A 57,671-nucleotide genomic window follows, 5' to 3' on the forward strand; every position below is an offset into this window, starting at 1 on the left:
TGGGCGGGGTCCTGCTGCTGGCCGTCCTGGACACCATCTTCAACCAGCTCGAGGTCAACTCCTTCGTCAAGGACGTGGTCCGCGGCGTGGTCATCGTCATCGCGGTGGCCGTCTACGCGCGGCGTGGAACAAGGCGGCCGGCATGAAACGGGCACTCCCCATCGTCGTGGTCCTCGTGGCGCTGCTGGCCGCGATCGCGGTCGCCAACCCCTTCTTCCTGGAGCCCGCCGGGTTCCTGGGGTTTCTCAAACGGGCCGCGCCGCTGGTGATCCTCGCCGCGGGACAGTATTTCGTCATCGTCTCCGGCGAGTTCGACCTGTCGGTCGGCTCGCTGGTGACGGCCGAAGTGGTGATCGCCGCGCGGCTCATCGACGGCGACGAGTCCGCCACGTGGCCGGTCCTCGCCCTGCTGATCGTCGTCGGGCTGCTCGCCGGGCTGGTCAACGGCGTGGTCACCACCAAGCTGCGGGTGCCGTCGTTCATCGTGACGCTCGGCATGCTGCTCGTTCTCAGCGGGGCGGTGTTCCTCTGGACCGGCGGCGCGCCGCGTGGCGCGCTGTCGGAGGGCTTCCGGGTGTTCGGCCGCGGCGGCCTCGGGCCGCTGCCGTGGTCGGTGCTGATCCTGCTGGCCGTGGGCGCGGCGGCGATCTGGCTCATGCGTACGGATTTCGGCAGGACCCTCATCGCCGTCGGCGACAACGAGCGGGCCGCGGCGCTGTCCGGGGTCCGGGTCGACCGGGCCAAGATCTTCGCCTTCATGCTCTCCGGTCTGGCCGCCGCCGTCGCGGCCGTCCTGCTCGGCGGTTTCGCCGGGGTGTCGGCACAGGCGGGCCAGGGACTCGAGTTCTCGGCCATCACCGCGGTCGTCCTCGGCGGCGTGGCGCTCGGCGGCGGGCGCGGCTCGGTGCCGGCCGCCCTGGCCGGCGCCTTCACGCTGGAGGCGCTGTTCACCCTGCTCAACCTGTACGGAATTTCGGGGGCGCTGGAGTTCACCGTGCAGGGCGTCATCATCATCGCCGCGGTCGCGGCGGGAGCCGTCCGGCTTCCCTGGAAGTTCACCCCCCGAAGAGGAGACGCACATGCCGCGTCATAAGGCCGCGATCGCGGTGTTGTCCGCGCTCGTTCTCGCCGGCTGCACCACCGACAAGCCGGCGTCCACCACCCAGTCCGCGGCGCCCGCCACGAGCGCTCAGGGCTCGGGCACGGGCGAGCAGTCCAAGTTCTTCGTGCAGGCGGACTTCGACGCCCAGCTGGCCATGCGCTCCGAGACCCCGCAGGGCCCCTCCGGCAAGCCGTGGGAGCAGGCCATCGCCCCGCAGATGACCGGCACCGCCAAGTACAAGAAGGACGGGCCGTACCACCTGTGCTTCTCCAACGCCGCGGTCAACAACCCCTGGCGGCAGGTCGGGTGGAAGACGATGCAGGCAGAGGTCGGCCTGCACAAGGAGATCGGGAAGTTCACGGCGCTCGACGCCGAGGGCAAGGACGACAAGCAGATCTCCGACATCGCCGAGCTGCAGGCCAAGGGGTGCGACGCGCTGATCGTCTCGCCGAACACCACGGCCACGCTCACTCCCGCCGTGACGGCCGCCTGCGGGAAGGTGCCCGTCATCGTGTTCGACCGGGGGGTGGAGACGGACTGCCCGGTGACGTTCATCAAGCCGATCGGCGGCTACGCCTTCGGCGCCGATGCCGCCGAGTTCCTGGTCGAGAAGGTGCCGGCGGGCGGGAAGGTGCTGGCGCTGCGCATCCTGCCCGGCGTGGACGTGCTGGAGACCCGCTGGTCGGCGGCGAAGGTGGTCTTCGACAGGAGCCGGCTCCAGGTGGTGGGGGTGGAGTTCACCGACGGCGACGCCGCCAAGACCAAGAGCATCGTCAGTGACTACCTCCAGCGGTACGGCAAGATCGACGGCGTCTGGATGGACTCGGGCGCCACGGCGGTGGCGGCGATCGAGGCGTTCGAGGACGCGGGCGTGCCGGTGCCGCCGATCAACGGCGAGGACCAGCAGGACTTCCTGCAGAAGTGGAAGGACGCGGGCCTCACCGCCGTCGCGCCCACGTACCCGACCTATCAGTGGCGCACCCCGATCATCGCCGCGCTGAAGATCCTCAAGGGCGAGGAGGTGCCCAAGCTCTGGAACCTGCCGCAGCCCAAGGTCACCGGCGAGAACCTGTCGACCTACATCAAGCCCAACATGCCGCCGCTGCACTACGCGCTGTGCGGTTGTGAGGACCTGCCCGGATTCCCGGAGACCTGGGGCGGGAAGAAGAGCTGACCAGATCCCGCACCGGCGACGAAGAGGGACGCCATGTTCTCCATCGGAGTGAACACCTGGGTCTGGGTCTCCCCGCTGACCGACGCCGAGCTGACGCGGCTCGCCCCCCGCATCGCCGGGTGGGGCTTCGACGTCGTCGAGCTGCCCGTCGAGCGGCCCGGCGACTGGGACCCGGGCCGGGCCGCGGCGGTGCTGGCCGAGCACGGGCTGGCCGCGTCCGTGGTGCTGGTCATGCCGCCGGGGCGCGAGCTCGTGACAGCCTCCCCGCGGACCGTCCGCGACACCCAGGACTATCTGCGGCACTGCGTCGACGTGGCGGTGACCGTCGGCTCGCCGGTGATCGGGGGGCCGGCGTACGCCTCGGTCGGCCGCACCTGGCGGCTGTCGCCGGACGAGCGCCGCAGCGTCTACGCGGAGCTGCGGGAGAACCTGCGGCCCGTCCTGGACCACGCGGGCGAGCGCGGGGTGAAGCTCGCGGTCGAGCCGCTCAACCGGTATGAGACCAGCCTCGTCAACACGGTCGAGCAGGCCCTCGACGCGCTGCCCGAGGACTGCCACCTGGCGCTCGACACCTACCACATGAACATCGAGGAGAAGGACCCCGCCGAGGCGGTGCGGGTCGCGGCGGACCGGATCGCGCACGTGCAGGTGTGCGGCACCGATCGCGGCACGCCGGGGGCCGACCGCTTCGACTGGCCCGGCTTCACCGGGGCGCTGCGCGACGTCGGCTACCAAGGGCCGCTCGTCATCGAGTCGTTCACCGCCCACAACCAGACCATCGCCACGGCGGCCTCCGTCTGGCGGCCCCTCGCGCGAAGCCAGGACGGGCTCGCCGTGGACGGCCTCGCCTACCTGCGCACCCTCTGATCGAGGCTTGAAAGTTTCATACTTATCTCAATGCTTCTTCTTGTCTCGCTGGCTACCGGTGGGGGCGGCGTGGATTCGGCAATGTCGCCTTCACCTGGAGATATCTGGTGAACGAAGCGAGTTCTCGGCTCAGTGGAAGCGGAAAGACGGTCGTCAATTCGCTCGATAGGCATGCTTGACGCCCGTGTTTAGTCCGACCTATTTTCGTGGCGACTCGATTTGGGTGGGCCACTCCCAGGAGATCCTTCATGCGAACATCACGCCTGCTCCCCGCCCTCGCCGCGGTCCTGTTAGGGCTGTGGCTGTCCGCGGTGCCGCTGGTGGCGCACGCGGCCGCTCCGCAGTTCAAGGTGCTGCTGTTCACCAAGACCGCGAGCGGCGCCTACCGGCACGACTCCATCCCCGCCGGCATCGCGATGTTCCAGCAGCTGGCGGCCGACAACAACTTCCAGCTCGACCAGAGCGAGGACTCCGCCGTCTTCACGACCGCGACCCTGAACACCTACGACGCGGTGATCATGTTGCAGACCAGCGGCATGGTCTGGGACAACGACGCCCAGCGTCAGGCATTCCAGGCGTACGTCCGCAGCGGCCACGGCGTCGTCGCGATCCACAACGCCACCGACATGAACATCGAGACGCAGTTCCCCTGGTGGGACCAGGTCGCCCTGGCCGGCGCGCACATGACCGCGCACTCGTCGATCCTCCAGGGCACCGCCAAGGTGGCCGACAAGGTTCACCCCTCCACGAAGGGGCTGCCGGATCGCTGGGTGCGCACCGAGGAGTGGTACAACTTCGACAAGAACATGCGCGGCTCGGTGCACGTGCTGGTGACCGCGGACGAGACCACCTATGACGCGGGGCCGAACAAGATGGGCGCCGACCACCCGATCTCCTGGTGCCACAACCCGGAGGGCGGCCGGTTGTGGGCCACCGCGATGGGCCACCAGGCGTCCTCCTACTCGGAGTCGTCGTTCAAGCAGCATCTGCTGGGCGGGGTGCAGTGGGCGGCGGGCGCGGCCCCGGGCGACTGCGGCGGCACCGTCGCGGGCCGGTTCCAGAAGGTCACCCTCGACGCCGCGCCGGACCAGCCGATGGAGCTGGACGTGGCCGGTGACGGCAGGGTCTTCTACATCTCGCGCTCGGGCAAGGTGAACCTGATCCCCGCGGGCGGCGGGGGCACGCGCGTCATCGCCACCCTGTCGGTGTACGACGGCGGCGAGGACGGCGGCGTCGGGCTGGCGCTGGACCCGAACTTCGCCACCAACGGCTGGATCTACGTCAACTATTCGCCGTCCAACGGCGGTGAGGTGAACCGGGTGTCGAGGTTCACCTTCAACGGCACCAGCCTCGACCTGGCGAGCGAGAAGAAGATCATCGAGGTTCCGGCCTACCGCAACGTCGACGAGCCCGGCCACACCGGCGGCTACCTCGCGTTCGGGCCGGGCGGGAACCTGTACATCGGCCCGGGTGACGACACCAACCCCAACGGGTCCAGCGGCTACGCCCCGATCGACGAGCGGCCGGGCCGGGAGCACTACGACGCCCAGCGGTCCGCGGCCAACACCAACGACCTGCGCGGCAAGATCCTGCGCATCCACCCCGAGGCCGACGGCACCTACACCATCCCGTCCGGCAACCTGTTCGCGCCCGGCACCGCCAAGACGCGGCCGGAGATCTACGCGATGGGCTTCCGCAACGCGTTCCGCTTCTCGGTCGACAAGGTGACGGGCTGGATCTCCGTGGGCGACTACGGCCCCGACGCCGGCGCCGCGAACCCCAACCGCGGTCCCGAGGGCACCGTCGAGTGGAACCTGATCAAGCAGCCGGGCTTCTACGGCTGGCCGTACTGCGTCGGCAACAACATCCCGTTCAACGACTACAACTTCGCCACCAACACCTCCGGCGCGAAGTTCAACTGCTCGGCGCCCGTCAACGACTCGCCCAACAACACCGGCCTGACCAATCTGCCCGCGGCCAAGCCCGCGACCATCTGGTACAACTACCACGCCTCGGCCGAGTTCCCCGAGATCAACTGCTGCGGCGGCGCCGCCCCGATGGGCGGCCCCTTCTACCGCTACGACGCCGCCGGCGGCTCCGACCGCAAGTTCCCCGAGTATTTCGACGGCACGCCGTTCCTCTACGAGTGGAGTCGCAACTTCGTCAAGGAGCTCCGGCTGGACTCCTCGGGCAACCTCCTGAAGATCAACCCCTTCGCGGCGCAGCTCGCCCCGCACGCGCCGATCGACATGAAGTTCGGTCCGGACGGCGCGCTGTACATGGCCGACTGGGGCAACGGCTTCGGCCACGCGAACACCGATGACAGCATCTACCGGATCGACTACGTGGCGGGAAACCGCGCGCCCCTGGCCAAGGCGAGCGCCAACCCCGACTCGGGCGCGGCGCCGCTGACGGTGGCGTTCTCCTCGGCCGGCTCGTCCGACCCCGACGGCGACGCGATCACCTACGCGTGGGACTTCGGCGACGGCGGGACCTCCACCAGCGCCAACCCGTCCCACACCTACAGCGCCAACGGGACCTACACCGCCAAGCTGACCGTACGGGACTCCGGCGGGAAGACGGGCAGCGTCACGTTGTCCATCGCCGTCGGCAACACCCGTCCCAAGGTCGTCTTCTCGGCTCCGCCCGACGGCGGGTTCATCGACTTCGGGGACCAGGTGGCGTACACGGTGAGCGTCACCGACCCCGAGGACGGCGCCGTCGACTGCACCAAGGTCAACGTGATCACGGCGCTCGGCCATGACCAGCACGCCCACGACACCGGCCAGTACACCGGTTGCACCGGCACGGTCACGACCACCGCGTCCGGCCACGACGAGGCCGCCAACGTCTACTACGCCCTGTCCGCCGACTACACCGACAAGGGCGGCCTGAAGGGCAGCGCCGGCGTCACCCTGCAGCCCAAGCACAAGCAGGCCGAGCACTTCACCGGCTCGTCCGGGATCCGGATCGTCGACGAGACGGGAGCCGAGGGCGGCAGGCGCATCGGCGACATCTCCAACAACGACTGGATCTCCTTCAGCCCGGTCAACCTCTCCGGGATCGACACGGTGTCCTTCCGCCTCTCGGCGCCGTCCAGCACCGGGGCGTCCATCGAACTGCGCGCCGACTCGCCGACGGGGACCCTGATCGCCTCCAGTCCCGTCGCGGCGACCGGAGGCTGGAACACCTACGTGTCCCAGCCCGCGGTGCGGGTCACCGACCCCGGAGGCACCCACACCGTCTACGTCGTGTTCAAGGCGCCGTCCGCGAACGCGTTCGACGTGGACTCGTTCACCCTCAACGGCAAGGGCGTCGGGGTGGGTGACGGCTCGTCCTCGGGCAGCGCGCTGCGGGGTGTGGCATCGAACCGGTGCCTCAACGGCGCTTCGCAGACGAACGGCACACAGGTGCAGATCTGGGACTGCAACGGGCAGCCCGGCCAGCAGTGGACGGCGACCGCCGCGGGTGAGCTGCGGGTGTACGGCACCAAGTGCCTCGACGTGAACGGGGGCGGGACGGCGGACGGCACCGCCGTGATCATCTGGGACTGCAACGGGCAGAACAACCAGAAGTGGCGGCTCAACACCGACGGCACGATCACGGCGGTGGGAGCGAACAAGTGCCTGGACGTGTCCGGCGCCGCCACCGCCAACGGCACCAGGGTGCAGATCTGGCCGTGCAACGGCCAGAACAACCAGAAGTGGACTCGCGTCTGAACGCCCTGTGACGTCCGGACCCTGGAGCCGCCCTTCTGCGGCGGCTCCAGGGTCCGGACGACCGTGTCAGCCGCGCGGGCCGTCCCCGAGCAGGAGCGGCAGCGTGCTCCACCCGTGGGCGATGAACGACGGGACGTGCCTCAGCTCGCCCTCGCCCACGGCCAGGGACAGATCGGGGAAGCGGTCGAACAGGGCGGGCAGCGCGGTGAGCGCCTCCTGCCTGGCCAGCGGGGCGCCGATGCAGCGGTGCACGCCGATGCCGAAGGCGAGGTGCTCGTCCTGGGGCCGCGTGGCGTCGAAGCTGCCGGCGTCCCGGCCGTGCTGAGCGGGGTCGTGGTTCGCCGACAGATAGGTGGTGAGGATGGCGTCGCCCGCCGCGATCCGCGCGCCGCCGATCTCGATGTCCTCGATGGCGAAGCGCAGGGGCAGGTTCGCGATGGAGGGCGCCCAGCGCAGGGTCTCCTCCACCACCGCCTCCCACGAGATCTCTCCGGCCAGCACCCGCCGGAGCTGCTCGGGATGGGTGAGCAGGGCGTGCACCGCGTTGCCGATCAGGTTGACCGTGGTCTCGTGCCCGGCGGCGATGAGCAGCAGCAGCGTGTCACGCAGCTCGTCGTCGGTGAGCCGGTCGCCCTGGTCGCGGGCCTGGATGAGCTCCGTGGTCAGGTCGTCGCCGGGATGTTCGCGCTTGTACGCGACCAGCGCGGGCAGCACGGTCATGATCCGCTGGAAGTTGGCCGCCGCCGCCTCCGGCGTGGCCGTGGTGTCCATGACCGCTTCCATGATCTGCGCCATCTCGGCCCGCATGTGGTCGGGCACGCCGAACAGCTCGCAGATCACCCGCATCGGCAGCGGATGCGCGTACGCCGCGCGCAGATCGACCGGCTCCCCGGCCGGCGCCGCCGCCATGTCGTCGAGCAGTTCGCCGATGATGCGCTCGATGGTCGGTTGCAGGGCCTTGCTGCGGCGGGCGGTGAAGCTCGGCGCGATGAGCTTGCGCAGCCGCCGGTGGTCCGCGCCGTACGTGCTCAGCATGTTCCGCACGCCGAGCCACGTGGCGATCCACATCCACTCGGGCCGGGAGCCGACCTCCTCCCACAGCCGCCAGTGGCGTTTGTCCTTGCTGACCAGCGGGTTGAGTATGAGCTCCTTGAGCAGCTCGTGCCCGTTGACCGCCCAGGCCGGGATGCCTCCGGGAAGCTCTACGAGGACCAGGGGGCCGAGGTCGCGTAGTCGGCGGGTCTCGCCTGGGAGGTCTGCTCCGAAGGGGTCGAGGACGACGGGTGGTGCGCTGACCAAGGGGATTCTCCTGGCTGGTCTGGACGGATGGGGGTGAAGCGGACGGGCAGGCCGGCCAGCGACCGGATGAAGGGCCCCGGCCGCCATTCCAGCTCCTCACGCGGCACGGTCAGTTCGAGGTCGCTCAGGTGGGAGGTCAGCCGCTCGATGGCGGTCATCGCGATGAGCGTCGCCGGGTCCGCCGCCGGGCAGCGGTGCGCGCCCGCGCCGAAGCCCAGGTAGGCGCCGCCGTCGGAGCGCAGCTCGTCCGGGACGTGCGTGGGCTCGGTGTTGGCCGCCGCGTAGGAGACCAGGACCAGCTCGGCGGGCTGGATCCAGGTGCCGTGGAAGTCCACCGCCCGCGTCGTGAAGTACGGGCCGTAGTTGGCCATCGGGGGCTCGGCGCGCAGCGCCTCCAGCAGCGCGTCGTACGTGCTCAGCGCGCCGTTGGACAGCGAGTTGTAGTAGCGGTCGTCGCTGACCATCCGCGAGATCGTGTTCGAGATGAGGCTGGCCATCGGGTCGAAGCCGGCGGCCAGGGTGACCACGAGCGCCTCCAGCACCTCCTGCCGGCTCAGCCCGACGGGATGGTCGATGAACCACGAGGTGAGGTCGTCGCCGCGGTCGGCGTACTTGGCCTCGATGAGCTCGGTGATGTAGCGGTAGTAGGCTTCGGTGCCGCGCGCCCCGGCCTCGCCGTCGGCCTCCATCATGTCGTACAGGGCCGAGATCAGGGCGGCGCTGTCGGCGTCCGGGCGCCCCAGGAGCAGGTTGAAGACCCGCAGCGGGATCGGCCTGGCGAACTCGGTGGCCAGGTCGGCCGACCCGGTAGCGGCGAAGCGGCGGATGAGCGAGTCGGAGACCTCGATCACCATGTCGCGCAGCTTGTGCGGCTGGATCATGCCGTAGCAGTCGGTCATCACCTTGCGGTAGCGGGCGTGATCGGCGCCGTCCGAGTACAGGACGTTGGTCCGGTGGGCGAGCATGCCGAGCGCGGCCGCGGCCCCGGGCGTGTCCGGCAGCCTGACCTGCCACGGGCGCGAGTCCTTGCTCCAGACGCCGCCGGCGTTGGTGAGCACGTCCACCGCGGCCTGGTATCCGATCACCAGGTGGGCCTGGACGCCAGGGGCGATCTCCACGGGCGCGACGGGGCCGTGGCGCTCGCGCAGTCTCGCGTAGACCGCCTGCGGGTCCCGGGTCCACTCGGGGCCGTACAGCTTGCCCGCGTCGGGCAGATAACGCAGGGTCATGACACCATCAGTTCCTTGATGTGCTCCACAAGAGCGATCAGCGAGGCGCGGGCGGAGGCGGGGTCGCGGGCGTCGCACACCAGCAGCGGGGTGCGCGGGTCCAGGTCCAGCGCCTGCCGCAACGCCTCGGCCGGGTATTCGGGCGAGTCGGGGAAGTGGTTGACCGCGACCGCGTATCTGATGCCGGCGTTCTCCACCAGATCCAGTACGGCGAAGCTGTCGTCGATGCGCCGCGTGTCGGCCAGTACGAGCACGCCCAGCGCGCCGCGTGCCAGCTCCTCCCACAGGACCTGGAAGCGCGTCTGGCCAGGAGCCCCGAACAGGTACAGCACCACGCCGGGCAGCGTGAGCCGGCCGAAGTCGATGGCGGTCGTGGTCGTGGTCTTCTCGTTGACGCCGGTGAGGTCGTCGACCAGCGTGCCCGCCTGGGTCAGGACCTCCTCGGTGTTGAGGGGCTTGATCTCCGACAGGGCGCCGACCATGGTCGTCTTGCCCACGCCGAACGGCCCGGCGATGATCAGTTTGACCGGGATGTGGTCGACGCTGATCCGGCTTTCAGAGAGCGCGGAGGCCACTCAGAACCAACTCCAAGATTTCTAGGTCAGGACCGTCCGCGCGGGGCGGATCCCGGGTGAGCAGCGTGCCGGAGGCCGCCAGCCCCGCCACCAGCAGCCGCACCACGCAGTACGGCAGGTCCAGGTGCGCCGCGCACTCGTAGACGGACAGCGGACCCTCCCTCAGGAGGTTCACCAGGTGGACGCCCGGAGGGTCCAGCGCGTCGGCGGCCACCTCGGGAGCGACGTGGACGAGTGTCGTCCGCTCGACGTTGATCTGTTCGGGCACGGCCAGCTTGGCGGCGGCCATGAAGTCGGGGACGACACGCCGGCGCTGTCGTCCGGAGGTCATGCGGGGATTTCCGGTGTCCTGGCCGCGCTGGCGTCGTTGAGCGCCTTGATGAGCTTCTGCACCTGGAGCTGCACCTCGTAGGCGAGAGACCCGACGTTGACGGCACCGGTGGCGGCCACGACGATGGCGGCGCGGTCTCCTGCCGGGGCGATGTAGTAGTAGCCGTTGCCCGCGGAGATGACGATGTCCACCACCTCGCCGTCGGCGCCGTTGCTGAGCCCCTCGCACAGGGCGCGGGCCGCTCCCAGCACCGAGCTCGTCATCGCGGCCGTTCGCTCTCCCGCCTCGACGCTCACGTCGGCGGAACCGCCGAGGATGAGCCCGTCGCGGCTCAGCACCACGCCGCTGGCGACACCGGGCAGCGCCAGGAGCGGCGACAGAACCCAGGACACGTCGAGCGTCAGCGGCCGGCGGCTCGGGCGGGGGGTGGCGGCGGGGGTGTGGTCCATGGAGCGGTCAGTTCCCTTCGGTCGCGTCGTCCTGGTGAGACGGCATTGCTTCGCGGCGGCCCGCTTCGGCGCCCGTCTGGAAGTCACCCCACCGCTTCTGGGCCTCCTCCGGGGTGGTGAGCGGGCCGGCGGCGGCGCTGGACGGAGCGCGCCGCGGCGACTGACGGCGGCGCTGCGGCAACCCGGGAAGACCTTCGGCCCCGGCAGGGCCGGCAGCCGGGCCGGCCGGGCCATCGGCCAGTGCGGTCGCGCGCGCGGGCATCGCCGCAACCGACGCGTGCGCCGGTTGCGGCGCCGTCTCGGGCTCCGGCGCACGGCGCTGGTACGGCGGCGCCGCCGCCACGACGGCCCTGACCGGCTCGGGCGCGAGCACGGAGGGGCGGGTGCCCTCGGGCATCTCCACCAGCAGGGCCGCGGGTACGCTCACCACGGCCTGGACGCCGCCGTAGGCGCTCTTCTTCACCGTCACCTGCATGCCGTACTGGGCGACCTGCCGCCCGATGGCCGCCCATCCGGTGTGGGGCGGGCTGCCCAGGTCGACCAGCCGCACGGCGTGCCGGCCGCTCAGCAGCCGGCTGGCCCGCGCGTACTGCTCCTCGTTGAGCCCCACCCCGGCGTCGTCGATGACGATGGCCGCGCCCGTGTTGGTCTCGTGCACGGCGATGGTCACCTTGAGCGTGCCGTGGGAGTGATGGACGGCGTTGGCCAGCAGCTCAGAGGTGACGAACAGGATCGGCTCCGCGGCCCTGGCGGCCACGCCGACGCGGCGGCGCAGGTGGTTGGCCGGCCCCTCGATGCGCTGATCGAAGTTCTCGACCCGCGCGATGGCTCCCACCACGAGGTCCACGAGGTAGGTGTCATCGCGGGACAGGCCCGTCGTGGCGCCGCAGGCGATGCCGGTGGCCTGGGCGCGGCGCACGATGAGCTCGTTGAACATGTCGAGCCCCAGCACCTCGCGCAGCAGCTGGGTGTGCTCGTCGCCGCTGTAGCGCCGCTGCACGGCGGCCAGCAGGTCCTGGGCGCGCAGCGCCTGGGTCTGCACGCGGGCCATCGCGCCCCGGACGACCGCCTGGGCCGCCTCGTCGATGCGGACCGCCTCCTCGCGTACGGCGTTGGAGATCGCGTCGAGCAGGGCGTGGTGCTGGCGGTCGACGTCGGTGCCGGCCAGCGCCGGATTCTGCAGCCCCGGGACGGTCACGTGCGAGGCGCGCAGGTGGGAGACCAGTGCCGGGATGCGGGTGGACAGCAGGTGCTCGGTCTCGACGCGCGTCAGGTCCTGCTGGGCGCGCAGCTCGCGGGCCTCCTCGGCGGCCTCTCTGGCCTGATGCTCGGCCTGCCGCATCCGCTGTTCCCGTTGAGCGTTCTCGCGGGACAGGTGTTCGTACGCGTCCCGGGTCTCGGTCAGCTGCGCACGGGTCCGGACGAGCTCACGGCGTACGCGGTGGCGGTAGATCAGCACGCTTGCGAGGGCGACGGCGACGACGCCTGCCACTATCGCGACGCTGGCAAAATCTGGCGGCATGACAGTCCTGAGCTAGGGGGAAAGAGCGAATCGGCGCCGTTCGATCACCCAGTATTCCGAGGACGTCTAGATAGTCAAACCATCAGGAAAGCCCCGAAAAGCAGCCTAAAGCATGAGAAAAAGGCATTAATCGGTCATATTCCTCGCGATTCAATCACACCCAGTGATCAACCCACGACGAGAGGGGGTGATTGTGGCTCTGAACTGCGGAAACGTCTGGCCGCGCATAAGGGATCATGCGGGCCGAATCTGGGTCTTCCTGGCTCCTTCTTGATCACCTTCATGCTCGATCGTCATTCGCCGCTCACGCAAAGTAGTTGTCGCGTACGTTCAGGAAAGAGTCTTGGGCTCGATTTGCGCGGGCGATAGAGTCGGCCCCGGAGCGCAGCCGTGCCGGGGTCGAGGAGGGGGATGTCCATCACGCCCTTACCCCTGCCGCAGCCTCCCGCGAAGGCGCCGGAGTTCGGGCGGGACGCGCTGATCGTGTGCGAGAGCCTGGTGCGGATCTACCAGTCCGGGTCGGTCGAGGTGCAGGCGCTGCAAGGGCTTGACCTGGTGGTGGACGGCGGGGAGATGGTGGCCGTCGTCGGAGCGTCCGGGTCGGGAAAGTCGACGCTGCTGTCCATCCTGGCCGGGGTCGACGCCCCCACCGCCGGGCGGGTGCGGGTCGATCGGTGGAACCTGCTGGACATGTCGCGGGCCGACCGGGTCCGGTACCGGCGGCACACCGTCGGACTCGTACGCCAGCAGACCGCCGCCAACCTCATCCCGTACCTGACCGCGCGGCAGATGGTCGACCTGCCGATGACCGCGGCCCGCACTCCCGGCCGGGTACGCCGCAAGCGCGCCGCCGAGCTGCTGGACCTGCTCGGCGTCGCCGAGTGCGCCGAGCGGCGGCCCGCGCAGCTGTCCGGCGGGCAGCAGATGCGGGTGGCCATCGCGGTGGCCCTCGCCAACGAGCCCAGGGTGCTGCTGGCCGACGAGCCGACCGGGGAGCTGGACAGCGCCACGTCGGCCGCGGTGTTCGGGCTGCTGCGGGACGTCAACCAGCGGCTGGGCGTCACCGTCGTCGTCGTGACCCACGATCCCTCGGTCAGCGGGCAGGTGGAGCGGACGGTGGCGATCCGCGACGGGCGCACGAGCAGCGAGGTGCTGCGGCGTACCGCCACCGGGGACGACGGCGCCCAGCAGGTGATCGCCGAGGAGTACGCGGTGATGGACAGGGCCGGGCGGGTTCAGGTGCCGCGCGACTACCGGGAGGCGCTGGCGCTGACGCGACGGGTCCGGCTGGTGCTGGAGGCCGATCACGTCGCGATCCGTCCCGACGGCGGCGGGCCCGCGTGAACGACGGCCCCCTGGTGAGCGTGCGCGGCGTCCATCGCCGGTACGGCAGCGGGGCGACCGCCGTGCACGCGTTGCGGGACGTGACGTTCGAGCTCGCGGCCGGCACCATGACCGCCCTCGTCGGGCGGTCCGGCTCCGGCAAGACCACGCTGCTCAACATCATCGGCGGTCTGGACCGCCCGGACTCCGGCACGGTCCTCGTCGACGGGACGGACGTCACCGCCCTCGACGAGGACGGCCTGTCCCTGCTGCGGCGGGAGAAGGTCTCGTACGTCTTCCAGACCTTCGGCCTGATCCCCGTGCTGTCGGCCGCGGAGAACGTGGGCGCCCCGCTGCGGCTGGCCCGTGTACCGCCGGTGGAGCGTGAGCGGCGGGTCGCGCTGCTGCTGGAACTGGTCGGGCTGGCCGCCCACGCCGAGCAGCTGCCCGCCGAGCTGTCCGGCGGGCAGCAGCAGCGGGTGGCGATCGCCCGGGCGCTGGCCGCCTCGCCCCGGCTGCTGATCGCGGACGAGCCGACCGGGCAGCTGGACGCCGAGACCGGGCTGTCGGTGATGGCGCTGCTGCGCGGGGTGGTGGAGTCCGAGGGGGTGACGGCGTTGGTCTCCACGCATGATCCGACGATGCTCGCGCTGGCGGATCGGGTGATCCGCATCAATGACGGGCATCTCGCCGAGCACTCCGCGAGCCGGGGCGATTCGTGATCGGTGAGGGTCGTCCGTGCTGAGGCTGGTCGCCCGGCGGGCCCGTGCCCAATGGCCGTTGCTGGCGGCGCTCCTGGCCGTCGCCGTGGTCGGCCCCACGCTGCTGGGCACCTGCGCCCTCCTGCTCACCCGTACCGCCGAGCGGGCGCTGGAGACCGCCGCCTCGCGCGCCACCCCCGAACAGATCGACGTCACCGCCTACGCCGTCACCATCCGCGGGGAGCACGCGAGATCCGTCGCCGACGACACCCGCGCCGTGCTGACCTCGGCCCTCGCCCCGTTCGCGACGACGACGGCCGCGCGTGCGTCGTCCGCGATGCGGTCGCTGCCCGGCTCCGGTGTCCCGGCTGTGGCGTACCTGTCGGGGGTGGAGGACCTGCCGGCCCGCACCCAGCTGGCCGCCGGACGCCTGCCGCGGGCGGGCGCCGCGCCGGCGGAGGCGGTCGTCCTGGAGAGCACCGCGCGGCAGCTCGGCCTGACCGCCGGCAGCCGGGTCCGCCTCGGCAGAGAGCTGGCCGACGATCCCGACCAGGAGGCCGAGGTGCGCGTGGTCGGGATCGTACGCCCGCTGCCGGGCGCCGGCTGGGAGCGTGACCCCCTCGCCGCCGCCGGCTACGACCCGGCCTACCGCGACGGCCGCTCCGCTCAGCCGGTCCACGCGTACGGGCCGTTCCTCGTCGACCTCGCCGACCTGCTCGGCGGCGGCTCCACCCTCGACCGGCTGGAGATCGCCGCCCGCCCCGACCTGTCCGCCCCAGCCGTCCGCGACCTCGACGCCGTCACCCAGGCCGTGCTCGGCGCCGACCGCCGCCTGGGGCGGACGCTCGGCGACCGGGTACGCATCCAGCGCGTCGCCTCCCGGCTGCCCGCGACCCTGCTGTCCGCCCACGAGCAGCAGCGGGTCACCACGGCCGCCGTGCTCGCCGTCGCCGCCATCGGACTCGTCCTGACCGCGACCGCCCTCGCCCTCGCCGGCCGGCTCAGCGCCGGTGTACGCGGCGACGAGACCGCCCTGCTGTCCGCGCTGGGCTTCGGCCGTGGCCAACTCGCCGGCGCCGCGCTCGTCGAGGCCGGCGCGCTCGCCGTGCTCGCCGCCGCGGTCGCGATCCCGGCCTCGTCCGCCCTGCACGCCGGGCTGACCCGGCTGCCGCCCATGGCCGGGGCCGGGCTCGCCACGCCTTTCTCCGTGAACGCCGTACAGGTGCTGTCCGTCGCCGGCGGCGCGCTGGCGCTGGCGGCGGTGCTCGTCGTTCCCTCGCTGCGGACCCCCTCCGCAGGTGTGCGCGGGCGGCGGGAGCTGCTCGCCCGCTCCGGCGCGGACCTGCTGCTCGTGGCGTTCGCCGCCGTCGGCTGGTGGCAGTTGCGCGATCAGCCGGCCGGTTCGGGCTCTGCCGTCGACGCCGTACGGGTGCTCGCTCCCGCGCTGCTGCTCATCGCCGGATCCGCCGTGGCGTTGCGCCTGGTGTGGCCCGCGTTGCGTCTGGTGGAACGGCTGGCCGGACGGGCTCGCGGGCTGATGGTCGCGCTGGCCGCGTTCGAGGCCGCCCGCAGGCCACAGGCGGTCGCGGCGGGGCTGCTGATCGGGCTGGGGTGCGCGGCGGCCACGTACGGGGTCGGGTTCGACGCCACGTGGCAGCGCTCCCAGCAGGACCAGGCCGATCTGTCCGTCGGCACCGATCTCGCGCTCACCCTCACCGCCCCGCCCGCCGCCGGGCAGGGCAGCCTGGTCGGCGCGGCCAGTGGGGGAGAGGTGAGCCCGGCCACCGATCGCGGCATCGCGGTCGGGCAGTGGCTCGGCGGCGCCGGTGACCCGCCCCGGCTGATCGCCGTGGACACCACGCGTGCCGAGGCGCTGCTGCGCGGGCGGCTGGACGACGGCCGCACCTGGAGCGACGTGGGCGCCCTGCTCGCGCCGCGGACGCGGGCCGCCGGTGTTCCCGTCCCGGCCGGGGCAGCGCTCTCCCTGACCGGGAAGGCGACCGGTCCGACGCCGCTCACCGTGACGCCCCGGCTGCTGCTGCAGGACGCGACCGGGCTGCGTACCCCGTGCACGGGCGCGCCCGTCCCGCTCGACGGCGCGGCGCATCCGCTGCCGGACTGCGCGACGGCCGAAGGGCTCCAGCTGGTCGCGGTGTCCCTTCCGTTCGCGATCGCGACGGGGAACGTGGGCACCGGCTACTCCGACGCCCTGGCGGAAGCCCCCGAGGGGGACAGCCGCGTCGCCGTCACGCTCACCGTCGCGGGAACAGGCTCCGGGGCGTCGCCCTGGACCGCCACCTCAGCCGGGCCGGCCCCCGGGCAGCTCGGCAGTCCGGCCGTCGCCCTGACCAGCACCTCCGCGGGCACCGAGCTGAGGATGACCACGACCGTCGCGCTGAAGGGCCCCCCGGAGGCCGCCAGGAACCTCATCGCCACCGCCTTCCCGGCCCCGGGACCGGTGCCCGTGGCCGTCTCCGCCCGCTTCGCCGACGAGGTGGGCGCCCGGCGCGGCTCCCGGCTCGACCTCACCGTCGGCCTCACCCCCGTACAGGTCGACGTGGCCGAGGTGCTGCCGGCCGTGCCGTCCGCGCCGGGCGCGGCGGCCATCCTGGCCGACTTCGACGCCCTGTCCCGTGCCCTCGCCGTCAGCGGCGACTTCGACGTGCCCGTGGACGCGTGGTGGGTCGGCCGTCCCGTCAGAGGTGACGCGGCAGGTCTCCGCCTCGGCGACGTCACCACGCGCGCGTCCGAGACCGCCCGGCTCACCGGCGGCCCGCTGCGGGCCGGGCTGCCGGCCGTGCTCCGGCTGCTCGTCCCGGCGGCGGTGCTGCTGATGATCGCCGGGATCGTCCTGCACGTGACGTTCGACCTGCGGGCCCGCGCGGTCGAGATCGCACGGCTGCGGGGGCTCGGGATGACCCGGCGCGAGATCCGTGCCGTGCTGCTCGGCCAGCACGTCGGCATCCTGGTGCCGCTGCTCGCGGTGGGGGCCGTCGTCGGCGCGCTGGCCACCCGCGTCGTCGCGCCGCTGCTCGTCCGCTCCGACACCGGCGCCGCGCCCGTCCCCGAGGTCCTGCCCGTCTGGCCGTGGGCCGCCGAGGCCGTCCTGCTCACCGGGCTGCTGGCCGGGTGCGCGCTGGCGGTGAGCGCGGTCGTCGTCGTCCAGGCCCGGCTCGCCGACGCCGCGCATCTGCGGGTGGCGTCGTGAGGGTCCCGGGACCGCACTGGCCCAGCGTCGCCGGCCGCGCCCGCGCCGACGCCGGGCCGTTGCTCCTGGCCGCGGTCGTGGTGGCGGTCGTCACGTTGCTGGCCGGCGCCGTACCGCCGCTGTTGTCGGCGACCGCCGACGCGGCCGTACGGGACGCGGTGCGCAGGGACGGCGGCGACCTCCAGGTCCACTCCCGCATGGAAGGCGACGACGGGCCGGACGGCAGCCGGGTCCGGCACCCCCGCCTCGCCGAGGACGTCGACGACTTCCGTACCCGGGCGACGGACGAGCTCGGCCCCGGCCTGCGCGCCGTCCTGCGTCCACCCGTCGCCACCGTCACCAGCCCCACCCTCAAGATCACCGATGGCAGCGTGCTGCGGACGTTCCAGCTCGCCTACGTGGCCCGCGACGGCGGGCCCGACGTGACCTGGATCGCGGGCGGCCCACCCCGGCCCACCGCCCCCGAGACGGCGGCGGTTCCCTACGGCGCGCCGCCGTGGCCGGTGCAGGTGGGCCTGTCGGAGGCGGACGCCGCCGCTCTCCAGCTCCGTCCCGGCGCCCACATCCCGCTGGCCGACGACCAGGGGAACGTCAAGAAGGTCCAGGTCAGCGGCGTCTTCCGGCCTCGGGACAGCGCCGATCCCGCCTGGCGGCTCCTCCCCCCGCTGCTCCGTCCCGTCGCCGGCGCGGACGGCACCGGATCCACCCGGCTCGCCGGGCTGCTGTCACGCGAGTCGCTGCCCGACGCGCGGCTCGCCTTCGGGCCGGACGAGTTGCGGCGTACCGTCTCGTTCACGCCCGACCCGGCCCGGCTCACCTGGGACCTGGTCCCGTCGGTCGCCGCGAAGGTGGTCGCGCTCAAGGCGTCCTCCGGCTCCTCCGGCGCCCGGGACGGCTCACTGAAGTGGGAGACCCGGCTCGACGGGGTGTTGCGGAAGGTGAGCGCCCAGGTCGAGGCCGCGTTCGCGCAGGCGTCCGTCCTGCTCGTCACCCTGCTCGCCGTCGCGGTCCTGGTCCTGCTGCTCGCCGCCGACCTGCTGGTACGCCGCCGCGCCCCCGCCCTGACGGCCGCCCGGCAGAGGGGGATGTCGCTCCCGGTGATCGGCGGCGAGCTGCTGCTCGAATCCGCCGCGCTGGCGCTGCTGGCCACGGCGGCCGGGCTCGGCCTGGCCCGGGCCGTCGCGCCGGGGGTCTCCTGGGAGTGGACGCTCCCCGTGGTCGTCACCGCCGTCGCCGCGGGGCCGGCGTTCGGCACGCTCGCCGCCGCCCGCGCCACCCGGGATCGCCGCGTCCCTGCCAACCGGAGTGCGCGGCGGTGGGTGCGTGACACCGTACGACTGCGGCGGGCCGCGCTTGAGCTGGGGGTGCTGGCGGTCGCGGCCGGCGCCCTCGTCGCGCTGTACCAGCGTGGGATCGGCGGCGGGGTGCTGCCCGCGAGCGCGCCCGCCCTCTGCGCGCTCGCGGGCGCGCTCGTGCCGGTGCGGGCGCTGCCCCTCGCGATGCGCCTCGTGCTCAGGCGGCTGCTGCGGTCGAGCCGGCCGCTGGCGGTGTTCGGGGCCGCGCGGGCGGCGGTGGCCTCGGCCCGGGTGCTGCCGCTGCTGGTGCTCGTGACCTCCGTGGCCTTGGCGTCGTACGCGCTCGTCTTCGCCGGCACCGTCGGCCGTGGGATCGCGGAGGGGCCGCTGGCCTCGGGCCTGCTGCGCTTGGCGTGGGTCTCGGCCGTGACCCTGCCGGTCCTGGGCCTGCTGGGACTCGCTCTCGGCACGGCGGCCGGCGCGCCGGAGCGATGGCAGACCCTCACCCGGCTGCGCACCCTCGGGCTGCGGCCCCGGGAGGCCCGGTGGGTCGCCGCGGGAGAACTGCTGCCGCCGGTGCTGGTCGCCGCCGTGGGCGGTCCGCTGCTCGGGGTGCTGCTCGCCCGCCTGACGTTCGGCTCGCTCGCCCTGCGCCTGCTCACCGGCGCCGATCCGACCCCGGCGGTGCCGTGGTGGGCGCTCGGCCTGGTGGCGGTCGTGTTCCTGGCGGCGGTCGCCGTCGTGGTGCCCGTCGAATCGGCGCTGCGCCGGCGGCGACGGCTGAGCGAGGTGCTCCGCGCGGGCGACAGCTGAGCCGGCCGGCCGGTAGGGCGGGTTTCCCGCGACAGGATCGGACTCCTGCCCCCCGGCCCGCAGCGCGCCGTGGTCCAGGAGCTGCGGACGGGGAGGCCGAGGCTTCCGTTCCTTTAGGCATCTATCGGTTCAAGTGGTTTGCAAGTGGCACAATGCAGACTCTTCTCATCAAGCACGCTGCCGTCCGCTCGGACGGTACGAAGGGAAAGACATCCATGCTGCTAGGCAAGAAGCTCACTGCGATGGCCGCTTGCGTCTTCATGGCGAGCGGGGTGCTGGCTACGGCGTTTCCCGGAGCCGCCAGTGCCGCTACATCGGCTACTGCGGGCGCAAGTCACGCACGTTACTATTACGGCGCCATCGCCGTGGCCCCGAGCGGCCGTAACGGCAGGTCCTGGAACTACTCGACAGCGGCTGCCGCCAAACGGCGGGCGCTGAAAGAATGCGGCCGCTCCAGCTGCAAAGTCCTTGTCACCTTCGTCAACGGGTGTGGCGCTGTCGCCTACAACGCCAGGCGAAACGTCTATTGGGGCGGCAGGGGGAGCACGCCCGCCAAGGCGAAGAGGAACGCCGTGGCCAATGCGGGCGGCGGCCGCTGGGTCGTTTATCAGTGCACCGACCGATGACGCCGGCACGGCAGCCATCTTCCGGAAAACGGGGTCTGGCGCGAATCCCGTGCGAAGGGCTGGGCACAGCCGGCGAGCAGGACGCGTTCACGCAGTAGGTCAGGGTCGGCTCGCTCGTACATCTGCCGCCATAAGGCATGGCCGAGGTCACCGGCCTCGGCGGCACTGGCGCGGTCTGCGTCACGCCACCATCGGGCCGGGGGAAGGGTGCCGTGAGGTGTGGATCTCGCGGGGCTTCGTCCCGGCCCGAAGACGGCACTCGGGTGCTGCGGTGTCACGCGTGCGATGTCGGGGTGGTGGCTCGGGCCGGGCCTGATCGGGCTCGGCCGACGCCTGACGCGCGCTACTCGCTGCTCACGCGTTCTCCGGTGTCGAGCACGTCGGCCAGGCGGTCATGGGTGAACTGGTAGTACGGGCCCGTCCGGCGAAGCAGCCGCCGCGTGTGCAGCTCCTCCAGGAACAGCACCGTCCGCCACGGGAGCTTCCTGCTCCCTGCCAGCCAGAGCTGCCCGACCACGACGGCAGGCCACACCGTGTGCAGGGACGCCAGCACCACGCCCAGGGTGAGGCCGAACAGGATGCCCTGCCAGGGTTGCACGCTGAAGCCCCCGCTCTGCCCCTCGACGACCTTGATCAGGCTGTCGCCGGGGCCGCGCAGCACCATGATCCCGGCCGTGGCCACCAGGGCGACCGCGGCCACGCAGCCCAGCGCCGCCCACCGGTCGCCGCGCCGGATCGTCCTGGCCGAGGCGGCAGGCTCGCTGGGCAGCGACTGGGCGAGCCAGTTGATGGTGCCGACGACCAGCGCGATCGGCACGCCGAGCACGAGGCCGAAGACGATCACTATTTGCGTCCCGTACGCCGCGCCGCGCCAGATACCGGTCAGCCCCGCCATGACGCCGATCAGCACCACGGGTGGGATGGCCTTCAGCAGGTACGGCAGCGGCGACCTGAGAATCCCCCGGATCCGCGGGGCGAGCCTGCACGGGACGGGTGGCGCGGACAGGTCCACGGCCATCATCCGCCCGGCCATCGTGGCGATGCCGACGCCCGTGGCCATCGAGACGAAGATGGGCGGGAAGCCGCCGCCGTACTTGAACTCGGCGCCGAGCCGGCCGGCCACCTCACAAGCCAGCGCCGACCCGCAGGCCACCAGCGCCACGGCAGCCGTCCCGACGACCCGCCCGGGGACGCCCAGGCCACGGCCCCGTGGGAGGGGAAGGCGAAGGGGATGCCGGCGGATCAGCAGGGGACGGCAGGCGAGCGCCAGCGTGAAGGCCGTGCCGAGCTCGACCGCGTCCCCCGCCGCCTGCGCCGGGGACAGGTGGAACAGACCGATTCCCCAGACTCCCGCCGTGGCCGTGAGCCCGGCGATCACGACCGAGCGCGCGTCCGGTGTGACGCCTCTGAGCAACCCCATGACCACTCCGGCCGCCAGCCCGATGGCCAGCCCGCGGGTCAGCCCGAGCGGCATGACGAGCGCGAGCTGATAGGCGGGCAACAGCACCAGCGCGGTGGCGAACATCGGCACGGCGGGCGGGATCGCGGTGTGCACCTCCCACCACGCCATGCGCCGGTCCTTGCGCCCGCGCAGCACGGCGGCCAGATTGCGCAGCCAACGGCGGGCTCCGGGCGTGTCCAGCCGTAACCGGAGGCCGGGGTTGAGTGCCGTACTGGTGGCCATGGCGACCTGCTCGTTCAGCAGGAATTCCTCGGCGGAGGTGCGTCCATGCTCGTCCACGAGGGTGACGAGCCGCCCCGGATCGCGCCCTGACCCGGGGTCGTCGCACACCTGCCGTGCCAGGCCCAGGAACAGCGGCGTGGACAGCAGCGCGGTCAGGTCGTCGTCCTGTCGCCGGTTGATCCGGTCCAGCACCGGACGCCACCTGCCATCGGCGGCGGGTTTGCCCACCAGCTGTCGCAGGTGCTTGTGCAGCAGGCCCGGCTTCGGAGGCGCGAGCGTACGGACGGTGTACCCCGCCGGCAGGATGGACGGATCGATCGTGCCGCTCCTGGCGAACAGGATGAGGGGGCGGGTGTGCAGGGCACTCCGCTCCAGTTGTCCCACCGCCTCCTTCGCGTGCGCGGCCAGGGCGTCGAAGTCGTCGATGATGACCACAGTGGTCGCTTCATGGCCGAGCACGTCGTAGAGGTTGCCCTTGTGCTCGTACCCCGGGCCGAGCACGGAGGAGACCTCCTTGTCGAACCAGTCGGCGAACGAGTCGCGTACCGGGTCCCACGAGGAGCCGTCCAACAGCAGCGGCACTTGACCCTCGGACAGCAGTCCCAGAGCCATCATCAGCGCCAACGTCGACTTGCCGCTGGACGGGGGACCGTAGATGATCATCCGGCCCGGGGTGGCGCCGGTGACGAGACCGGCGGCATGTCTCTGGAACTCGCCCGCCGCCCACACGGGGCCACCGGAGTCGCGCCGGGCGTCCCTGCCGTTGCGGTCGAGCAGGCGCACGGGCAGGAGCTCGGGACGCAGGAGGCCCCGTAGCTGGGCGTCGCGGTGCAGCACGCTCTTCATCTCGGTACGAAGACGTTCGCGCAGGTCGGCCGGGGTCACGGTTTTCTGCTGCGGGTTGACGACAAGGCCCAGCAGGGTGAGGAACAAGCTGGCGATGCCGGCCAGGCCGTTCGCCATGTCGATCTTGTCCAGGGCCACCGCGACGGCTATGGCGACGGCCGCGGTCGCGAACACGAAGATCTTGGCCCAGCGGCGGGCTTTCGCGCCCAACGTACGGACCTCGCTCTCTCTCACGGAGCATCAGGCCGGAAGGAAGGAGGCAGCAGGTGTCGCTGTTGAGCAAGCCGATGACCCGGCGGTCGCCTGGGCTCGTGCCTACGTCGGGCGCCGGATCGGTGGGCGGCGCCTGACGGACTGAGTGCGGTCTTGCACCTTCATCATGCCTCCGGCATCGCCTCGCCGCGCGCGCCCTGCCGGGGCACTCGTGGCTACATCGGGAAGCGGCCGCGGCGGATGCGCCAACTGCGGCCGGCCTTCAGGTGGTCGATGATCGCGCGCTGGAGCGCGGTGCGGCGCGGCAGCTGGTCGAGCGGCGTCGTCAGGGTGCGGAAGACGAACCGCAGCACCTCGACGTCGGCGTCCTGCCCTTCCGGCTCCTGGTAGGGCTCCAGCTCGAACCGCCGCTGGAACCGGACGATGTTGGAGTCTTCAGGCAGGTACTCCAGCAGTTGCGGGTCGAGCAGCCACGAGCCGCAGGCGAACTCCGTGTAGCGCTCGTCGGGGAAGTGGCGCGGGAAGAAGGCGCGGGCCTCGTCGAGCGACGCCTCGACCGCCTCCGGGGTCAGCGGCCCCGTCTCGGGGATGTGCAGGTCGATGGTGGCGCCGCCGCGGTGGTGCTGCAGCCGGCCCAGCTCGTAGATGGCGCCGCGCGCGTGCAGGGTCAGCCAGCTCTGCATGACCGGCCAGCCCTCGCCGCCCATGCGCCGGTCCACCGCGAGGTTGCGGCCCAGGTCCGCGAGCGTCGCCCACGACTCGGACTCGTCGATGCCGTGGTCGCGGTGGTACTTCATGACGACGTCGACCAGGGCCAGGTACGCGTACACGTAGAGGTGCCGCCAGGCGGGGCCCCGTTCGCGCGGCAGCGCCGGGCCGGGCGGCAGCCAGCCGTGGCCGCCGAGATCGGCGCTGACCAGGGCGATCGAGCGGTCGAGCAGCCAGCGCAGCTCCGGTGTCCACAGAGGGGAGCCGGGGTCGGGCCAGCCCTCCATGATCTCGGCGGCGTCGTCCGGGGGGACCGCGAGCCGGTTCAGGAGCGCGGGCGCGTCGGCCTTGGCGGGTAACGGAGCCGATGGCCGGTCGCCGGCGAGCCGGGGCACACGCTCGACGTCCTCGACGGGCACCCCGAGCCGGGCGGCGGTTTCGTCAAGATCCACGCGGCTGATCCTACGGGCCGATGGGGTCGCCCTTCCAGGTTGCGTGGGATGCGCATCGCCAGCCGATTGCGCCCCACCTGTTCCTCAATAGAGAAAGGTTTTGCGAGCGCCATTGGGCGGCTGGTGATTGCCGCAGGGGCGACGGCAGGACAAGGGCTGGCGAAAGGATGTCATAGTACTTTAGAATCCACGCTATGGGCGGATACCGGGAAAAACGCACCGCGGTCGATTGCCGGCCGCTCCTGGCGCCCGCGGCGCCGTAGTCCCGGCTGGACGAAGGTGCAGCTCAGCGCCTTCGAATGTCGCCTGACCTGATAGTCCGACAGTGGATTCCAGCGACTCCGGGAAGAGGTGCTGGGTTTCTTATTTGGCTCGGACCAGAAAGGACCGCCGTGCGGACGACGATCCTGATCACCTCCCATGTTCTGAAAGACCCCTCTGGGCAATGGACTGCTCCCGGACTGGAACTCTTCGAGTTTCCGCCGATCCTTCCCGGCGGCCCGGAATGGTTCACCAAACCTGTGCTCATCGCCCTGCTGAGCTCGGCCGTCGCCATCGCCCTGTGCTGGGCCGCGTTCGCCAACCCGAAGATCGTCCCGCGCGGCCGGCAGAGCCTCGGCGAGTACGCGTACGTGTTCGTACGCGAACAGATCGCCAAGCCCAACCTCGGCAAGGACGCCGACCGCTGGATGGGCTTCCTCTTCACGGTCTTCCTGACGGTGCTCGTCTGGAACCTGATGGGCATCATCCCGTTCATCCAGTTCCCCCTCGCCGCGCACATCGCCTTCCCTCTCGTGCTGGCGCTCACCGTGTACGGCATCAAGGTCTACCTCGGCGTCCGCCACCACGGGGTGCGTGGCTACCTCAGGGGCATCGTGCACCTGCCCGGCCTGCCCGGCTGGGCGTACGTGCTCTACGCCCCCCTGATCCTGGCCGAAGTGTTCGTCACGTCGCTGTTCACCCACTTCATGCGGCTGTTCGCCAACATGTTCGCCGGGCACGTCCTCGTGGCCTTCTTCAGCTCGGTGGGCTTCTGGTTCCTGTTCGAGCGGCTGACCCCGCTGGGCGCGGGCCTCGGCGTCCTCGGCGTGCTGATGACGATCGTGATGACGGCTTTCGAGATGTTCATCCAGTTCCTGCAGGCGTTCCTGTTCGCCATGCTGGCCGGGATGTTCATCGCCGGCGGGCTGCGCGGAGAGCACTGACGGGCATTCGTGAACGCTGCGTGCAGGTCGCTGAACGCGAGCATGATTCACGTAACGTATACCAAAACGACCGCTTGTCCCATCTGACACATCACAAGAGGGGGGAGATAGGGGGGGCGTTAGGGGTCGTGGCGTGATCTACCCACATATACTGCCGTCATGTTGTCCGACAGATCCCCTCTTCAGCCAGTCTGTTAGGAATCATGTCAGCAACAATGTGCAGCCTGTCAGGGTGGCGTCGGAAGGGGAGGACGATCCTCGGGGGTGACGGGGGACTCGTGACTACGTATAGTGACATCGCCAATTGCCGGTGAACCGGATGCTCCGGCAAATATCGCGTTCTATGCCCTTCTTCCAGCATGTGGTGGAAGAAGAGGATTGCGGGGGCACGCACGTGCGGGAGAGAGACGGGCGCGCCGACGACAGGACCGTGGCGTCGGCGGCATGCCTCGTAGCCGAGACGAAGCTCATGGCGGCAGTGCTCAAGCCGCCGCAAGGGCGGGAGGCCCGCCCCGGCCGTCAAGCACCGTCCGCGACGGTCAGGCCACGCACCAGAATCATGCATCCCGACGTCGAAATCCGGACGGCCGAATATTCACCTGTCCTCCGCGTGTCACCCTGCCCCGCAATCCCTTCTCTCGGGCCGAGAAGGCCGAGGGAACGCTGAAATTCGGTTGAAAAAGAAAGTAACTCATCGAGAACGACGACTAGGGTGGCTGGCTGGAGGCATGGGCCATGCAGCTCATCGAACGTGCAGAGGCACTGGCAAACTTCCGTGACCTTATGGAGAAGGCGGTGGGCGGGACCGGGGGAGTCATGGTGATGACCGGTTTCGGCGCCATGGGTAAGAGTGCGTTACTGCAGGCCTGCGCCAATGAGGCCGGTGCGGCCGGGTTCCTTCTGATGAAAAGTGCCGGGTCGCGTGCGGAACGAATGTTTCCTTTGGGGACCCTGGGACAGCTGTTCCGTTCTGCCGAGTTACCCCCGGAGCTGGCCGACGAGGTGGAGCAGACGCTCGCTCCGGAGCCGATCAACGGGATCTCCGGGGTGCCCGACCCGGTGATGCTCGGCAAGAACCTCACGAACGTCGCGGCGCGGCTGTGCGGGGTCCTCGTGGAGCTCACCAAACGACAGCCGATCCTGCTGTCCGTCGACGACGTGCACAACGCGGACGGCCCGAGCCTGCAGGCCCTGCTCTACATCCAGCGGCGCATGGCGAACGCGCCGCTGCTGCTGGCCGTGACCTCGCTGGCGCAGCGCCGGGCGGTGGACTCCCTGTTCAGCGCCGAGCTCACCGGGCGGCCCAACTGCGTGCAGACGCGGGTCGCCGGATTGTCGCCGGCGGGGGTGGAGGAGCTGCTCCGCGACACGGTGGGCGCCGAGCCCGCGGTCCGGCTGGCCCCGGAGTACCACCGGCTGAGCGGCGGGAACCCCCTCCTCCTGCACGCCATGGTCCAGGACTACTGGGACGTGGCGCAGGGCGGCTGGTCGCCGGAGGGCTCCCAGCCGGGCGTCGGCCGCCATCTCCACCAGGCGGTCCTGTCCTGCCTGCACCGATGGGACCCGCGGATCCTGGACGCGGCCCGCGGCGTCGCCCTGCTCGGGCGCTCGGCCAGCACCGGCTCGGTGGCGCAGCTGCTCGGCGTGAAGCCCGCCTACGTGCTCCCCGCCCTGGAGGCCCTCGACGGGGCGGGGCTGCTGCGGGGCTGCCAGTTCCGGCACCCGACGATGCGCAAGGCCGTACTCCGGGATCTGAGCCCGGACCGGCAGTCCGTCATGTACATGCGGGCGGCGCGGATCATGTACCAGCTCGGCGCCGAGCCGGGGGACATCGCCGACCACCTGCTGGCCTCCAGCCCGGCCGCGCCGGCCGAGGCGGAGCCGTGGATGGTGGCGGTGCTGCGCGAGGCCGCCCAGGTGGCGCTCGTGCAGGACGACCAGGACCGGGCGATCAGCTGCCTGGAGCTGGCCAGGCTCATCAGCGACGACGAAGGCGCGAAGGCGGCGATGCTGACCGAGCTGGCCCAGGCGAACTGGGCCCATCGGCCCGCCGGGGCGCTGCGCTTCCTCGCCCCGCTGGAGGACGCGTACGGGCGCGGCCAGCTCGCCACCGCCGACGCCCGCGCCCTCAGCCGCTATCTGCTGTGGCACGGGTGGACCCGCCGGGCGGCCGTCGTCTACGACTGGACTGCGTCCCCGTGCGACACCCCGTCCAGGGAGCACTCCCGGCTCTGCTTCACCCGGGAGTGGGTACGGCTGATCTTCCCGACCATGTTCGTCGAGGGCGAGACCGACGGGCCGGCGGGCGAGGCCGGCCCGGCCGGCCGCGAGTTCTCGCTGAGCAACCTGCTGCTGGGCAAGGCCGAGGAGGACATCGTCGGCGCCGCCCAGGAGCTGCTGGAGAGCTGCAACCTGACCGAGGCGGAGCCGGAGGCCGTCTTCGTCGCGCTGCTCGCCCTCAGCCACACGGGCCGTTACCAGGAGGCGGTGCGGTGGTGCGAGTCGCTCGGCACGGAGGGGGCGGCGCGCGGGCTTCCCCGGTGGACGGCCGCCCTCGCCGCGATCCGGTCGTGGCTGGCGGTCCAGCACGGCGAGCTGGGCGAGGCCCGGCGGTACGCGCGGCAGGCCCTGGGCGCGATGTCGCGCACGAGCTGGGGGGTGGTCCTCGGGTTGCCGCTGATGGTGCTGCTGCGGGCCGCCGTCGCCATGGGTGACCTGGACGAGGCGGGGGAGATCATCAAGCGAGGGGTTCCCGCCGACATGGCGCGGACCACGCTGTGGCCGCTCTTCCTGCAGGCCAGAGGCGACTACTACCTCGCCACGAACCGCCCGCGGGCGGCGTTGAGCGACTTCCACGAGTGCGGTGAGCTGCTGCGCGAATGGGACCTCGACATCCCCGCGCTCGCGGACTGGCGGTGCGCGATCGCCCGTACGTACCTGCAGATCGGCGCGGTCGAGGAGGCGCGGCAGAAGATCACGGAGCAGTTGTCCATACCCGGCGGCACGCACCCCCGGGTGCACGGCCGGGCGTTGCGGCTGCTGGCGTCGGTCACCGAGCTGCGGCAGCGGCCGGCGAGGCTGCAGGAGGCCATGACCCTGCTGCAACGCTCGGGCGACCTGCTGGAGCTCGGCTGGGCGTACGCGGATCTGAGCTACGCCTACCAGGAGCTCGGCGACATCACCCGGGCGCGGCTGATGGCCAGGCGGGCCAAGCAGATCGCCAAGGCGTGCGAGGCCGGCCCGCTGTCCGCGCGGCTGCAGCCGCGCGAGGAGGACGGCGGCGGGGACCTGGGCGAGTCGGCGGCGCTCAGCGACGCCGAGCGCCGCGTCGCCGCGCTGGCCGCGTTCGGCTACACCAACAGGGAGATCAGTGAGCGCCTGTTCATCACGGTCAGCACGGTCGAGCAGCACCTCACCCGGGTCTACCGCAAGCTCAACGTGAAGCGGCGCGCCGACCTGCCGACCGAGCTGTCCCTGGGCACGGGGCTGGGCGAGACGGACGTGTCCCGCATGACGGGCCGCGGCACGGGTCAGCCGAGGCGGGCGGTCGGCGGAATGGAGCGCTGATCACACGCTCATCCAGGACTTCGAGGAGTGGCCGGCGTCGCTCAGCAGCGTGTCGAACGCCAGCGGCTGCGGCTCCGGCAGAAGGGTGACCAGCAGGCTGATCTTCCTGATCATGTCCGGTGAGTATTCGCGCACCGGGGTGATCTCTGCCTCGGCCAGGTCCCAGGGGCCGAGGAGCTCTTCCGCGCGCTGCGCGGCCAGCACCGGGTCCAGCCCGTACCAGAGGATGACCGAGGTCAGCAGGTCGCGGCCGGTCCAGTGGTCCGGGATATCGGTGTTGTCGACGAGGGTGGATGGCGCAGTGACCGACGAAAGGAGCATTTGGAACACAGGAGTCCCCCAAATATCAACTCAACTGTTGTTCGCCATGGATGCGGTGCCGATTGCCTCGTGTACGGGGTGCGGATCGCTCCCGCGCCGATGGATCGGGGGCTGGCGGAGCAGCACCCGCAGCCCGTCGGTCAGGTCGGTCACGGACACCAGTCCGGGATTGATCAGCCATTGCGCCATCAGCCCTTGGAGCAGGGTGAGGTAGAGCCGGCCCACCGCGCGTGCGGACTCCTCGTCGAGCGATTCGTCCGCGCCGAGCAGCTTGGCCAGTCCTTCGGGGGCGGCGGCTGACGCGAGCGCGATGCCCAGCCTCTCCCGCAGGTCCGGCGCGTGCTCGGCGATGGTGAGCGCCTCGAAGTTGGCGGCCAGCAGCGGGCGGTTGTGCTGGAAGCTGTCGACGATCTGCTGCCAGGTCCTCTCGAATCCCGTCAGCGGGTCGGCCGCGTCGTTGTGGACGGTGATCTGCCACAGGTCGGTCCAGTCCTGGACCATCTCGATGAGGGCTTCGCGAAGGAGTGCCTCCTTGGAGCCGAAGTGGTAGCCGATGGAGGCGAGGTTGGCCCCTGAGGCGGCGCTGATGTGCCGGGCGGTGGTGTGTGCGTAACCCCGCTCCACGATGCATCGCTTCGCGCCCTCAAGGAGCTGCTCTCGATGTCCCATGATGTCGATCATAGCACGGTTTATTCATACGTCCGTTCTGTACGCTTGTATGATTCTGGGCATGACGCAGATGAATCCCCCCATCGCGGGCCGTCGCGAATGGCTCGGTCTCGTCGTACTCACCCTTCCCGTGATCTTGCTGTCCAACTCGATCACCATCTTGTTCCTCGCGGTTCCCTGGATCACCGAAGGGCTCAGGCCCGGTGCGTCCGAACTGCTGTGGATCATGGACATCTACACGTTCGTGCTGGCCGGGCTGCTGATACCGATGGGCGCGCTGGGCGACAGGATCGGCCGGCGGCGGGTGCTGCTGGGCGGCGCGGTGCTCTTCGGCATCGGCTCGGCCGCCGCGGCGTACGCCTCCTCGCCCGAGCTGCTGATCGCCGCGCGGGCGCTGCTGGGCGTCGGCGCCGCCACCCTCATGCCGTCCACGCTGGCGCTCATCCGGACGCTGTTCCAGGACCCCGCGCAACGCAAGATGGCGGTGGGCATCTGGACCGCCGGCTCGTCGGGAGGCGTGGTGCTGGGGCCGCCGCTGGGCGGCTTCCTGCTGGAGTACTTCTGGTGGGGCTCCGTCTTCCTGCTCAACGTGCCGTTCATGCTGCTGCTGCTGGTCGCCGGGCCGATGCTGCTGCCGGAGTCCAAGGACCCCAGCAAGAAGGGCCGCTTCGACCTGCTCGGCGTGGTGCTGTCGCTGGCCGCGATGCTGCCGCTGATCTACGGGCTGAAGCAGCTGGCCCTGGAGGGGCCGTCGGTCCCGTCGATCGTCACGCTCCTCGCGGGCATCGCCTTCGGCGTGGCGCTGATGTACCAGCAGCGCCGGCGGACCGACCCGATGATCGACATCGACCTCTTCAAGCGGCCGGTCTTCGCGACCGCGGTGGGAGGGTACGCGCTGGTCATGTTCGCCCTCACCGGCGGCACCTTCCTCGCCTCGCCGTACCTGCAGCAGGTGCTGATGCTGAGCCCGCTGCCCGCGGCGCTGTGGCAGATGCCCGCCGGGGTCGGGGTGATCGTCGCCGCGGTGGTCGCCGGCTACCTCGCGCAGCGGGCCAGGCCCGGTCTGATCTTCGCGGCCGGCCCCCTGCTCATGGCCGTCGGCCTGCTGGTCATGTCGCAGGTCCAGGTGGACTCCGGGCTGGCGGTGCTGGTGCCGGGGATGATCCTGGTGGGCGCGGGCACCGGGATCGTGGCCACGGTGGCGGTGGACATCGTGCTCGGCAGCGTGCCGCAGGAACGGTCGGCGCGGGCCTCGGCGCTCTCGGAGACCAGTCTGGAGCTGGGGACCGCGATGGGCATCGCGCTCATGGGGCTGATCAGCACCGTCGTCTACAGCCGTACGCTGCTGGACACGATGCCGCAGGGGGTGCCGGAGACGGAGAGCGCGGCGGCGTCCGAAACCCTGTCGGCGGCGCTCGCGGTCGCCGCCGACCTGCCCGGGCAGGTCGGCGCCCAGCTCGCCGACGCGGCCCGCTCCGCGTTCACCCTCGGCATGCAGGTGCCGCTCTACCTGACCGCGGCGCTCATGCTGGCGCTCGCCGCCGTCGCGCTGTTCGCGCTGCGCCGCGCCGACATCAAGCACGCGGACGAGGAGCCGTCCGAAGCGCACTGAGGCGCAGGTACGCGGGCTGCTCCGCCGGACGCCCCGGCCCCATACGTGGTTCGCCGGGCCGGGGCGAGGTCCATTAGGGGTTGATCTAGGGGGAATGTCCGCCTCTACCGTGGCGATCGTCCATACGATCGCCGGCTAGGTGGAGGCACCATGCCCGAAGGCGCCAACCCGGCAGCCGACTACGACTTGGGACTGCGCCTGCTCAACGCCCGCGCCATGCAGCGGGTCCTGGGCAGCATGGGCGACCCTTACGCCCTGGTCCTGCGCGGCGCCGACGATCCCTACCCGCTCTACGCGGCGATCCGCGAGCGCGGCCCGATCCACCGCAGCACGACAGGCAGCTGGGTGACCGCGGACCCCGGGGTGATCGCCGAGGTCCTGGCGGACCCGCGGTGGCGGATGTCCGGCCCGGACGGCTCGCCGGCTCCCGAGCAGCCGCTGCCCTTCTACGGGTACGGCACGCCCGGCGCCGAGGCCGACGAGCACACGCGGCTGCGCCCCCACTGGCAGCCCCTGGTCGACCCGGAGGCGCTGGCCGCCCACCGCAAGACCGTCGAGCGGGAGTGCCTGGCCCGCCTCGACCGGATCGCCGGCGGCGATCTCGTGGCCGACCTCATGGCCGGCTACGCCTGGCCGGTGGCGACCGCCGCCACCGGTGCGCTGCTCGGGGTTCCCGCCGAGGCGCTGCCGCGGTACGCGGAGCTCTGCGCGGACGCGGAGGCGCTGCAGGACTCCTTGCTCGCCGCCCAGCCGCTGGCCCTGGTCCGCCGGATCGAGGACGCCGTGGCCGGGCTCGACGAGCTGTTCGGCGCGGCAGGGGCGGAAGGTTCCGACCGGGCCGTGCGGGTGCTGCTGTCCGTCGCCGCCGTCCCGGCCACCGCGCACCTGGTGGGCAACGCGGTCCACGCGCTGCTGGCCGAGCCCGGAGGATGGGCGGCACTGAGCCGCGATCCCGACCTGGCTGAGGCGGCCGTCGCGGAGACGCTGCGCTACGACCCGCCGGTGCAGGCGGAGATCCGGGTGGCCGCCGCCCCGGTCGAACTGGCCGGGACGGAACTCCCGGCGGGCGGTCACCTGGTGATGATCACCGCGGCCGCCGGCCGGGACGAGACCCGGCACCCGGAGCCCGGCCGCTTCCGCCTCGACCGGCGGGCCGAGCCGGAGCCGCTCACCTTCGCCGGCGGGCTCCACCACCTCCCGGTCGCCCCGGCGGCGCGTACGCAGGCCGAGGTGGCGCTGCGGATTCTCGCCGAGGCGCGGCCGAACCTGCGGCCGTCCGGCCCGCCGGTGTACCGGCGGCGCGCTCCCGTGGTGCGCGGCCCCGTCGAGCTGCCCGTGCTCGGGCTTGGAGAGTCCTGATGCGTGTCCTGCTGACCTCGTTCGCCCTCGCCTCGCACTACAACTGCCTGGTGCCGCTCGGCTGGGCGCTGGCCGCCGCCGGACACGAGGTCCGGGTGGCCAGCCAGCCCTCGCTGACCGACGCGATCACCGCCTCCGGGCTGACCGCGGTCCCGGTCGGCACCGATCCTGAGCTGGAGGAGGTGCGGGAGCGGCCGGCCGCGGCGATGGGCCCGCCCCAGGTGCACGAGGACCGCGACGAGCCGGTCACCTGGGAGCAGGCTCTGGACTTCGACCTGGTGATCGCGCCGCTGCTGCTGGCCGCCACCAACAACACCGAGATGGTGGACGAGCTGGTCGCCTTCGCCCGGAGCTGGCAGCCCGACCTGGTGATCTGGGAGCCGTTCACACTGGCCGGCGCGATCGCGGCCGAGGCGTGCGGGGCGGTGCACGTCCGGGCGCTGTGGGGCCTCGACGTGCTGGGCAGCGCCCGCCGTGCCCTCCTGGACCTGCGGGCCCGGCAGCCGAAGGCGCACTGGGAGGACCCGGTGGCCGAGTGGCTGACGCTGACCCTGGCGCGCTTCTCCCGCCCGTACACCGAGGAGGTGACCACCGGGCGGCTCACGATCGACACCACGATGCCGGCCAGCCTGCGGCTGCCGGTCGGGGTGCCGGTGGTGGGCATGCGGACGCTGCCGTACAACGGCCGCTCGGTGATGCCGGACTGGCTGGCCGAGCCGCCCACCCGCCCGCGCATCTGCTTCACGCTGGGCGGGACCGGCGGCGACTTCCTGCACGACTGGGCGCTCGGCCCGGCCGAGCTGGTGAGCGCGGTGGCCGAGCTGGACGTCGAGGTGGTGGCCACGCTCGACGCCGGGCAGCGCGCCCGCCTGGGCGAGGTGCCGGACAACGTACGCATCGTCGACTTCGTACCGATGAACCTGCTGATGCCGACCTGCGCGGCCGTGGTGCACCACGGAGGGGCCGGCACGTTCAGCGCCGCGCTGCTCAACGGGGTGCCCCAGCTGATGGTCGCGAACACCTGGGACACCCCGGTGAAGGCCAAGCGGCTGGCCGACCAGGGCGCCGGCATCTACATCCCGCCGCCGAAGCTCGACGCCGACGGCTTCAGGGACGCGGTGGCGTCGCTGGTGCACGACCCCGGCCCGAGGGCCGCCGCCGACCGGCTGCGTAAGGAGATGCTCGCGGAGCCCACCCCGGCGGAGCTCGTACCCCGGCTGGAGCGCCTGGTCGCGGAGCACCGCGGTGCCTGAGCCGAGCCGGCGGCCGACCGCGAAGGGCACCGTGCCGTTCGGGGAGTACCGCACCTGGTACCGGGTGAGCGGCGACCTGTCCGGCGGGCGCCCACCCCTGGTGGTGCTGCACGGCGGGCCCGGCAGCACGCACGACTACCTGGTGCCGCTGTGCGACCTGAGCGACGCCGGCCACCCGGTGATCCTCTACGACCAGCTCGGCAACGGCGGCTCCACCCACCTGCCGGACAAGGGCGCGGACTTCTGGACCGTGCAGCTGTTCCTCGACGAGCTGGACAACCTGCTCACGCGGCTCGGCGTGGCCGACGACTACCTGCTCTACGGCCACTCCTGGGGCGGCATGCTCGGCGCCACGCACGCCGCGGCCCGCCCGCCCGGCCTGCGCGGGCTGGTCATCGCGAACTCGCCGGCCTCCATGACCACCTGGCGCGCGGAGATGGTACGGCTGCGCGCCACGCTCCCGCCCGAGGTGCAGGAGACGCTGGCCCGGCACGAGGCCGCGGGCACCACCGGCACCCGCGCCTACTTCGACGCCATGCGCGTCTTCTTCGACCGGTACGTGTGCCTGGTGAACCCGTGGCCGCGGGAGTATCAGGCGTCCTTCATGGAGATGCACAACAACCCCACCGTCTACTACACGATGAACGGGCCGACCGAGTTCCACGTCGTCGGCACGCTGCGCGACTGGTCGGTCGAGAAGCTGCTGCCGTCCATCGAGGTGCCGACCCTGATCATCTCCGGGCGGCACGACGAGGCGACCCCCGAGACCGTCCGCCCGTTCGACGACCTCATCCCGGACTCCCGCTGGGAGATCCTCGAGAACTCCAGCCACCTCCCGCACCTGGAGGAACCCGACCGGTTGCGTGAAGTGCTGCTGGCCTACCTCGCCACTGTTGACGGGACCCAACCCGGGACCCGCGCAAGCGACGCCGCGACAGGGAGTTGACATGCCCCGCGTTTTACCCGACCTGAACCCGAGCCCCCGTACGGGCCGCCCACGCGCCCTGGTGAGCGGAGTGGCCTCCGACTCGCACACCTGGAACCTGGTCTTCCTGCAGCTGGTCTGCGAGGAGGAAGGCCTGGACGTGGTGAACCTGGGCCCGTGCGTCCCGGACGAGCTGCTGGTCACCGAGTGCGTGGACCAGCGCCCCGACCTCGTCGTGCTCAGCACCGTCAACGGGCACGGCTACCGGGAGGGCCTGCGGGTCCTTCCCAAGCTGCGGGCCCGGCCGGAGCTGGCCGACGTCCCGATCGTGATGGGCGGCCGCCTCGGGGTGACCGGGCGGCGGGAGGACGACCTCGCCGACGAGCTCACCGCGGCCGGCTGTGACCGGGTCTTCGACCGCGGCGGCCCCGAGGACATCGAGGAGTTCAGGACGCTGGCCGCCGCGGTGGCCTGGAAGGCGGACGACGCCGCGGCGCGGACGCCCGTCCAGTTCGGCTGAGTCCACGGTGGCCGCGGAATTCGGCGGTTTCGTGATCGACACCGCCGCGAGCGGCGAACTGGTGGTGCAGCCCCGGATGGGGTTCGGCGACGTGGCGACCATGCGCGCCGGGCTGCTCGCCACCAAGCGCGCCCGCGCGGCCACCGCCGGCACGATCACCGTGGACAGCTACACCCGGGTGGGCGACCTCGACTCGGCGGCCGCGGCGCTGGCCTCCGGCGCCGCGCTCAACGGCTACCCCCTGGTCAGCCAGGGCGTCGCGGTCAACCGGGAGCTGCTGAGCGGGGTGCGGGACGCCACCTTCCCCGTGCAGGTGCGGCACGGCTCCGCCAACCCCGTCAAGATCTTCGAGGCGCTGCTGGACGCCGGCCTGGACGCCACCGAGGGCGGCCCGGTCTCCTACTGCCTGCCGTACAGCCGGATCCCGCTGAGCCAGGCGGTCGACCACTGGGCCCGCGGCTGCGAGCTGCTGGCCACCCGGGGGCAGGCGGCAGGGAGGGAGCCGCACCTGGAGACCTTCGGCGGCTGCGTGCTGGGCCAGCTCTGCCCTCCCGGTCAGCTCGTCGCGCTCAGCATCCTGGAGGGGATCTTCTTCCAGGCGCACGGCCTGCGTGACATCTCGCTGAGCTACGCCCAGCAGACCAGCCCGGAGCAGGACGTCGAGGCGGTGCTCGCGCTGCGCGCGCTGGCCGAGGAGTTCCTGCCCGGCGTGCGCTGGCACGTGGTCGTCTACGCGTACATGGGGGTCTACCCCGAGACCCCGCGCGGCGCCGCGTCGCTGCTGACCGCGGCCGCCGAGCTGGCCGTGCGCACCGGGGCGGAGCGGCTCATCGTCAAGACCGAGGCGGAGTCCCGGCGCATCCCCACGATCGAGGAGAACGTGGCCGCGCTGGAGCTGGCCGGCACGGCCGCGCGCGCCGCGCGGCCGGTGACGCCGCCGCCGAGCCGTACCGACTCGCAGGTGTACGCCGAGGCGCGGCGGCTCGTCGAGGCCACGCTGGAGCTGCACCAGGACGTGGGCAGGGCGCTGCTGCGCGCGTTCAAGCGGGGTTACCTGGACATCCCCTACTGCGTGCACCCCGACAACAGGGGTGCGGCGCGCAGCCACATCGACGACGACGGCGCGCTGCGCTGGGCGGACGTCGGGGCGCTGCCGCTCGACGGGCTGGTGGCGCGGCGCCGCTCCCGCCCCGTCGGCTCGGCCGAGCTGCTGGACGCGCTCCACTACATCCAGCGCAGGCACGACGGCCAGGCGTACGCGGATGGTGGGGGCGGGCCGGATCACGATGAGGGGTACTAGGGGTGGGGCCGGCCGGTCGGCCGCGGTTAGCGTGCCCTGGTGGACAACGCATCGAGTCACGAGATCGCGATGGTTTTTCCAGGAATGGGACCGACCGGGTTCGCCGACATCGAGCGGTTCGCCACCGAGGTCCCGGTGGCGTGGCGGCTGTTCGCCGAGGCCGACGAAGCGCTCGGCTACCAGGTGCTGGACCGGTTCCGCCAGACGGAGGGCGACTACTCCGAGTACGCCCAGGTGGCCTTCCTGGTCACCTGCCTGGCCCTGGCCGAGTGGGCGGAGCAGGAGGCGCTGCCCGCCCGCCCCGGACTGTGCACCGGCCCGAGCTTCGGGGGCAAGGCGGCCGCCGCCTACGTGGGCTCGCTGAGCTTCGCCGACGCGGTGTGGATGACCGCCCGGCTGGCCCGGTGCGTGGCGGACTACTTCAGCCGGGAGCACCGGAGCCTCGTCACCCACTCGTTCGTCCGGGTGAAACCCGAGGTGGCGGAGGAGCTGCTCGGCGAGCTGACCGCGCGCGACCGCGTCGCTGACGTGGCCTGCCGCGTGGACAGGGACTTCTTCATGGTCACGCTGTCGGCGGACGACCTGCCGGGCCTGGAGAAGGGGATCCGCGCCGCCGGCGGCCTGTCGCTCTACACGATGCGGCCGCCGATGCACAGCCCGGCCTTCGCCGGACTGCGGCGACGAGCGGAGAAGGAGGTCCTGGACGAGCTGGAGTTCGCCGAGCCGCGGCTGCCGGTGATCTCCGACCACGACGGGTCGCTGCTGACCACCGCGGAGCAGGTGCGGAACCTGCTCCTGGACGGCTTCGTCCGCCAGATGCACTGGCCGGGAACGGTCGAGGCGCTGCGCGCCAGGGGAGTGCGGACGGTCTGCGTGGCCGGGCCCGACGCCCTGTTCAGCCGGGTGCCGGCCACCGCGCGGAACTTCGAGGTGGTGCCGGTCGGTCCGAAGCGGCCGCTGCTCGTCGCCGCGGCCCGCGGTGCCGAGCCCCGCTCGTCGCGCGGCGCTGAGTCCGGTGCGGAGCGTGGCTCGGCGGCGGGGTGACCCGGCGGCCTCAGGAGCCTGAACGGGCCGCGCTGAGCGCCGCCCACAAAGCCCCGGGGGTGGTGAAGGTGTCCAGGACGAGTGCCTCCTCGTCGAACTGTACGGCGTAGTCGGCTTCCAGCGTGCTCAACAGTTCCACCGCGCCCATGGAATCCAATCCGAATTCCCGGAGGTTGGTGTCCGCGGTGAGTTCGTCGCCGGAAGACAGCAAGGGGAGGCGGTGCCGCAGCAGCGCCTCAAACTGTTTGTCCCACATGGCCTGCATTATGCCTCAATAACTCGCGCTGAGGAAAAGAAAATGGGCGAAGAAATTCACCGGAACCTCCACGGGCGATTTCTGGGCGGCCTCGCCGCCGCGCCGCGCGGAGCGGCGCTGCGGCTCGGCGAGCGCGCGGTCACCTTCGAGGAGCTGCACGAGCTCGCCCTCGTCTGGGCCGGGTCGCTGCTCCACGGCGGCGTCACGGGCCGCGTAGGGGTGCTCGCGGAGAAGGGGACCACCTCCTACGCAGGGGTGCTCGCGGCGCTGTACGCCGGGGCGACGGTGGTGCCGCTGCACGTCGACTTCCCGCCCGACCGGACGGCGCGGATGATGGCGGCGGCCGGCGTCACCGCGCTGATCGCCGACGGCCGTGGCGCCGCCCTGCTGCCCGAGCTGCGGGAACGCGGCTATTACGGGGCCGCGCTGCTGCCCGAGGGCGGCGGCGAAGGGGGGATCCCGGTGTCGGCCGCGTACGCGCCGGCCGAACCGGTCGCGGTGCCGCCCGACGCCCCCGCCTACATCCTGTTCACCTCCGGCTCGACCGGCCGGCCCAAGGGCGTCGTGCTCACCCACGGCAACCTGCACCACTACTTCGGCGTGCTGGACGGACGCTACGACTTCAGCCCCGACGACGCCTTCTCGCAGACCTTCGACCTGACCTTCGACTGCGCGATCTTCGACCTGTTCTGCGCCTGGGGCGCGGGCGCCCCCGCGGTGCCGGTGCCCCCGCGCGGCCACGCCGACCTGCCCGCCTTCCTGGAGCGTCACCGGGTGACCGTGTGGTTCTCCACGCCCAGCGGCATCAGCCTGGCCCGCCGGCTCGGCTCCCTGCGCCCGGACACCCTGCCCGGCCTGCGGTGGAGCTTCTTCGCCGGAGAGGCGCTGCGCTGCCAGGACGTCGAGGACTGGACCCGGGCGGCGCCGTACGCGACGGTCGAGAACCTGTACGGGCCGACCGAGCTGACCGTCACGATCACGGGCCACCGCTGGTCGCCGGAGGGCTCCCCGAAGCTCGCGGTCAACGGCGTCGTGCCGATCGGCGCCGTGCACCCCGGACACCAGGTCCTGCTCGTCACCGAGGACGGCCGGCCGACCGAGGACGAAGAAGGGGAGCTGTGCGTCACCGGACCGCAGCTCACCCCCGGCTACCTCGACCCGGAGGACGGCGCGGGCCGCTTCCTGGAGCACGAGGGGCACACCTGGTACCGCACCGGCGACCGGGTGCGGCGGCTCCCCGGGGACGAGCTGTGCTACCTCGGCCGCCGGGACGCCCAGGTGCAGGTGCAGGGCTGGCGGGTGGAGCTCGCGGAGATCGAGCACGCGCTGCTGGCCGCCGGCGACGGGGTGGCCGAGGCGGCCGCGGTGGGGGTGGACGGCGCGGCCGGCACGGAGCTGGTGGTGTTCTACACCGGCGAGCCGCGCCCGCCGGTCGAGCTGGCCAACCGGCTGCGCCGCACGCTGCCGCACGGCATGGTGCCCAAGCGCTATCACCACCTCGACGAACTCCCGCTGAACGCCAACCGCAAGGTGGACAGAAAGGCGCTCACCGAGCGCGCAGGCGAACTGCTACACGCCGACAACAATTGGTCTTAGGGGGCGGCTAGGGGTTAGTCGGACTCCCAACACTTACGTAGTTTGGTGGCGCAACCGAAAGGGTGAGAACCATCAAGCCCGGTGAGCTCAACGCTCCTGATAATCCTAGGTTGGTAATGGACAACGAAGAGAAACTTGTCAATTACCTGAAAAGGGCGACGGCGGATCTGCGGGAGTCCAGGCGGCGGTTGCAGGCCGCCGAGGACCGCCTGCGGGAGCTGGGCGCAGGCCCGGACGGCGGCGTGCCGATCGCGATCGTCGGCATGGCCTGCCGCTACCCGGGCGGGGTGACCGCGCCCGAGGACCTGTGGCGGTTGCTCACCGACGAGGTGGACGCGGTCACGCCCATGCCCGCAGACGACCGCGGCTGGGACGTCGACGCGATCTACGACCCGGAGCGCGGCAAACCGGGCAAGACCTACACCCGCGAGGGCGGCTTCCTCCGCGACGTGGCCGACTTCGAGCCGGAGTTCTTCGGCATCGGCCCCAACGAGGCCACCGCCATGGACCCGCAGCAGCGGCTCCTGCTGGAGACCACCTGGGAGGCGGTGGAGCGCGCCGGGATCGACCCGACGGCGCTGCGCGGCAGCCGTACCGGGGTGTTCGTCGGCGTCATGTACGGCGACTACGGCTCGCGCAGCGACCGGATACCCCGCGGCGTGCAGGGATTCATCGCGCACGGCAGCCACCACAGCGTGGCGTCCGGGCGGATCTCCTACCTGTACGGCTTCGAGGGGCCCGCGGTCACCGTGGACACCGCGTGCTCGTCGTCGCTGGTGGCGCTGCACCTGGCGGCGCAGGCGCTGCGCGGCGGCGAGTGCGAGCTGGCGCTGGCCGGCGGCGCCACCGTGCTGTCCACCACCGAGCTGTTCGTCGACTCCGCCCGGCAGGGCGTGCTCTCCCCGGACGGCCGCTGCAAGTCGTTCGCCGACGCCGCCGACGGGGTCGGCTGGGGCGAAGGCGTCGGCCTGCTGCTGCTGGAACGGCTCTCCGACGCGCGGCGGCACGGGCACCCCGTACTGGCCGTGATCCGCGGCTCCGCCGTGAACCAGGACGGCGCCAGCAGCGGCCTGACCGCGCCGAACGGCCCCTCCCAGGAGCGGGTCATCGGCGCCGCGCTGTCCGCGGCGGGCCTGACGCCCGCGGACGTGGACGTCGTGGAAGGGCACGGATCGGGGACCGGGCTGGGCGACCCCATCGAGGCCCAGGCGTTGCTGGCGACCTACGGGCAGGGCCGCGACCGGCCGCTGCTGCTGGGGTCGGTGAAGTCGAACATCGGCCACGCCCAGGCGGCGTCCGGCGCCGCCGGCGTCATCAAGATGGTGCTCGCGATGCGGCACGGCACGCTCCCCAAGACGCTGCACGTGGACGCGCCGAGCCAGGAAGTGGACTGGTCCGCCGGCGCCGTGGAGCTGCTGACCGAGGCCCGGCCGTGGACCCGCGACGGCCGTCCGCGCCGCGCCGGGGTCTCCGCGTTCGGGGTCAGCGGCACCAACGCCCACGTCATCCTCGAAGAGGCGCCGGAGGAGGCCGCCCCGGCGGAGCCCGTTGACCGCACGCCTGCCGTGCTGCCGGTGGTCGTGTCGGCCAAGTCCGAGGCGGCGCTCCGCGCGCAGGCCGACCGGCTGGCCGCTTTCCTCGCCGAGCCCGGTGCCGGCGCCGACGCCGACCTGGCGGACGTGGCGGCGGCGCTGACCCGGCGGGCGGCGCTGACGCATCGCGCCGCGCTGGCGGCCGACGACCGGGACGCTCTGCTCGCCGCGCTGCGCGGCCTGGCCGCGGGCGAGCCGCCGTCCGGCGTGACCGTCGAGACGGCTCGGACCGGGCGGCTGGGCCTGGTGTTCTCCGGACAGGGCGCGCAACGGCTCGGCATGGGCCGCGGCCTGTACGCGCGCTTCGGCGTGTTCGCGCGGGCCTTCGACGAGGCGGCCGAGCTCCTGACGGCCGAGCTGGGCACGTTCTCCGGCGGGTCGCCCGGGCTCGGGCTGCGTGAGGTGCTGGCGCCCGCGTCCCAGGACGAGGAGACGGCCGCCGCCCTGAACCAGACGGTGTTCGCGCAGGCGGGGCTGTTCGCGTTCGAGACGGCGTTGTACCGGTTGCTGGAGTCGTTCGGGATCCGGCCGGATTTCGTGGCCGGGCATTCGCTGGGTGAGATCAGCGCCGCGCACGTGGCCGGGGTGCTGGATCTGGCGGACGCGTGCCGGTTGGTGGCCGCTCGTGGCCGGTTGATGCAGGCGTTGCCGGCCGGCGGCGCGATGGCGGCGATCGGCTGTGGCGAGGACGAGATCGTCCCGGTGCTGCACGGCGACATCTCGGTGGCGGCGGTGAACGCGCCCGGCGCGGTGGTGGTCTCGGGCGCGGCCGATCAGGTCGCCGAGGTCGTGGAGTGGGCGCGGGAGCGCGGATACCGGACGCGGCCGTTGCGGGTGTCGCACGCGTTCCACTCGCCGTTGATGGAGCCGATGCTGGCCGAGTTCGAGCAGGTCGTGGCGGGGTTGACGCTGCGGCGGCCGGAGCTGGCGCTGGTGTCGAACGTCTCGGGTGAGCTGGCCGGTGACGAAGTCACCGAGCCCGGCTACTGGGTGGAGCACGTGCGGCGGCCGGTGCGGTTCGCCGACGGCGTCCAGGTCATGCGGCAGCGCGGGGTCACCCACTTCCTGGAGGTCGGCCCCGACGCGCAGCTCGCCCCCATGGTCGAGGAGATCCTCGCCGACGGCGGCCGAACGGCCCCGGTGGTGCCGCTGCTGCGCCGCGACCGCGACGAGGTCACCCACTTCGGTGCCGCGCTCGGCGCGGCCTGGGCCGGTGGCGTGGGCGTGGACTGGGCTCCCTGGTTCGCCGACCGGGAGACCCCGCCCCGGCCCGTCACCCTGCCCACGTACGCGTTCCAGCGGCGCCGGTTCTGGCTGGAGGCGCACCGGTCGGGGGACGTGTCGGCGGTCGGTCAGTCGCCTGTCGAGCACCCGCTGCTCGCCGCCGCGGTGACCCACCCGGACGGCGCCGTCACCCTCACCGGGCAGCTGTCCCCGCGTACCCAGCGCTGGCTGGCCGACCACACGATGAACGGCACCGTGATCTTCCCCGGGACCGGCTTCGTGGAGCTGGCGATCCGCGCCGGCGACGAGGTGGACTGCGGCCGGCTGGACGACCTCGTCCTGGAGACCCCGCTGGTCGTCCCCACCGACACCGGGGACGGCGTGGCCGTACAGGTCGCCGTAGGGGCCCCGGACGATGAGGGCCGCCGCACCGTGGAGATCCACTCGACGGCCGGCGAAGGCTGGGTCCGGCACGCCCAGGGCACGCTGGCCCCCGCCACGGCCGACGGGACCGGCCTCACCGCGTGGCCGCCCCCGGACGCGCGGCCCGTGGACATCGACGGGCTCGACGACCGGCTGGCCGAGCGCGGCTACGAGTACGGCCCGGCGTTCCGCGCGCTGCGCGCCGCCTGGCGACGCGGCGACGAGTTCTACGCCGAGGTGGCGCTGCCGGAGGGGGTGGAGTCCGCCGGATACGGCGCGCACCCCGCGCTGCTGGACGCCGCGCTGCGGGTGGGCCTGCTGCCCGAGATGGACGCGGAGACGCCCGAGGGGCGGCCGGTGGTCCCGTTCGCCTGGCGCGGGGTCGAGCTGCACGCCACCGGCGCCGCCGCGGCCCGGGTACGGCTGCGCCCCGACGACGGCGCCGGCGCGGGAGCCGTACGGCTGGACCTGGCCGACGCGACGGGCAGCCCGCTGGCCACGGTGACCTCGCTCGAATCCCGCCCGCTCGCCGCCGACCTCCCGGCCGGCGTCGGGACGGCGACGCGCCCGCTCTACGAGGTGGAGTGGCGGCCGCTGGCCGCGCCCGACGCTACGCCCGCGCGGGACGCCGTCGCGGCGGCCGAGGTGCACGTGGCCGCCTGCGACGACACCGTGGCGGCCACGCCCGAGCGGGTACGCCACGCCGTGGCGGCCACGCTGGAGCGCGTACGCAGCTGGTTGGCCGCCGAGCCCTCCGCCGAGGACACCCTGGTGATCGCGACCAGGGGCGCGGTCGCCCTCGACGGCGCGGCGCCGGACGTGGCGCAGGCGGCGGTGTGGGGGCTGGCCAGGGCCGCCAGGGAAGAGAGCCAGGGACGGATCGTCCTGGTCGACCTGGACCCCGAGCTGGACCCGGACCGCGCCGCGATCGACGAGGCCGCCGCGGCCGCGCTGCATGCCGGAGAGCCCGAGGCGGCGGTTCGCGCCGGCCGGTTCTGGGCTCCCCGGCTGACCCGCCTCGACGCCGGGACCGGCGGCGCGGCCTGGCCCGCCGAGGGCACCACGCTGATCACCGGTGGGACCGGCGGACTGGGCGCCCTGCTGGCCCGGCACCTGGTCACCGAGCACGGGGTGCGGCACCTGGTGCTGACCAGCCGCCGCGGCCTCGACGCGCCCGGCGCGGCCGAGCTGCGCGAGGAGCTGACCGGGCTGGGCGCCGAGGTGAGGGTGGCCGCCTGCGACGTGGCCGACCGCGCCGCGCTCGCCGCGCTCCTGGACGAGGTTCCCTCGCTCGCCGCCGTGGTGCACGCGGCCGGAGTGCTGGCCGACGGCACCATCCCCGCGCTCGACGACGAGCGGCTGACGCGGGTGCTGCGGCCCAAGGTGGACGCCGCCTGGCACCTCCACGAGCTGACCCGCGACCACGACCTGCGGGCGTTCGTGCTGTTCTCCTCGACGACCGGGCTGATGGACTCCGCCGGGCAGGGCAACTACGCGGCGGCCAACGCCGCGCTGGACGCGCTCGCCGTACGGCGGGCCGCCGACGGGCTCCCGGCGATCTCGATGATCTGGGGGGCGTGGGAGACGGAACACGGCATGGCCGGCCGGTTGGACGGCCGTCAGACCGCCCGTCTGGCCGCCTCCGGGATGCGACCGCTCACCGCCGCGGAGGGGCTGGCCCTGTTCGACGCGGCGCTGACCGCGGGGCACCCCGCACCCGTGGCCTGCCGGCTGGACCTCGCCGCGCTGCGCGGCCGGGACACCGAGCCGCCCGCGCTGCTGCGCGCGCTCGCCGGCCGCCGGCCGGCCCGTGCCGCGGCGGCCGCGCCCGGCTCGCTCGCCGACCGGCTGGACCGGATGTCCCCGGCGGAGCGGCGCGAGCTGCTGCTGGGCGTGGTCCGCGCCGAGGCCGCCGGCGTGCTGGGGTACGACACGGCCGAGTCGGTGCCGGTGGACCGGGCCTTCCAGGAGCTGGGCTTCGACTCGCTGTCCGGGGTGGAGCTGCGCAACAGGCTGGGCCGGCGGGTCGGCGTGGCGCTGTCGGCGACGCTGGTCTTCGACCACCCGACGGTGACCGCCCTGGCGGCCTTCCTGGCCGACCGGTCCGGGGAGAAGCCGGAACCGGCGCCGGTGGCGGCACCCGCCGTCACTGCCGATCCCATCGCGATCGTGGGGCTCGCCTGCCGGTACCCCGGTGGCGTGGAGTCCCCGGAAGACCTCTGGCGGCTGCTGACCGAGGGCGGGGACGCCGTGGGCGAGTTCCCCGCCGACCGCGGCTGGGACCTCGGCTCGCTGTTCCACCCGGACCCCGCGCACGAGGGGACCTCGTACGCGAGGGAGGCCGCCTTCCTGTACGGCGCCGCCGACTTCGACCCGGACTTCTTCGGGATCAGCCCGCGTGAGGCGGCGGAGATGGACCCGCAGGAACGGCAGTTCCTTGAGGTGTCCTGGACCGCGCTGGAGCGGGCCGGGATCGACCCGACGTCGCTGCGGGAGACCAGCGCCGGGGTGTTCGCCGGCGTGATGTACCACGACTACGTGCCGGCCGGCGCCGGCGGCGCGACGGTCTCCGGGCGGGTCTCCTACACCCTCGGCCTGCGCGGCCCCGCGCTCTCCGTGGACACCGCCTGCTCGTCCTCGCTGGTGGCGCTGCACCTGGCCGCCGACGCGCTGCGGCGCGGCGAGTGCGACCTGGCGCTGGCGGGCGGGGTGACGGTGATGGCCACCCCGGGGGCGTTCGTGGAGTTCTCGCGGCAGCGGGGCCTGGCCGCGAACGGCCGCTGCAAGGCGTACGCCGAGGCGGCTGACGGGGTCGGCTGGGGCGAAGGCGTCGGTGTGCTGGTGGTGGAGCGGTTGTCCGACGCTCGCCGCAACGGGCACCAGGTGCTGGCGGTGCTGGCCGGTAGCGCGGTCAACCAGGACGGTGCCTCCAACGGGCTGACTGCGCCGAACGGTCCTTCTCAGGAGCGGGTGATCGCTCAGGCTTTGGCTTCGGCGGGGATCGGTCCCGCGCAGGTGGACGTGGTCGAAGGACATGGCACCGGCACCGCCCTGGGCGACCCGATCGAGGCCCAGGCGCTGCTGGCCGCCTATGGCCAGGATCGGCAGTCCCCGTTGTGGCTGGGATCGGTGAAGTCGAACCTCGGCCACACCCAGGCAGCGGCCGGTGTGGCCGGCATCATCAAGATGATCCTGGCGATGCGGCACGGCGTGCTGCCCAAGACCCTCCACGTGGACGCGCCGTCGTCGAAGGTGGACTGGTCGGGCGGGGCGGTGGAACTGCTCACCGAACCTCAGCCCTGGCCGCGCGCTGCGGACCGGCCGCGTCGGGCGGGGGTGTCGTCGTTCGGCATCTCCGGCACCAACGCCCACGTGATCCTGGAAGAACCGCCCGCTGAGGAGCCGTCGCCCGCGAGCGTGCCGGACACGCTTCCGCTGCTTCCGGTGCTGCTGTCGGCCAAGAGCGAGGCCGCGCTGCGGACGCAGGCCGACCGGCTGGCCGGTTTCATGGATGAGCACGACGACGCCGAGCTGCTGGACGTGGCCGCCGAGCTGACCCGGAGGGCCGGCCTGCCGCGGCGCGCGGCCGTCCTGGGCGAGTCCCGGGACGCCACGGTGGCGGGGCTGCGCGCGCTGGCCGCCGGCGAGCAGGCCGCGGAGCTCGTCCGCGGTCTCGTGCACGACGGCGCCGACCAGCCGGTGTTCGTCTTCCCCGGGCAGGGCGGTCAGTGGCCCGGCATGGCGGTCGAGCTGCTGGAGTCCTCGCCCGCGTTCGCCGAGGCGCTGGAGCGCTGCGCCGCGGAGGTCGAGGCGCTGGTGGACTGGCGGGTGCGCGAGGCGCTGGGCGACGCCCGGATGCTCGACCGCGTCGACGTGGTCCAGCCGGTGCTCTGGGCCGTCATGGTGGCGCTGGCGGAGACCTGGCGCGCGGCCGGCGTCGAGCCGGCCGCGGTGGTCGGCCACTCCCAGGGAGAGATCGCCGCCGCCTGCGTGGCCGGAGCGCTGTCGCTGGCCGACGGGGCGCGGGTGGTGGTGACGCGCGCCCGCGCGGTCGCCGAACGCCTGTCCGGCCAGAACGGCGGCATGATGTCGGTGGCGCTGCCCGCCGAACGGGTGACCGAGCTGCTCGCCGAGTACGGCGACGCCGTGTCGGTCGCCGTGGTGAACGGGCCCGGCTCGGTGGCGCTGGCCGGCGACGGCGCGGCGCTGGACGCGCTGGAGGCCCGGCTGCGGGCGGAGGGCGTCCGCGTCAAGCGGCTGGCCGTGGACTACGCCTCGCACGGCGCGCAGGTGGAAGTGCTGCGCGAACCGCTGCTGCGCGACCTGGCGGGGCTGCGCCCGCAGACCGCCCGGGTGCCCTTCTACTCGACGGTGGTCGCCGCCGAGCTGGACACCGCCGGGCTCGACGCCGAGTACTGGTACACGAACCTGCGGCAGACCGTACGGTTCGCGGAGACCACCCGGGCGCTGCTGGCCCGCGGCCGCCGGCTGTTCCTGGAGATGAGCCCCCACCCGATGCTCACGCCGGCGATCGAGGAGACCGCCGCCGCGGACGGCGTGGACGTGGCCGCGCTGGGCACGCTGCGCCGCGACGAGGGCGGCCGGTTCACCACGGCGCTGGCCGAGGCGTGGCTGCGCGGAGTGCCGGTGGACTGGCCGAAGGTCCTGCCGGCCGCGCGGCGGCGCGCGGAACTGCCCACCTACCCCTTCCAGCACGACAGGTACTGGAAGCCGGCCACCCCGGCAGGACCGGCCGGGCTGAGCGCCGCCGGCCTGGACTCCGCCGACCACCCGCTGCTCGCCGCGGTGCTGGACGAGCCGGACGGCGACGGGCTGGTCTTCTCCGGCCGGCTGTCCGTCGCGGGCCAGCCGTGGCTCGCCGACCACAAGGTGGCCGACCGGATCGTGGTGCCGGGCGCCGCGCTGGTGGAGATGGCGTTGCACGCCGCCGACCGGGCCGGCTGCGACCTGCTGGAGGAGCTGATCCTGGAACGCCCGCTGGTGCTGCCCGACGACGGCGCGACCAGGGTGCGCGTGGTGGTCGGCGCCGCCGAGAACGGCCACCGGCAGATCTCCGTGTACGCCGCGCCGGCCTCGGCCGACCCGGCCGCCGCGGCGACCACCGCGTGGACCCGGCACGCCACCGGCACCCTCGCGAAGACCGCCGACGCCGAGCCGCCCGTCACACAGCAGCCCGGCTCGGCCTGGCCGCCGGCGGACGCGCGGCAGCTGGACGTCGACGAGCTGTACGAGACCCTGGACGCCGGCGGGTACGGCTACGGGCCGGCGTTCCGCGGCCTGCGCCGTGCCTGGGGACGCGGCGACGAGATCTTCGCCGAGGTCGCGCTGCCCGATGCGGTCGCCACCGAGGCGGACCGGTTCGGGATCCATCCGGCGCTGCTCGACGCCGCGCTGCACACCGCCGGGCTCCTCGACGACGACGCCTCCGGCGCGCCCCGGCTGCCGTTCACCTGGCGCGGCGTACGGCTGCGCACCACAGGCGCCACGGCGGCACGGGTACGGCTGCGCGGCGTCGCCGACCGGCCCGGTTCCGACCCGGGGACGACGGACCGCTTCGCCATCGAGCTGGCCGACTCCGCAGGGGCCCCGATGGCCTCGGTGGACGCCATGGTGGTGCGCGCGGTGACCGACGGGGAGCTGGCGCACGCGGCGGCGGTGAACGTCGCGCTGCCCCGGCTCACCTGGACACCGCTGCCCTCGGCGGTGTCGGCGCCCGAGCCACTCGTCAACGGCGCGGGCTCGGCCAACGGCGCGGGTTCGGCCAACGGCGCGGGCTCGGCCAACGGCGCGGCCGTCCTGCGGGCCGACGGCGCCGTACCCCCGGACCTTGAGGTGTTCGACGTGCCCCGCGACAGCGGCGAGGACCCGGTGGCCGCCGCTCACGCGGCCACCGGGGCCACCCTGGCCGCGCTGCGCGGGTGGCTGTACGGCGACCGGCCGGACGGCGCCCGGCTGGCCGTGGTCGTCCAGCGTGCGGCGGCGGTCCTCCCCGGAGAGGACGCCGACCCGGCGCACGCGGCGGCCGCCGGCCTGGTGCGTGCCGCGCAGGCGGAGCATCCCGACCGGTTCGTCCTGCTCGACACCGACGGGCAGGAGCCGGCGTGGGCGGCGGTACGGGCGGCCATCGACGCGGGCGAGCCGGAGCTGGCGCTGCGCGCCGGCACGGTGCACGCGCCGCGGCTGGCCCGCGACGCCGACGCGCTCGTGCCCCCGGCCGGGCCGTGGCGGCTGGCCACCACCGGCAAGGGCACGCTGTCCAACCTCGCGCTGCTGCCGGCGCCGGAGGCGACCCGCCCGCTGGCGCCCACCGAGGTACGGCTGGCGCCCCGCGTCGCCGGGATCAACTTCCACGACCTGGTCGTCGCCCTCGACATGATCACCGAGGAGGACGACGGCCTGATCGGCGAGGCCGCCGGGGTCGTGCTCGAAGTCGGCTCCGCCGTCACCGACCTGCGGCCGGGCGACCGGGTGACCGGCTTGGTCGACGGCGGCGCCGGCACCGTGGCCATCAGCGACCGGCGGCTGCTCGTCCCGATCCCGGACGACTGGTCGTTCACCACGGCCGCCGTGCTGCCGATCGTCAACCTCACCGCCTACTACGGCCTCGTCGACCTGGCCGGCGTGAGCCCGGGGGACCGGGTGCTGGTCCACGCGGGCGCGGGCGGAGTCGGCCTGGCCGCGATCCAGCTCGCCCAGCACCTGGGCGCGGAGGTCTACGCGACCGCGTCGCCCGCCAAGTGGCCCGTGCTGCGCGCGCTCGGCCTGGACGAGGCCCACCTGGCCTCCTCCAGAGACCTCGGTTTCCGCGAGAAGTTCCTGGCCGTCACCGGCGGCGCGGGGATGGACGTGGTGCTCAACTCGCTGGCCAGGGAGTTCGTCGACGCCTCGCTGGAGCTGCTGCCTCGCGGCGGCCACTTCCTGGAGATGGGCAAGACCGACATCAGGCAGGCGGACGAGGTGGCCGACGCCCATCCGGGGGTCGTCTACCGGGCGTACGACATGGTGGCCCAGTCGCGCACCCAGCACCCGGAGGGCACCCCGGAGCGGGTCCAGGAGATCCTCGCCGAGGTCGTGCGGCTGTACGAGCACGAGGTGCTGCGGCCGTCCCCCGTCACCGTCTGGGACGCCCGGCGCGCCAAGGACGCCTTCCGTCACCTCCAGCAGGCACGCCACGTCGGCAAGCTCGCGCTGACCGTGCCGCGGGAGCTCGACCCGGACGGCACCGTACTGATCACCGGCGGCACCGGCGTCATCGCCGGCCACGTGGCCCGCCACCTGGTGACCCGGTACGGCGCGCGGCACCTCCTGCTGGTCACCCGGCGCGGCATCGACGCGCCCGGAGCCGCCGAGCTCCGCGACGAGCTGGCCGGGCTGGGCGCCTCGGCACGGGTCGAGTCCTGCGACGTGGCCGACCGGGACGCCCTCGCCGCGCTGCTCGCCGGCATCCCGGCGGAGCACCCGCTCACCGGGGTGGTGCACGCGGCCGGCGTGCTCGACGACGCCACGATCGCCTCGCTCACCCCTGACCGGCTCGCCGCGGTGCTGCGCCCCAAGGCCGACAGCGCCTGGCACCTCCACGACCTGACCCGGAGGCACGACGTCGCCCTGTTCGTCATGTTCTCCTCGGCCGCCGGGCTGCTCGGCTCTCCCGGGCAGGGCAACTACGCCGCGGGGAACGCCTTCCTGGACGCCCTCGCCCAGCACCGCCGCCACCTCGGCCTGCCCGGCCACTCGCTGGCCTGGGGGCTGTGGGCGGAACGCAGCGCGATGACCGCCCACGTGGGCACGGGCGACTCGGCGCGGCTGGCCGCGAGCGGGCTGCGCGAGCTCGACACCGAGACCGGACTGCGCCGCTTCGACGCCGCCGTCTCCGGGGACGCCCCCGTGGTGCTCGCCGCGGACGTGGACGCGGACGCGCTGTCCGGCCAGCCGGTGCCGCCGGTGCTGCGTGGCCTGGTGGCCGCGCCGGCCCGGCGACGGGCGGCCGCCGACGCGGCCACGACGGAGGAGTCGCTGGCCGACAGGCTGGCGGGGCTGCTCCCGGCCGAACAGCGCCGCATCCTCCTCGACCTGGTCCGCTCGCACGTGGCCGCGGTGCTCGGGCACGCCGGCGTGGACGCGGTCGCGGCGGATCGGGCCTTCGCCGAGCTGGGCTTCGACTCGCTGACGGCGGTCGAGCTGCGGAACCGGCTGGCCGAGGCGGCAGGGCTGCGCCTCCCGGCGACGCTGGTCTTCGACCACCCCAACCCGGAGGCGCTGGTGACGTTCCTCCTGGAGGAACTCGACCCGGAGCACGCCGACCCGGCGCGCGCCGTGCTCGACGAACTCGAACGGCTGGAGGCCACCATGGCCGAACCGCTCGCCGAGGCCCCGGCCGCGCAGGCCGACGTGGAGGCGGTGGCGGCACGGCTGGAGGCGCTGGCCCGCCGGTGGCGGGAGGCGCACCGCCGTACCGACGGCGACGGAGCTCCGCGCGACCAGGTGCGGGATCTCGCCGCGGCGACCGACGAGGAGCTGTTCGCGATGCTGGACAGCGAGCTGGGCGGCCCGGACGGGACGTCCTGAACACGGGGGAGATGACTCATGTCGGGCGATGACCGGCTGCGTGACTACCTGCGCAGGGCCACCGCGGATCTCCAGGAGACCCGGCGGCAGCTGCGCGAGGTGACGGAGCGGGCCCGGGAGCCGATCGCGATCGTCGGCATGGCCTGCCGGTACCCGGGCGGGGTGGCCACCCCGGAGGAGCTGTGGACCCTGGTGGCGGACGGCCGGGAGGGCTTCTCCGGCTTCCCGACCGACCGGGGCTGGGACGTGGACGCGCTCTACGACCCGGACCTGTCCCGCCCGGGAACCAGCTACGTGAACCGTGGCGGGTTCCTGGAGAGCTCCGGCCAGTTCGACGCCGACTTCTTCGGGATGAGCCCGCGCGAGGCCACCGCCACGGACCCGCAGCAGCGGCTCATCTTGGAGACCTCGTGGGAGGCCCTGGAGCACGCCGGCGTCGATCCGTCCGGGCTGCGGCGCAGCCGTACCGGGGTCTACGTCGGGGTGATGGCCCCGGACTACGCGATCGGCTACGGCCGGGACGTGCCCGAGGCCGAGGGCCTGCTCAGCACCGGATCGCACGGGAGTGTGGTGTCGGGGCGGGTGGCGTACGCGTTCGGCCTGGAAGGGCCGGCGGTGTCGGTGGACACGGCGTGTTCGTCGTCGCTGGTGGCGCTGCACCTGGCGGCGCAGGCGTTGCGTTCGGGCGAGTGCGATCTGGCGCTGGTCGGCGGCGTGACCGTGATGTCCACGCCGGAGACGTTCACCGAGTTCGCCCGGCAGCGGGGGCTGGCCCCGGACGGCCGGGTGAAGGCGTTCGCCGACGCCGCGGACGGCACCGCCTGGGGCGAGGGCGTCGGGGTGCTGGTGGTGGAGCGGCTTACCGACGCTCGCCGCAACGGGCACCGGGTGCTGGCGGTGGTACGCGGCAGCGCGGTCAACCAGGACGGGGCGTCGAACGGGCTGACCGCGCCGAACGGTCCTTCCCAGGAGCGGGTGATCGCTCAGGCGTTGGCTGCTGCCGGGTTGGTGGCGGCGGACGTGGACGCGGTCGAGGCGCACGGTACGGGGACCGCGCTGGGCGATCCGATCGAGGCGCAGGCGCTGCTGGCCACGTATGGGCGGGGGCGGCGGTCGCCGTTGTGGCTGGGGTCGGTGAAGTCGAACCTGGGCCACACCCAGGCGGCGGCCGGCGTGGCCGGTGTCATCAAGATGGTCATGGCGATGCGGCACGGGCTGTTGCCCAAGACGCTGCACGTCGATGCCCCGTCGTCCAAGGTGAACTGGTCCGGTGGCGCGGTGGAGCTGCTGACCGAGGCCCGGCAGTGGCCGCGGGTCGAGGGGCGGCCGCGTCGGGCCGGCGTGTCGTCGTTCGGGTTCAGCGGCACCAACGCTCATGTGATCTTGGAAGAGCCGCCTGTCGAGGAGCCGACGGCTGAGGAGGCGTCGTCAGGCTCGGCCGTGCCGGTGCCGGTGCCTGTGGTGGTGTCGGCCAAGAGCGAGGCGGCGTTACGGGCGCAGGCCGGGCGGCTGGCCGGGTTCGTGGCCGAGCATGATCAGGTCGATGTGCTGGACGTGGCCGTCGCGTTGACCCGAAGGGCCGGCCTGGAGCGTCGAGCGGTGGTGCCGGTCGCGGCTGCGGACCGGGAGGGTCTGCTGGCCGGGTTGCGGGCGCTGGCTGCCGGTGAGTCGGCGGCTTCGGTGGTGCAGGGGCGGGTGCGGCCGGGCCGGGTCGCGGTGGTGTTCTCCGGTCAGGGTGCTCAGCGCGCGGGGATGGGTCGTGAGCTTTATGCGGCTTTCCCGGTGTTCGCCCGGGCTTTTGATGAGGCGTGTGCGCTCCTGGAGGCGGAGTTCTCCGCCGCCGATGTCGCAGGGGACCTGCGGGAGATCATCCTCGGCGAGCGTGGTGCCGATGGGGTGCTGGATCAGACGGTGTTCGCGCAGGCGGGGCTGTTCGCGTTCGAGACGGCGTTGTACCGGTTGCTGGAGTCGTTCGGGGTCCGGCCGGATTTCGTGGCCGGGCATTCGCTGGGTGAGATCAGCGCGGCGCATGTGGCTGGGGTGCTGGATCTGGCGGACGCGTGCCGGTTGGTGGCGGCTCGTGGCCGGTTGATGCAGGCGTTGCCGGCTGGTGGCGCGATGGCGGCGATCGGCTGCGGCGAGGACGAGATCGCCCCCGTTCTGGCCGGGCTCGACCGGGTGGCTATCGCGGCGGTGAACGCGCCGGGCGCGGTGGTGGTCTCGGGTGCGGCCGGTCAGGTGGATCAGGTCGTGGAGTGGGCGCGGGAGCGCGGGTATCGGACGCGGCCGTTGCGGGTGTCGCACGCGTTCCATTCGCCGTTGATGGAGCCGATGCTGGCCGAGTTCGCCGCGGTGGCGTCCTCGCTTGCGTTCCACCCGCCGACCGTGGCGCTGGTGTCAGGGGTGAGCGGGCAGCTGGCCGGGCCGCAGATCACCGAGCCCGGCTACTGGGTGGAGCACGTACAGCGGCCGGTGCGGTTCGCCGACGTCGTCACCACCCTGCGCGGGAACGGGGTCGGCTGCTTCCTGGAGGCCGGTCCGGACGCCCAGCTGACCCCGATGATCGAGCAGACCCTCGCCTACGAGGACGGCGAAGAGCCCTCCGTGGTGGCCCTGCTGCGCCGCGACCGGGACGAGACCGCCCAGCTGGTCGCCGGGCTGGGCCAGGCATGGACGTCTGGCACCGATGTGGACTGGACCGCCTGGCCGGCCTGGGCCACCGGGGCCGGAAGGGCCGGCGCCCGCATCGGCGATCTGGACCTGCCCACCTACGCCTTCCAGCGGCGGCATTACTGGCTGCTCCCGCCGGGGCGTCCGCAATCGGGTGGAGCCGCCGGCACCGACCGGCCTTCCGTGTTCGAAGTGGCGTGGCGGCAGGTGGGAGCGGCATCGGCACCCCTTGGTGCGGCGGACGACGGCGACACACTCGTCATCGATTCCACCGACGGAGCCCAGGACGCCGGCGATGTGATCGAACGGGTGCGGAGCGCTCTGCGTACGGTCCTGGGCGACTTGCAAGGCTGGTTCACCGAGGGGGACCCGCGGCCGGTGGCGGTGGTGACCCGGGGCGCGGTCGCCGTGGCCGACGGGGAGACGCCGGACCCGGCGCAGGCGGCGGTCTGGGGTCTGGTGCGGGCCGCCCAGTCGGAGGAGCCCGGCCGGATCACCCTGATCGACCTCGACCCGGAGCCGGAAGGCGCGCAGGCCGCTCTCGGTGAGGAGGAGGCGTCGGCGAGTGCTGTGCTGGCCGCCGTCGACGGTGGTAAGGACGGCCTTGCGGATGAGGTACGGGCCGCGCTGGCTTGTGGTGAGCCGGAAGTGGCGCTGCGCGGCGGCGGGTTGTGGGTGCCGCGGTTGTCGCATGTGGAATCTGTCGATCCGGATGGTGGAGCTTCCTCGTCGCCCGTGGAGGGCGAGGAGGGCGTGGCGGCTTGGCCGGTCGATGGGACCACGCTGATCACTGGCGGCACCGGTGGGCTGGGTGCGCTGGTGGCCCGGCATCTGGTGGCTGAGCATGGTGTGCGGCGGCTGGTGCTGGTCTCCCGTCGGGGTCTGGATGCTCCTGGGGCTGCCGAGCTGCGTGATGAGCTGGTCGGCCAGGGCGCTGAAGTGACGGTCGCCGCCTGTGACGTGGCTGACCGGGACGCGCTCGCCGCGCTGCTGGAGGACGTCCCCGACCTGCGCGCGGTGGTGCATGCGGCGGGGGTGGTCGATGACGGGGTGATCACGTCGTTGTCGGCTGAGCGGGTGGAGTCGGTGCTGCGGCCGAAGGTGGACGCGGCCTGGCATCTGCACGAGCTGACCCGTGATTCCGGTCTGGCTCGGTTCGTGGTGTTCTCCTCGCTGGCCGGGGTCGTGGACGGGGCCGGGCAGGGGAACTACGCGGCGGCCAACGCCTTCGTCGATGCTCTGGCGGTGGCACGGGCTGCGGCCGGTTTGCCGGCGGTTTCGCTGGCGTGGGGGCCGTGGTCCGAGGAGCGGGGCATGGCCGGCCGGATCGATGCGCGGGATGAGGCGCGGATGCGGGCGGCGGGGCTGGTCTCGTTGACCGCGGGTCAGGGCCTGGCCCTGCTGGACGCCGGTCTGGAAGCCGGCCAGCCGTTCTTGGTGCCGGCGCGGTTCGATCCGGCCGCGCTGGGACGGCGTGGCGATCTGCCGGCGCTGTTGCGTGAACTTGCGGGTCCTGCCGCGCGTCCCGCCGCCCCTTCCGGGGCCTCGGCCGATGACGCGGATGGTGGGGTGCGGCCGGTGGTGGCGGAGCTGGCGCATCTGTCGGCTCAGCAGCGGCAGCGGCGGTTGCTGGACGTGGTCTGCGGCGAGGCGGCGGCCACCTTGGGCCATGACAGTGCTCAGGCCATCGATGCCGATCGGCCTTTCCAGGAGTTCGGGTTCGATTCGCTGACCGCGGTGGAGCTGCGTAACCGGCTGCACGCGGTGACGGGGCTGCGGCTGACTCCCACGCTGGTGTTCGATCACCCCACTCCGCGTGCGCTGGCCACGCATCTGGACGCGGCTCTGTCGGGTACCGTTGCCCGTCGTCCGGTCCCGGCCGCCCCGTCCAGCGGCTCTGCTGGTGATCCGATCGTGGTTGTCGGGATGGCTTGTCGTTTCCCCGGCCAGGTCACCAGTCCCGAAGACCTCTGGCAGCTGCTGATCGACGACCGTGATGGCATCACGGGCTTTCCCACCGACCGAGGCTGGAACCTGGGATCGCTGTTCCATCCGGATCCCGACCATGCGGGAACGTCGTACGTACGCACTGGTGGATTCCTGTCCGGTGCCGCCGACTTCGACCCGGAGTTCTTCGCGCTCAGCCCGCGCGAAGCGGTGGCGATGGATCCCCAGCAGCGGCTCATCCTGGAAACCTCGTGGGAGGCCCTGGAGCACGCCGGCATCGACCCAGCCGGACTGCGCGGCACCCCGACCGGGGTGTTCGCCGGAGTCATGGCCAACGACTACGGTTCCGGCGCGGTCGCCACACCGGAGGCCGAGGGCCTGGTGGCCACCGGAACACAGGGGAGTGTGGTTTCCGGGCGGGTGTCGTACGCGTTCGGCCTGGAAGGGCCGGCGGTGTCGGTGGACACGGCGTGTTCGTCGTCGCTGGTGGCGTTGCATCTGGCGGCGCAGGCGTTGCGCTCGGGTGAGTGTGATCTGGCGCTGGCCGGTGGCGTGACGGTGATGGCCACGCCGGATGCGTTTGTGGAGTTTTCGCGGCAGCGGGGGTTGGCTGCTGATGGGCGGTGCAAGTCGTTCGCCGAGGCGGCTGACGGTGTCGGCTGGGGCGAGGGCGTCGGTGTGCTGGTGGTGGAGCGGTTGTCGGACGCTCGCCGTCGTGGGCATCGGGTGCTGGCGGTGCTGGCCGGTAGCGCGGTCAACCAGGACGGGGCTTCCAACGGGCTGACCGCGCCGAACGGCCCCTCTCAGGAGCGGGTGATCGCTCAGGCGCTGGCGGCCGCTGGGCTGACGCCGGGCGATGTAGACGTGGTCGAAGCGCACGGTACGGGAACGGCGCTGGGCGACCCGATCGAGGCGCAGGCGCTGCTGGCCGCCTATGGCCAGGACCGGCAGTCGCCGTTGTGGCTGGGGTCGGTGAAGTCGAACCTGGGCCACACCCAGGCGGCGGCCGGTGTGGCCGGTGTGATCAAGATGATCCTGGCGATGCGGCACGGCGTGCTGCCCAAGACGCTGCACGTGGATGCGCCGTCGTCGAAGGTGGACTGGTCGGGCGGGGCGGTGGAGTTGCTGACCGAACCTCAGCCCTGGCCCCAGGACGCGGACCGGCCGCGTCGGGCGGGGGTGTCGTCGTTCGGTATCTCCGGCACCAACGCACACGTCATCCTGGAAGAACCGCCAGTTGAAGAGCCGTCGGCCGTCGGCACTGTGCGGGACGATGAGGAGCCCACGCAAGAGCGGGCGGCCATCCCCGACGCAGCCTCCGAAGACACTGTCGCGCTTCCGGTGGTGGTGTCGGCCAAGAGCGAGGCGGCGTTGCGGGCGCAGGCCGGTCGGCTTGCCGGGTTCGTGGCCGAGCACGATGAGGCCGCTCCGGTGGAGGTGGCGGCCGGGCTGACGCGCCGGGCGGC

At 72.7% G+C, this 57,671-nt stretch carries 33 protein-coding genes (2 of these 33 cut by a window edge); 22 read left to right on the top strand and 11 right to left on the bottom strand.

Annotation, left to right across the window (positions count from 1 at the left end):
* The 5 genes from AC27IY_RS07110 to AC27IY_RS07130 all read left to right on the top strand — a co-directional run.
* A protein-coding gene (locus tag AC27IY_RS07110) for an ABC transporter permease (RefSeq protein ID WP_487177465.1) crosses the window boundary here: on the top strand, window positions 1–146 show its final stretch. The gene continues 868 nt to the left of window position 1, outside the view; the window shows 146 of its 1,014 coding nt (coding positions 869–1,014); its start codon lies beyond the left edge, outside the window; its stop codon occupies window positions 144–146.
* Window positions 143–1,093 carry an ABC transporter permease gene (locus AC27IY_RS07115; protein WP_344206807.1) on the top strand — a complete coding sequence of 317 codons (951 nt, stop codon included), beginning with the start codon at window positions 143–145 and terminating at the stop codon, window positions 1,091–1,093. The genes AC27IY_RS07110 and AC27IY_RS07115 overlap by 4 nt, the downstream gene beginning before the upstream one ends.
* Window positions 1,080–2,276: a substrate-binding domain-containing protein gene (locus AC27IY_RS07120; RefSeq protein WP_487177466.1), complete on the top strand. Its 1,197-nt coding sequence runs from the start codon at window positions 1,080–1,082 to the stop codon at window positions 2,274–2,276. The genes AC27IY_RS07115 and AC27IY_RS07120 overlap by 14 nt, the downstream gene beginning before the upstream one ends.
* A 33-nt stretch (window positions 2,277–2,309) precedes the next feature.
* On the top strand, window positions 2,310–3,143 hold the full coding sequence (locus AC27IY_RS07125; protein WP_344206809.1) for a sugar phosphate isomerase/epimerase family protein: 834 nt from the start codon (window positions 2,310–2,312) through the stop codon (window positions 3,141–3,143).
* Between the two features lie 248 nt (window positions 3,144–3,391).
* Complete coding sequence (locus tag AC27IY_RS07130; RefSeq protein ID WP_487177467.1) at window positions 3,392–6,862, top strand: ThuA domain-containing protein; 3,471 nt, start codon at window positions 3,392–3,394, stop codon at window positions 6,860–6,862.
* 66 nt (window positions 6,863–6,928) lie between these two features.
* On the opposite strand, the gene AC27IY_RS07135 is transcribed toward AC27IY_RS07130, so the two are convergent.
* The 6 genes from AC27IY_RS07135 to AC27IY_RS07160 are packed head-to-tail and all read right to left on the bottom strand — an operon-like array spanning window position 6,929 to window position 12,237.
* Window positions 6,929–8,161: a cytochrome P450 family protein gene (locus AC27IY_RS07135; RefSeq protein ID WP_487177468.1), complete on the bottom strand. Its 1,233-nt coding sequence runs from the start codon at window positions 8,159–8,161 to the stop codon at window positions 6,929–6,931.
* Entirely contained in the window at window positions 8,065–9,390 is a 1,326-nt protein-coding gene (locus tag AC27IY_RS07140; RefSeq protein WP_344206812.1) for a cytochrome P450 family protein, read from the bottom strand. Before AC27IY_RS07140 ends, AC27IY_RS07135 begins: the two co-directional genes overlap by 97 nt.
* On the bottom strand, window positions 9,387–9,965 hold the full coding sequence (locus AC27IY_RS07145; RefSeq protein WP_344206813.1) for a GTP-binding protein: 579 nt from the start codon (window positions 9,963–9,965) through the stop codon (window positions 9,387–9,389). The genes AC27IY_RS07140 and AC27IY_RS07145 overlap by 4 nt, the downstream gene beginning before the upstream one ends.
* Window positions 9,946–10,296, bottom strand: coding sequence for a DUF742 domain-containing protein (locus AC27IY_RS07150; RefSeq protein WP_344206814.1), 351 nt, complete (start codon window positions 10,294–10,296; stop codon window positions 9,946–9,948). The genes AC27IY_RS07145 and AC27IY_RS07150 overlap by 20 nt, the downstream gene beginning before the upstream one ends.
* Window positions 10,293–10,745 (bottom strand): roadblock/LC7 domain-containing protein, encoded by a 453-nt coding sequence (locus AC27IY_RS07155; RefSeq protein ID WP_329591430.1) that lies wholly within the window; start codon window positions 10,743–10,745, stop codon window positions 10,293–10,295. Before AC27IY_RS07155 ends, AC27IY_RS07150 begins: the two co-directional genes overlap by 4 nt.
* Window positions 10,746–10,752: 7 nt before the next feature.
* Window positions 10,753–12,237, bottom strand: a complete 1,485-nt coding sequence (locus AC27IY_RS07160; protein WP_487177469.1) for an ATP-binding protein — start codon at window positions 12,235–12,237, stop codon at window positions 10,753–10,755.
* 441 nt (window positions 12,238–12,678) lie between these two features.
* Here AC27IY_RS07160 and AC27IY_RS07165 point away from each other — a divergent pair, with 441 nt between their 5' ends.
* The 5 genes from AC27IY_RS07165 (at window position 12,679) to AC27IY_RS07185 (ending at window position 20,233) form a co-directional block, all read left to right on the top strand.
* Entirely contained in the window at window positions 12,679–13,611 is a 933-nt protein-coding gene (locus tag AC27IY_RS07165; protein ID WP_487177470.1) for an ABC transporter ATP-binding protein, read from the top strand.
* Window positions 13,608–14,312, top strand: a complete 705-nt coding sequence (locus tag AC27IY_RS07170; protein WP_487177471.1) for an ABC transporter ATP-binding protein — start codon at window positions 13,608–13,610, stop codon at window positions 14,310–14,312. Before AC27IY_RS07165 ends, AC27IY_RS07170 begins: the two co-directional genes overlap by 4 nt.
* Window positions 14,313–14,328: 16 nt before the next feature.
* The gene (locus AC27IY_RS07175; RefSeq protein WP_487177472.1) at window positions 14,329–17,499 is read left to right on the top strand and encodes an FtsX-like permease family protein; all 3,171 of its coding nucleotides are present in this window, start codon (window positions 14,329–14,331) and stop codon (window positions 17,497–17,499) included.
* Window positions 17,496–19,607, top strand: a complete 2,112-nt coding sequence (locus AC27IY_RS07180) for an FtsX-like permease family protein (RefSeq protein WP_487177473.1) — start codon at window positions 17,496–17,498, stop codon at window positions 19,605–19,607. Before AC27IY_RS07175 ends, AC27IY_RS07180 begins: the two co-directional genes overlap by 4 nt.
* A gap of 152 nt (window positions 19,608–19,759) precedes the next feature.
* Entirely contained in the window at window positions 19,760–20,233 is a 474-nt protein-coding gene (locus AC27IY_RS07185) for a DUF4189 domain-containing protein (RefSeq protein WP_487177474.1), read from the top strand.
* A 343-nt stretch (window positions 20,234–20,576) separates the two neighbouring features.
* Here the strand turns inward: AC27IY_RS07185 and AC27IY_RS07190 are convergent, their stop codons facing one another.
* Together AC27IY_RS07190 and AC27IY_RS07195 are read right to left on the bottom strand one after the other, a co-directional pair.
* A complete protein-coding gene (locus AC27IY_RS07190) occupies window positions 20,577–22,997 on the bottom strand; it encodes a hypothetical protein (RefSeq protein WP_487177475.1) in 2,421 nt (806 codons plus the stop codon).
* Between the two features lie 194 nt (window positions 22,998–23,191).
* The gene (locus tag AC27IY_RS07195; RefSeq protein ID WP_487177476.1) at window positions 23,192–24,136 is read right to left on the bottom strand and encodes an acyltransferase domain-containing protein; all 945 of its coding nucleotides are present in this window, start codon (window positions 24,134–24,136) and stop codon (window positions 23,192–23,194) included.
* Window positions 24,137–24,657: 521 nt separating this feature from the next.
* Here AC27IY_RS07195 and AC27IY_RS07200 point away from each other — a divergent pair.
* Together AC27IY_RS07200 and AC27IY_RS07205 are read left to right on the top strand one after the other, a co-directional pair.
* Window positions 24,658–25,341: a F0F1 ATP synthase subunit A gene (locus AC27IY_RS07200; RefSeq protein WP_487177477.1), complete on the top strand. Its 684-nt coding sequence runs from the start codon at window positions 24,658–24,660 to the stop codon at window positions 25,339–25,341.
* Window positions 25,342–26,076: 735 nt separating this feature from the next.
* Complete coding sequence (locus AC27IY_RS07205; RefSeq protein ID WP_371248504.1) at window positions 26,077–28,908, top strand: ATP-binding protein; 2,832 nt, start codon at window positions 26,077–26,079, stop codon at window positions 28,906–28,908.
* On the opposite strand, the gene AC27IY_RS07210 is transcribed toward AC27IY_RS07205, so the two are convergent.
* The gene (locus AC27IY_RS07210) at window positions 28,909–29,229 is read right to left on the bottom strand and encodes a P-loop NTPase family protein (RefSeq protein WP_344206824.1); all 321 of its coding nucleotides are present in this window, start codon (window positions 29,227–29,229) and stop codon (window positions 28,909–28,911) included.
* Between the two features lie 30 nt (window positions 29,230–29,259).
* Window positions 29,260–29,898, bottom strand: coding sequence for a TetR/AcrR family transcriptional regulator (locus AC27IY_RS07215; protein ID WP_344206825.1), 639 nt, complete (start codon window positions 29,896–29,898; stop codon window positions 29,260–29,262).
* Window positions 29,899–29,959: 61 nt separating this feature from the next.
* On the opposite strand from AC27IY_RS07215, the gene AC27IY_RS07220 reads away from it, so the two are divergent.
* The 7 genes from AC27IY_RS07220 (at window position 29,960) to AC27IY_RS07250 (ending at window position 37,911) form a co-directional block, all read left to right on the top strand.
* A complete protein-coding gene (locus AC27IY_RS07220) occupies window positions 29,960–31,510 on the top strand; it encodes an MFS transporter (RefSeq protein WP_487177478.1) in 1,551 nt (516 codons plus the stop codon).
* Between the two features lie 150 nt (window positions 31,511–31,660).
* The gene (locus AC27IY_RS07225) at window positions 31,661–32,869 is read left to right on the top strand and encodes a cytochrome P450 family protein (RefSeq protein WP_487177479.1); all 1,209 of its coding nucleotides are present in this window, start codon (window positions 31,661–31,663) and stop codon (window positions 32,867–32,869) included.
* Entirely contained in the window at window positions 32,869–34,122 is a 1,254-nt protein-coding gene (locus AC27IY_RS07230; protein WP_344206828.1) for an activator-dependent family glycosyltransferase, read from the top strand. The genes AC27IY_RS07225 and AC27IY_RS07230 overlap by 1 nt, the downstream gene beginning before the upstream one ends.
* Window positions 34,115–35,068 carry a proline iminopeptidase-family hydrolase gene (locus AC27IY_RS07235; RefSeq protein WP_364464124.1) on the top strand — a complete coding sequence of 318 codons (954 nt, stop codon included), beginning with the start codon at window positions 34,115–34,117 and terminating at the stop codon, window positions 35,066–35,068. The genes AC27IY_RS07230 and AC27IY_RS07235 overlap by 8 nt, the downstream gene beginning before the upstream one ends.
* A 1-nt stretch (window position 35,069) precedes the next feature.
* The gene (locus tag AC27IY_RS07240; RefSeq protein ID WP_487177480.1) at window positions 35,070–35,567 is read left to right on the top strand and encodes a cobalamin B12-binding domain-containing protein; all 498 of its coding nucleotides are present in this window, start codon (window positions 35,070–35,072) and stop codon (window positions 35,565–35,567) included.
* Between the two features lie 7 nt (window positions 35,568–35,574).
* Complete coding sequence (locus AC27IY_RS07245) at window positions 35,575–36,867, top strand: methylaspartate mutase (RefSeq protein WP_487177481.1); 1,293 nt, start codon at window positions 35,575–35,577, stop codon at window positions 36,865–36,867.
* 84 nt (window positions 36,868–36,951) lie between these two features.
* The gene (locus tag AC27IY_RS07250; RefSeq protein ID WP_423475026.1) at window positions 36,952–37,911 is read left to right on the top strand and encodes an ACP S-malonyltransferase; all 960 of its coding nucleotides are present in this window, start codon (window positions 36,952–36,954) and stop codon (window positions 37,909–37,911) included.
* A gap of 10 nt (window positions 37,912–37,921) precedes the next feature.
* Here the strand turns inward: AC27IY_RS07250 and AC27IY_RS07255 are convergent, their stop codons facing one another.
* On the bottom strand, window positions 37,922–38,167 hold the full coding sequence (locus AC27IY_RS07255) for an acyl carrier protein (RefSeq protein ID WP_344206833.1): 246 nt from the start codon (window positions 38,165–38,167) through the stop codon (window positions 37,922–37,924).
* Window positions 38,168–38,209: 42 nt separating this feature from the next.
* Here AC27IY_RS07255 and AC27IY_RS07260 point away from each other — a divergent pair, with 42 nt between their 5' ends.
* From AC27IY_RS07260 to AC27IY_RS07270, 3 genes are all read left to right on the top strand, one after another.
* The gene (locus AC27IY_RS07260) at window positions 38,210–39,763 is read left to right on the top strand and encodes an AMP-binding protein (protein ID WP_344206834.1); all 1,554 of its coding nucleotides are present in this window, start codon (window positions 38,210–38,212) and stop codon (window positions 39,761–39,763) included.
* 116 nt (window positions 39,764–39,879) lie between these two features.
* On the top strand, window positions 39,880–51,588 hold the full coding sequence (locus tag AC27IY_RS07265) for an SDR family NAD(P)-dependent oxidoreductase (RefSeq protein ID WP_487177482.1): 11,709 nt from the start codon (window positions 39,880–39,882) through the stop codon (window positions 51,586–51,588).
* A gap of 18 nt (window positions 51,589–51,606) precedes the next feature.
* Window positions 51,607–57,671, top strand: the 5' portion of a protein-coding gene (locus AC27IY_RS07270) for an SDR family NAD(P)-dependent oxidoreductase (protein ID WP_487177483.1). Its footprint extends 9,262 nt past the window's final position; only the first 6,065 of its 15,327 coding nucleotides appear in the window; the start codon lies at window positions 51,607–51,609; the stop codon falls past the right edge of the window.

The sequence above is a fragment of the Nonomuraea sp. B208 genome (genome assembly GCF_057536035.1).

What these genes read in the sequence shown, in the direction of transcription:
- AC27IY_RS07255 (WP_344206833.1), bottom strand. Translation starts at nt 38,167, where the DNA reads ATGTGGGACAAACAGTTTGAGGCGCTGCTGCGGCACCGCCTCCCCTTG.
- AC27IY_RS07150 (WP_344206814.1), bottom strand. Translation starts at nt 10,296, where the DNA reads ATGACCTCCGGACGACAGCGCCGGCGTGTCGTCCCCGACTTCATGGCC.
- AC27IY_RS07250 (WP_423475026.1), top strand. Translation starts at nt 36,952, where the DNA reads ATGGGACCGACCGGGTTCGCCGACATCGAGCGGTTCGCCACCGAGGTC.
- AC27IY_RS07130 (WP_487177467.1), top strand. Translation starts at nt 3,392, where the DNA reads ATGCGAACATCACGCCTGCTCCCCGCCCTCGCCGCGGTCCTGTTAGGG.
- AC27IY_RS07220 (WP_487177478.1), top strand. Translation starts at nt 29,960, where the DNA reads ATGACGCAGATGAATCCCCCCATCGCGGGCCGTCGCGAATGGCTCGGT.
- AC27IY_RS07225 (WP_487177479.1), top strand. Translation starts at nt 31,661, where the DNA reads ATGCCCGAAGGCGCCAACCCGGCAGCCGACTACGACTTGGGACTGCGC.
- AC27IY_RS07185 (WP_487177474.1), top strand. Translation starts at nt 19,760, where the DNA reads ATGCAGACTCTTCTCATCAAGCACGCTGCCGTCCGCTCGGACGGTACG.
- AC27IY_RS07240 (WP_487177480.1), top strand. Translation starts at nt 35,070, where the DNA reads ATGCCCCGCGTTTTACCCGACCTGAACCCGAGCCCCCGTACGGGCCGC.
- AC27IY_RS07155 (WP_329591430.1), bottom strand. Translation starts at nt 10,745, where the DNA reads ATGGACCACACCCCCGCCGCCACCCCCCGCCCGAGCCGCCGGCCGCTG.
- AC27IY_RS07165 (WP_487177470.1), top strand. Translation starts at nt 12,679, where the DNA reads ATGTCCATCACGCCCTTACCCCTGCCGCAGCCTCCCGCGAAGGCGCCG.
- AC27IY_RS07265 (WP_487177482.1), top strand. Translation starts at nt 39,880, where the DNA reads ATGGACAACGAAGAGAAACTTGTCAATTACCTGAAAAGGGCGACGGCG.
- AC27IY_RS07140 (WP_344206812.1), bottom strand. Translation starts at nt 9,390, where the DNA reads ATGACCCTGCGTTATCTGCCCGACGCGGGCAAGCTGTACGGCCCCGAG.
- AC27IY_RS07210 (WP_344206824.1), bottom strand. Translation starts at nt 29,229, where the DNA reads ATGCTCCTTTCGTCGGTCACTGCGCCATCCACCCTCGTCGACAACACC.
- AC27IY_RS07215 (WP_344206825.1), bottom strand. Translation starts at nt 29,898, where the DNA reads ATGGGACATCGAGAGCAGCTCCTTGAGGGCGCGAAGCGATGCATCGTG.
- AC27IY_RS07120 (WP_487177466.1), top strand. Translation starts at nt 1,080, where the DNA reads ATGCCGCGTCATAAGGCCGCGATCGCGGTGTTGTCCGCGCTCGTTCTC.
- AC27IY_RS07115 (WP_344206807.1), top strand. Translation starts at nt 143, where the DNA reads ATGAAACGGGCACTCCCCATCGTCGTGGTCCTCGTGGCGCTGCTGGCC.
- AC27IY_RS07230 (WP_344206828.1), top strand. Translation starts at nt 32,869, where the DNA reads ATGCGTGTCCTGCTGACCTCGTTCGCCCTCGCCTCGCACTACAACTGC.
- AC27IY_RS07125 (WP_344206809.1), top strand. Translation starts at nt 2,310, where the DNA reads ATGTTCTCCATCGGAGTGAACACCTGGGTCTGGGTCTCCCCGCTGACC.
- AC27IY_RS07205 (WP_371248504.1), top strand. Translation starts at nt 26,077, where the DNA reads ATGCAGCTCATCGAACGTGCAGAGGCACTGGCAAACTTCCGTGACCTT.
- AC27IY_RS07260 (WP_344206834.1), top strand. Translation starts at nt 38,210, where the DNA reads ATGGGCGAAGAAATTCACCGGAACCTCCACGGGCGATTTCTGGGCGGC.